The sequence below is a fragment of the Arthrobacter sp. APC 3897 genome (assembly GCF_030407495.1).
GTDB lineage: Bacteria > Actinomycetota > Actinomycetes > Actinomycetales > Micrococcaceae > Arthrobacter_B.
Window position 1 is genome coordinate 54245 of sequence record NZ_JASDDG010000002.1, and the last position, 55460, is coordinate 109704.

General features: G+C 65.5%; 56 protein-coding genes, 1 tRNA gene and 3 pseudogenes (2 of these 60 running past the window's edge). 29 read left to right on the plus strand and 31 right to left on the minus strand.

Annotated elements, in window-relative coordinates; genetic code table 11:
• Positions 1-641: the 5' end (the start) of an HNH endonuclease signature motif containing protein gene (locus tag QMA10_RS01365; RefSeq protein ID WP_290165433.1), read on the minus strand. 928 nt of this gene lie to the left of the window's left edge; the window shows 641 of its 1569 coding nt (coding positions 1-641); the start codon lies at positions 639-641; the stop codon falls past the left edge of the window.
• Positions 642-1040: 399 nt separating this feature from the next.
• Between QMA10_RS01365 and QMA10_RS01370 the strand changes: the two genes are divergently transcribed.
• Positions 1041-2243: an Nramp family divalent metal transporter gene (locus QMA10_RS01370; RefSeq protein ID WP_290165743.1), complete on the plus strand. Its 1203-nt coding sequence runs from the start codon at positions 1041-1043 to the stop codon at positions 2241-2243.
• A 104-nt stretch (positions 2244-2347) separates the two neighbouring features.
• Here the strand turns inward: QMA10_RS01370 and trxB are convergent, their stop codons facing one another.
• Positions 2348-3325: a thioredoxin-disulfide reductase gene (trxB, locus tag QMA10_RS01375; RefSeq protein ID WP_290165435.1), complete on the minus strand. Its 978-nt coding sequence runs from the start codon at positions 3323-3325 to the stop codon at positions 2348-2350.
• A gap of 114 nt (positions 3326-3439) precedes the next feature.
• On the opposite strand from trxB, the gene QMA10_RS01380 reads away from it, so the two are divergent.
• Together QMA10_RS01380 and QMA10_RS17630 are read left to right on the plus strand one after the other, a co-directional pair.
• Complete coding sequence (locus tag QMA10_RS01380) at positions 3440-3988, plus strand: GNAT family N-acetyltransferase (RefSeq protein WP_290165437.1); 549 nt, start codon at positions 3440-3442, stop codon at positions 3986-3988.
• Positions 3989-4061: 73 nt separating this feature from the next.
• Positions 4062-4447 (plus strand): annotated as a pseudogene (locus tag QMA10_RS17630) (GNAT family N-acetyltransferase).
• Between the two features lie 130 nt (positions 4448-4577).
• Here the strand turns inward: QMA10_RS17630 and QMA10_RS01390 are convergent.
• From QMA10_RS01390 to QMA10_RS01400, 3 genes are read right to left on the minus strand one after another with little or no spacing between them, the layout of a single operon-like run.
• A complete protein-coding gene (locus tag QMA10_RS01390; protein ID WP_290165439.1) occupies positions 4578-5456 on the minus strand; it encodes an ABC transporter permease in 879 nt (292 codons plus the stop codon).
• Positions 5453-6388, minus strand: a complete 936-nt coding sequence (locus QMA10_RS01395; protein ID WP_290165441.1) for an ABC transporter ATP-binding protein — start codon at positions 6386-6388, stop codon at positions 5453-5455. Before QMA10_RS01395 ends, QMA10_RS01390 begins: the two co-directional genes overlap by 4 nt.
• 54 nt (positions 6389-6442) lie before the next feature.
• The gene (locus tag QMA10_RS01400; RefSeq protein ID WP_290165443.1) at positions 6443-6997 is read right to left on the minus strand and encodes a GNAT family protein; all 555 of its coding nucleotides are present in this window, start codon (positions 6995-6997) and stop codon (positions 6443-6445) included.
• An 80-nt stretch (positions 6998-7077) separates the two neighbouring features.
• Here QMA10_RS01400 and QMA10_RS17635 point away from each other — a divergent pair.
• From QMA10_RS17635 to QMA10_RS01430, 7 genes and pseudogenes are all read left to right on the plus strand, one after another.
• Positions 7078-7260 (plus strand): annotated as a pseudogene (locus QMA10_RS17635) (DUF6308 family protein); the annotation flags it as partial.
• A gap of 14 nt (positions 7261-7274) precedes the next feature.
• Complete coding sequence (locus QMA10_RS01405) at positions 7275-7757, plus strand: DUF6308 family protein (protein ID WP_290165445.1); 483 nt, start codon at positions 7275-7277, stop codon at positions 7755-7757.
• The gene (locus tag QMA10_RS01410; RefSeq protein WP_290165447.1) at positions 7754-7954 is read left to right on the plus strand and encodes a hypothetical protein; all 201 of its coding nucleotides are present in this window, start codon (positions 7754-7756) and stop codon (positions 7952-7954) included. The genes QMA10_RS01405 and QMA10_RS01410 overlap by 4 nt, the downstream gene beginning before the upstream one ends.
• Positions 7955-8178: 224 nt before the next feature.
• Positions 8179-9195 (plus strand): hypothetical protein, encoded by a 1017-nt coding sequence (locus QMA10_RS01415; RefSeq protein WP_290165449.1) that lies wholly within the window; start codon positions 8179-8181, stop codon positions 9193-9195.
• On the plus strand, positions 9196-10806 hold the full coding sequence (locus QMA10_RS01420) for a hypothetical protein (protein WP_290165451.1): 1611 nt from the start codon (positions 9196-9198) through the stop codon (positions 10804-10806).
• Positions 10803-11480: an ABC transporter ATP-binding protein gene (locus QMA10_RS01425; RefSeq protein ID WP_290165453.1), complete on the plus strand. Its 678-nt coding sequence runs from the start codon at positions 10803-10805 to the stop codon at positions 11478-11480. Before QMA10_RS01420 ends, QMA10_RS01425 begins: the two co-directional genes overlap by 4 nt.
• On the plus strand, positions 11477-12769 hold the full coding sequence (locus QMA10_RS01430) for an ABC transporter permease (protein WP_290165456.1): 1293 nt from the start codon (positions 11477-11479) through the stop codon (positions 12767-12769). The genes QMA10_RS01425 and QMA10_RS01430 overlap by 4 nt, the downstream gene beginning before the upstream one ends.
• Positions 12770-12789: 20 nt before the next feature.
• Here QMA10_RS01430 and QMA10_RS01435 read toward each other — a convergent pair whose 3' ends face one another.
• On the minus strand, positions 12790-13935 hold the full coding sequence (locus tag QMA10_RS01435) for a glycerol dehydrogenase (RefSeq protein ID WP_290165458.1): 1146 nt from the start codon (positions 13933-13935) through the stop codon (positions 12790-12792).
• A 179-nt stretch (positions 13936-14114) separates the two neighbouring features.
• On the opposite strand from QMA10_RS01435, the gene umuD reads away from it, so the two are divergent.
• Together umuD and QMA10_RS01445 are read left to right on the plus strand one after the other, a co-directional pair.
• A complete protein-coding gene (gene umuD / locus QMA10_RS01440; protein WP_290165460.1) occupies positions 14115-14546 on the plus strand; it encodes a translesion error-prone DNA polymerase V autoproteolytic subunit in 432 nt (143 codons plus the stop codon).
• Between the two features lie 26 nt (positions 14547-14572).
• Positions 14573-15859 (plus strand): Y-family DNA polymerase, encoded by a 1287-nt coding sequence (locus QMA10_RS01445; RefSeq protein ID WP_290165462.1) that lies wholly within the window; start codon positions 14573-14575, stop codon positions 15857-15859.
• Here the strand turns inward: QMA10_RS01445 and QMA10_RS01450 are convergent.
• From QMA10_RS01450 to QMA10_RS01460, 3 genes are read right to left on the minus strand one after another with little or no spacing between them, the layout of a single operon-like run.
• Positions 15856-16224, minus strand: a complete 369-nt coding sequence (locus QMA10_RS01450) for a hypothetical protein (RefSeq protein WP_290165464.1) — start codon at positions 16222-16224, stop codon at positions 15856-15858. The genes QMA10_RS01445 and QMA10_RS01450 overlap by 4 nt on opposite strands.
• A 10-nt stretch (positions 16225-16234) precedes the next feature.
• On the minus strand, positions 16235-16648 hold the full coding sequence (locus tag QMA10_RS01455) for a helix-turn-helix transcriptional regulator (protein WP_290165466.1): 414 nt from the start codon (positions 16646-16648) through the stop codon (positions 16235-16237).
• 2 nt (positions 16649-16650) lie between these two features.
• Positions 16651-17094, minus strand: coding sequence for a hypothetical protein (locus QMA10_RS01460; RefSeq protein ID WP_290165469.1), 444 nt, complete (start codon positions 17092-17094; stop codon positions 16651-16653).
• A gap of 85 nt (positions 17095-17179) precedes the next feature.
• Between QMA10_RS01460 and arfB the strand changes: the two genes are divergently transcribed.
• Positions 17180-17602, plus strand: a complete 423-nt coding sequence (arfB, locus tag QMA10_RS01465; RefSeq protein WP_290165471.1) for an alternative ribosome rescue aminoacyl-tRNA hydrolase ArfB — start codon at positions 17180-17182, stop codon at positions 17600-17602.
• Here the strand turns inward: arfB and QMA10_RS01470 are convergent.
• Positions 17599-18501, minus strand: coding sequence for an NAD(P)-dependent oxidoreductase (locus QMA10_RS01470; RefSeq protein ID WP_290165473.1), 903 nt, complete (start codon positions 18499-18501; stop codon positions 17599-17601). The genes arfB and QMA10_RS01470 overlap by 4 nt on opposite strands.
• A 180-nt stretch (positions 18502-18681) precedes the next feature.
• Between QMA10_RS01470 and QMA10_RS01475 the strand changes: the two genes are divergently transcribed.
• On the plus strand, positions 18682-19035 hold the full coding sequence (locus tag QMA10_RS01475) for a hypothetical protein (RefSeq protein WP_290165475.1): 354 nt from the start codon (positions 18682-18684) through the stop codon (positions 19033-19035).
• Positions 19036-19135: 100 nt separating this feature from the next.
• Here the strand turns inward: QMA10_RS01475 and QMA10_RS01480 are convergent.
• A tRNA-Ala gene (locus QMA10_RS01480) sits at positions 19136-19208 on the minus strand.
• A gap of 247 nt (positions 19209-19455) precedes the next feature.
• On the opposite strand from QMA10_RS01480, the gene QMA10_RS01485 reads away from it, so the two are divergent.
• Positions 19456-19875, plus strand: a complete 420-nt coding sequence (locus tag QMA10_RS01485; RefSeq protein WP_290165476.1) for a four-helix bundle copper-binding protein — start codon at positions 19456-19458, stop codon at positions 19873-19875.
• Between the two features lie 42 nt (positions 19876-19917).
• Here the strand turns inward: QMA10_RS01485 and QMA10_RS01490 are convergent, their stop codons facing one another.
• Positions 19918-20433 carry a DUF664 domain-containing protein gene (locus QMA10_RS01490; protein ID WP_290165478.1) on the minus strand — a complete coding sequence of 172 codons (516 nt, stop codon included), beginning with the start codon at positions 20431-20433 and terminating at the stop codon, positions 19918-19920.
• Between the two features lie 191 nt (positions 20434-20624).
• On the opposite strand from QMA10_RS01490, the gene QMA10_RS01495 reads away from it, so the two are divergent.
• The 3 genes from QMA10_RS01495 (at position 20625) to QMA10_RS01505 (ending at position 23631) form a co-directional block, all read left to right on the plus strand.
• Positions 20625-20849 carry a hypothetical protein gene (locus QMA10_RS01495; protein ID WP_290165480.1) on the plus strand — a complete coding sequence of 75 codons (225 nt, stop codon included), beginning with the start codon at positions 20625-20627 and terminating at the stop codon, positions 20847-20849.
• A 42-nt stretch (positions 20850-20891) separates the two neighbouring features.
• Positions 20892-21647: a helix-turn-helix domain-containing protein gene (locus QMA10_RS01500; protein WP_290165482.1), complete on the plus strand. Its 756-nt coding sequence runs from the start codon at positions 20892-20894 to the stop codon at positions 21645-21647.
• Between the two features lie 70 nt (positions 21648-21717).
• Entirely contained in the window at positions 21718-23631 is a 1914-nt protein-coding gene (locus QMA10_RS01505) for a heavy metal translocating P-type ATPase (protein ID WP_290165484.1), read from the plus strand.
• Here the strand turns inward: QMA10_RS01505 and QMA10_RS01510 are convergent.
• Complete coding sequence (locus tag QMA10_RS01510) at positions 23622-24458, minus strand: SDR family oxidoreductase (protein WP_290165486.1); 837 nt, start codon at positions 24456-24458, stop codon at positions 23622-23624. The two genes, QMA10_RS01505 and QMA10_RS01510, sit on opposite strands and share 10 nt — an antisense overlap.
• Positions 24403-25404 (minus strand): acetamidase/formamidase family protein, encoded by a 1002-nt coding sequence (locus tag QMA10_RS01515; protein WP_290165487.1) that lies wholly within the window; start codon positions 25402-25404, stop codon positions 24403-24405. Before QMA10_RS01515 ends, QMA10_RS01510 begins: the two co-directional genes overlap by 56 nt.
• 107 nt (positions 25405-25511) lie before the next feature.
• Between QMA10_RS01515 and QMA10_RS01520 the strand changes: the two genes are divergently transcribed.
• Both QMA10_RS01520 and QMA10_RS01525 read left to right on the plus strand, forming a co-directional pair.
• Positions 25512-26507, plus strand: a complete 996-nt coding sequence (locus tag QMA10_RS01520) for a magnesium and cobalt transport protein CorA (protein ID WP_290165489.1) — start codon at positions 25512-25514, stop codon at positions 26505-26507.
• A complete protein-coding gene (locus QMA10_RS01525; protein ID WP_290165490.1) occupies positions 26504-26902 on the plus strand; it encodes an META domain-containing protein in 399 nt (132 codons plus the stop codon). The genes QMA10_RS01520 and QMA10_RS01525 overlap by 4 nt, the downstream gene beginning before the upstream one ends.
• Here the strand turns inward: QMA10_RS01525 and QMA10_RS01530 are convergent.
• From QMA10_RS01530 to QMA10_RS01545, 4 genes and pseudogenes are all read right to left on the minus strand, one after another.
• Entirely contained in the window at positions 26899-28017 is a 1119-nt protein-coding gene (locus QMA10_RS01530) for an alcohol dehydrogenase catalytic domain-containing protein (protein ID WP_290165491.1), read from the minus strand. The genes QMA10_RS01525 and QMA10_RS01530 overlap by 4 nt on opposite strands.
• Positions 28014-29366 carry an MFS transporter gene (locus tag QMA10_RS01535; protein ID WP_290165493.1) on the minus strand — a complete coding sequence of 451 codons (1353 nt, stop codon included), beginning with the start codon at positions 29364-29366 and terminating at the stop codon, positions 28014-28016. The genes QMA10_RS01530 and QMA10_RS01535 overlap by 4 nt, the downstream gene beginning before the upstream one ends.
• Positions 29367-29462: 96 nt before the next feature.
• Entirely contained in the window at positions 29463-30443 is a 981-nt protein-coding gene (locus QMA10_RS01540; RefSeq protein ID WP_290165495.1) for a glycosyltransferase family 2 protein, read from the minus strand.
• Between the two features lie 127 nt (positions 30444-30570).
• A pseudogene (locus tag QMA10_RS01545) lies at positions 30571-31451 on the minus strand (manganese catalase family protein).
• 211 nt (positions 31452-31662) lie between these two features.
• On the opposite strand from QMA10_RS01545, the gene QMA10_RS01550 reads away from it, so the two are divergent.
• Positions 31663-33195, plus strand: coding sequence for a peptidase S10 (locus tag QMA10_RS01550; RefSeq protein WP_290165497.1), 1533 nt, complete (start codon positions 31663-31665; stop codon positions 33193-33195).
• Between the two features lie 42 nt (positions 33196-33237).
• Here QMA10_RS01550 and QMA10_RS01555 read toward each other — a convergent pair whose 3' ends face one another.
• Positions 33238-33738, minus strand: coding sequence for a DUF456 domain-containing protein (locus QMA10_RS01555; RefSeq protein WP_290165499.1), 501 nt, complete (start codon positions 33736-33738; stop codon positions 33238-33240).
• Positions 33739-34041: 303 nt separating this feature from the next.
• On the opposite strand from QMA10_RS01555, the gene QMA10_RS01560 reads away from it, so the two are divergent.
• On the plus strand, positions 34042-35004 hold the full coding sequence (locus QMA10_RS01560) for a YrzE family protein (RefSeq protein WP_290165502.1): 963 nt from the start codon (positions 34042-34044) through the stop codon (positions 35002-35004).
• Between the two features lie 87 nt (positions 35005-35091).
• On the opposite strand, the gene QMA10_RS01565 is transcribed toward QMA10_RS01560, so the two are convergent.
• A complete protein-coding gene (locus QMA10_RS01565) occupies positions 35092-36000 on the minus strand; it encodes an SDR family oxidoreductase (protein WP_290165504.1) in 909 nt (302 codons plus the stop codon).
• 276 nt (positions 36001-36276) lie between these two features.
• Complete coding sequence (locus tag QMA10_RS01570; protein ID WP_290165506.1) at positions 36277-37482, minus strand: multidrug effflux MFS transporter; 1206 nt, start codon at positions 37480-37482, stop codon at positions 36277-36279.
• A 108-nt stretch (positions 37483-37590) separates the two neighbouring features.
• Here QMA10_RS01570 and QMA10_RS01575 point away from each other — a divergent pair, with 108 nt between their 5' ends.
• Complete coding sequence (locus tag QMA10_RS01575; RefSeq protein ID WP_290165508.1) at positions 37591-38034, plus strand: universal stress protein; 444 nt, start codon at positions 37591-37593, stop codon at positions 38032-38034.
• Positions 38035-38092: 58 nt separating this feature from the next.
• On the opposite strand, the gene QMA10_RS01580 is transcribed toward QMA10_RS01575, so the two are convergent.
• Positions 38093-39619 (minus strand): MFS transporter, encoded by a 1527-nt coding sequence (locus QMA10_RS01580; protein WP_290165510.1) that lies wholly within the window; start codon positions 39617-39619, stop codon positions 38093-38095.
• A gap of 121 nt (positions 39620-39740) precedes the next feature.
• Here QMA10_RS01580 and QMA10_RS01585 point away from each other — a divergent pair, with 121 nt between their 5' ends.
• Genes QMA10_RS01585 through QMA10_RS01595 form a run of 3 tightly spaced genes read left to right on the plus strand, consistent with a single transcriptional unit; the run spans position 39741 to position 41414 of the window.
• Complete coding sequence (locus QMA10_RS01585) at positions 39741-40313, plus strand: TetR/AcrR family transcriptional regulator (RefSeq protein ID WP_290165512.1); 573 nt, start codon at positions 39741-39743, stop codon at positions 40311-40313.
• Positions 40314-40332: 19 nt separating this feature from the next.
• A complete protein-coding gene (rraA, locus tag QMA10_RS01590; protein ID WP_290165514.1) occupies positions 40333-40800 on the plus strand; it encodes a ribonuclease E activity regulator RraA in 468 nt (155 codons plus the stop codon).
• Between the two features lie 8 nt (positions 40801-40808).
• Entirely contained in the window at positions 40809-41414 is a 606-nt protein-coding gene (locus QMA10_RS01595; protein WP_290165516.1) for a dienelactone hydrolase family protein, read from the plus strand.
• Between the two features lie 10 nt (positions 41415-41424).
• Here the strand turns inward: QMA10_RS01595 and QMA10_RS01600 are convergent, their stop codons facing one another.
• From QMA10_RS01600 to QMA10_RS01640, 9 genes are all read right to left on the minus strand, one after another.
• Positions 41425-42270, minus strand: a complete 846-nt coding sequence (locus QMA10_RS01600; RefSeq protein WP_290165518.1) for an aldolase/citrate lyase family protein — start codon at positions 42268-42270, stop codon at positions 41425-41427.
• Entirely contained in the window at positions 42254-43690 is a 1437-nt protein-coding gene (gene allB / locus QMA10_RS01605; RefSeq protein ID WP_290165520.1) for an allantoinase AllB, read from the minus strand. Before allB ends, QMA10_RS01600 begins: the two co-directional genes overlap by 17 nt.
• Positions 43687-44544: a bifunctional allantoicase/(S)-ureidoglycine aminohydrolase gene (locus QMA10_RS01610; RefSeq protein ID WP_290165522.1), complete on the minus strand. Its 858-nt coding sequence runs from the start codon at positions 44542-44544 to the stop codon at positions 43687-43689. The genes allB and QMA10_RS01610 overlap by 4 nt, the downstream gene beginning before the upstream one ends.
• Positions 44545-45801 (minus strand): aldolase/citrate lyase family protein, encoded by a 1257-nt coding sequence (locus QMA10_RS01615; RefSeq protein WP_290165746.1) that lies wholly within the window; start codon positions 45799-45801, stop codon positions 44545-44547.
• A gap of 64 nt (positions 45802-45865) precedes the next feature.
• Positions 45866-47362 carry a nucleobase:cation symporter-2 family protein gene (locus QMA10_RS01620; protein ID WP_290165524.1) on the minus strand — a complete coding sequence of 499 codons (1497 nt, stop codon included), beginning with the start codon at positions 47360-47362 and terminating at the stop codon, positions 45866-45868.
• Positions 47362-48264, minus strand: coding sequence for a factor-independent urate hydroxylase (gene pucL, locus QMA10_RS01625; RefSeq protein ID WP_290165747.1), 903 nt, complete (start codon positions 48262-48264; stop codon positions 47362-47364). The genes QMA10_RS01620 and pucL overlap by 1 nt, the downstream gene beginning before the upstream one ends.
• A 36-nt stretch (positions 48265-48300) precedes the next feature.
• Positions 48301-48642, minus strand: coding sequence for a hydroxyisourate hydrolase (gene uraH / locus QMA10_RS01630; protein ID WP_290165527.1), 342 nt, complete (start codon positions 48640-48642; stop codon positions 48301-48303).
• Positions 48639-49190 (minus strand): 2-oxo-4-hydroxy-4-carboxy-5-ureidoimidazoline decarboxylase, encoded by a 552-nt coding sequence (gene uraD / locus QMA10_RS01635; RefSeq protein ID WP_290165529.1) that lies wholly within the window; start codon positions 49188-49190, stop codon positions 48639-48641. Before uraD ends, uraH begins: the two co-directional genes overlap by 4 nt.
• Before the next feature lie 278 nt (positions 49191-49468).
• On the minus strand, positions 49469-50869 hold the full coding sequence (locus tag QMA10_RS01640) for an 8-oxoguanine deaminase (protein WP_290165531.1): 1401 nt from the start codon (positions 50867-50869) through the stop codon (positions 49469-49471).
• 448 nt (positions 50870-51317) lie between these two features.
• Between QMA10_RS01640 and QMA10_RS01645 the strand changes: the two genes are divergently transcribed.
• The 3 genes in view from QMA10_RS01645 to QMA10_RS01655 are tightly spaced (at most 11 nt apart) and all read left to right on the plus strand, a layout consistent with a single transcriptional unit that may run on beyond the window.
• Entirely contained in the window at positions 51318-52463 is a 1146-nt protein-coding gene (locus QMA10_RS01645) for an XdhC/CoxI family protein (protein ID WP_290165533.1), read from the plus strand.
• 11 nt (positions 52464-52474) lie between these two features.
• The gene (locus tag QMA10_RS01650) at positions 52475-53323 is read left to right on the plus strand and encodes an FAD binding domain-containing protein (RefSeq protein ID WP_290165535.1); all 849 of its coding nucleotides are present in this window, start codon (positions 52475-52477) and stop codon (positions 53321-53323) included.
• Positions 53320-55460: the 5' portion of a molybdopterin cofactor-binding domain-containing protein gene (locus QMA10_RS01655; protein ID WP_290165538.1), read on the plus strand. 589 nt of this gene lie beyond the right edge of the window; the window shows 2141 of its 2730 coding nt (coding positions 1-2141); its start codon is at positions 53320-53322; its stop codon lies beyond the right edge, outside the window. Before QMA10_RS01650 ends, QMA10_RS01655 begins: the two co-directional genes overlap by 4 nt.

Sequence of the window (55460 nt, forward strand, 5' to 3'; positions counted from 1 at the left end):
TCGAACGCACTCTTATGCCGGACCGGAATGGTCTCCGGATACCGGCCCTCCCGCATCCTGCGGGCCTTCACCCGGAACTGCGGACACGTCTGACCCTCGGCAGCCAGCTCCAGCAGACCCGCCTCAAACCCCGCAAGCTCAGGGCCGGGCACGTACTGGGACTGATCCAGCACCGCTTGGACATGCCCGTAACTCAGGGTGCCTTGTTCCAGGCGCGTCAGGGTGGCGGTATGCGTGGTGCAGAGCCGTCCGGCGTCACTCATCAGCATCTTCGCGGTGTTCGTGGGCAGGTGCAGGATGGCTGCGGCTTCCTCCGCTGCCAGACTGAAGGTCAGGGCCGGATCCTCCCGGCCCACTTCCTGAAGCAGATCGTCGCGGAAGAGGGTTTCCATCCGGTGCAGGACTTTAGCCTGCTGGGCCTGAGCCCACCGGGTCAGGGAATCCAACCGGGACAACACCGCCCCGGCCTCATCCTGGGTTAGGAACTGAACACCCTGCACCGCCAGCGAACCCGTGAACCCGTCACGCCCCGGGGCAACATCAGCAGCGGCTTCAAAGACCGACCGGCTGGCCCCAGCATGCGGCCCGGCACCGGTTAAATCGCCAGTGCCGCTGCTTCGGAAAGATCCGTCCTGATCCATGTCCTCAGGCTTTCACCCGGCACCGACACTTCCGTCCCGAAAACGGCTCTCGACGTCCCAAAACGGGCACTTTCGACACCCTCAAAATACTCGACTTTTTCTGGAACTACTTGTCGGTTTCTGGACTTACTCAACGGGATGACCTCCGCCAGCTCCCCTGACCACATACTCAAAGGCTCCGCAGATCTGCCTGCATACCCCAAGATCCAGCCCCGGCGCGGCATGAACCATCCCCATTGTTCGACAACCCCGTCACATAATCTTCGGTGCACCGAACTTTCATGCTACGTTGCTGTCATGAGCCGTAAGACCGCACTCCTGAGGCCTGCCAAACCGGCAACAGGCAAGACTTCCCCCGTGCCCGCTTCATCGCCCACGAAGCCCGGCAGACCCAAACGCATGATCTGGATGCTGGGACCCGCACTGGTTGCAGGCGTTGCCTACTTGGACCCCGGAAACGTGGCCAGCAACATGACCGCGGGGGCCAGGTTCGGGTACCTGCTTGTATGGGTTGTGGTTGCCGCCAACATTATGGCGTGGCTCATCCAGTACCTTTCCGCGAAACTTGGACTGGTTACCGGCAAGTCGCTGCCCGAGCTGCTGGGAGAACGTCTGGGCCGCAAAACCGGACGCCGGCTCTACTGGCTGCAGGCCGAACTCGTAGCAATGGCCACCGACGTTGCAGAGGTCATCGGCGGCGCCGTTGCCTTATGGCTGCTGTTCGACCTGCCGCTGCTTCTGGGCGGGGTCATCACGGGTGTCATCTCCATGGCCGTTCTGGCCCTTCAGGGCAGCGGACGCCACCGCACTTTTGAATACGTGATCGTATCCATGATGGCGATTATCGCCGTCGGTTTCACAGCTGGCATCGTCATCTCCCCGCCCGACGCCGGCGGCGTCGCAGACGGCCTCATCCCCCGCTTCGAGGGAAGTGAATCCGTGCTGCTCGCAGCATCCATTCTTGGCGCCACTGTCATGCCGCACGCCATTTACGCGCATTCCGCACTGACCCGGGACCGATTCCCTGACCGCACCGCCTTCCTGACAACTCCCCGGCTGATCCGCGCCACCCGCTGGGATGTCACCATTGCACTGGCCGTAGCGGGAACCGTGAACCTGGCGATCCTGCTCCTGGCAGCCAGCTCCCTCCAGGGCGTCGCCGGAACCGACACCTTGGAAGGTGCTCACGCTGCAATCGCCGCATCCCTTGGCGGCGCCGTCGCCACCCTCTTTGCCGTTGGCCTGCTGGCCTCGGGACTGGCATCCACCTCAGTGGGCGCCTACGCCGGCGCCGAAATCATGCAGGGACTGCTGAAGGTCCGCATGCCAATGCTGCTGCGACGCCTGATCACGCTCATTCCCGCATTGCTGATCCTGGCGGCCGGGGTGGACCCCACATGGGCACTGATCCTCAGCCAGGTCATCCTGTCCTTCGGCATTCCGTTTGCCCTGATTCCGCTGGTTTGGCTGACCTCGCGCCGGACCCTGATGGGCGTCCACACTAACCGTTGGTGGACCACCGCGCTGGGGGTCGCAGTGGCCATCCTGCTGGTGGGCCTGAACATCACGCTGCTCGTCCTGACGTTCACCGGCGCTGCGTAGCGCCGGGGAGGGTGCGGGAGGGTGCGGGAGGGTTCACCGCCACAGCACGACGACGACGGCGGCAGGGTTCGCAACACTCAACCTCTGCTGAGCCGTTCACCCGTCTAGTCGTTCACCGTCCCCTCCACCAGCGCGGTGGCAATGCTGTCAGCATCCTGCACCGCAGCCAGATACCGTTCCGCGTCCAGTGCTGCGGCGCACCCGGTGCCGGCAGCAGTGATGGCCTGGCGGTAGCGGTGATCCACGGCATCACCGCACGCGAAAACGCCGTCGGCGGAGGTCGCCGCAGTGGGGGCAGCCACCGTAATGTACCCCTCCGGATCCAGATCCACCTGTCCGTGCAGCAGCTCGGTGCGCGGCACATGGCCGATGGCGACAAACAGTCCGGCAGCCGCCAGTTCCCGCCGCTCACCCGTGACCGTGTCGGTGAGGGTTACCCCCGTAACTTTGTCCTCGCCGTGCACCGCAGTCACTTCACTGTTCCACTCAAACCGGATCTTTTCGTGGCTTTTGGCCCGCGTGGCCATGATGCGTGAGGCGCGCAGCTCGCCGCGCCGCACAATGACCGTGACAGACCGTCCGAACCGGCTCAGGAACAGAGCTTCCTCCATGGCCGAGTCCCCGCCCCCAACCACCAGGATGTCCTGGTTCCGGAAGAAGAAGCCGTCACAGGTGGCACACCAGGAAATGCCGCGGCCGTTGAGCCGTTTCTCCTCCGGCAGACCCAGTTCCTTATATGCGGATCCGGTGGCCAAAATGACGCTGCTGGCCTTGTACTTGTCTCCGCTGCCTGTCTCCACCCGCTTCACGTGCCCGCCCAAATCCACCGACACGACGTCGTCGTACTGCACCACGGCGCCGAACTTCTCGGCCTGCCGGCGCAGGCTGTCCATCAGGTCCGGCCCCTGGATTCCGTCCGGAAACCCGGGAAAGTTCTCCACTTCCGTGGTGTTCATCAGGGCCCCGCCGGCGGTCACCGACCCGGCCAGGACCCGCGGTTTCAGACCTGCACGGCCGGCGTAAATGGCGGCCGTATATCCGGACGGACCGGAGCCGATAATGATGACCTGATCGGTATTCATAAAGTGCTCCTTGGCAGGCGGAAAGCTCGGAAACCGGAAGCGTTCTGAATCCCAGTGTGACCGCCCCGGCCCCGGCCGGGAAGAAGTCCGTGCCGGCACCCTCATAATGGAGCGATGCCTACTCCCGCACGTCAACGCCCTGCCGTCCATCTGGTGCAGCTGCCCCTGCCCGCCATCGATGCGTTGGCCCGCGGCGACCTGGAAACAGCCAACCGGCACTCACCCGTGGCCCTGACGCGGCACTTTTCCGTCGACCGGCTGGCGGTATGGAAAATTCGCAGCCTTCAGTTGGCCGCAGCACCCGACGACGCCGGCTGGGTCACCGGGGCGCTGATCGACGGTGCATCGGGACAGGCCGTGGGGTGCGCCGGTTTCCACGGACCACCGGATGCGGTTGGGATGGTGGAACTCGGATATTCGGTGGATCCGGTGTTCCGCCGGAGCGGCTATGCACGGGCGGCACTGGAGTTGCTGCTGGCCCGGGCCGCCGGTGAACCGGACGTCCGCACCGTGCGGGCCACGATCAGTCCGGATAATGAAGCTTCCCGGCACCTGGTGCTGCAGTACGGGTTCGAAGAAAACGGGTCCCAATGGGATGAGGAAGACGGACCGGAGATCATTTTCGAAGTGGCCGCAGGCAACCAGTCCGCACAGCATCAGTAGGCTGGCCTGATGCTTTCCGAAAATCTCTTCGCCCATCAGGCCACTGACCACAGCACGGCTGCGCCTGGAACCGCTGGGACCTGAGCATTTCGACGGCGCCTGGGCGGCTCTCCAGGATCCGGAAGCACGCCGGCTGACCGGAACCCACGCCGAGTTCACTCCGGAACTGATTGAGGCCTGGCTGGCAGGGCTCGCCGCGCAGCATGACCGCGCAGACTGGACCGTCATCCGCCGTGCAGACGAACTGCACCCGGAGGAACGGTATTTGGGCGAAGTGGTGTTGAACGATTTCGATGCCCACAACGAGTCGGTGGGATTCCGGATTGCTTTGTCCCCGGCAGACGTGCGGGGCAGGGGTACGGCACCGAGGCCACCGCCGCCGTCGTCGGGCATGCGTTTGATGACCTGGGACTTCACCGGGTCGCGCTCGTTCAATCCGCGCGCCCGGCGGGCCTATGAAAAAGCCGGGTTCACGGTGGAGGGACGCCGGCGCGCCGCCCTGCTGTGGGACGGCGCCAGGGTGGATGTGGTCAGCATGGGCATCCTCGCAGGCGATCCGCGGCCGGCCGCGCCGGGCCCACTGCCGGAATCAGGCGATACGGCGCCGGATCTGGACGGCAGCCAGCAGGGTGAACACCACCGTCATGGCAGCCAGGATGAACACCACGTAGGTATTGGTGACGGCCCAGTCCCCCACTGACGCAGTGATGCCGAAGATCTCCTCGAGTTCGGTGGCGGCAGCCGGCTGGTCCGCTGCCAGGACCTGCAGCGAGTCCGCCGTCATCTCCTGGCGGATCGGCAGCGCAGCCTGCATGAACGGCAGGGCGCTGACGACGGTGCGCACGCCTTCGGGCAGCGCCCCCACCGGAATATAGGCGCCGGCCAGGAACCCCAGAATGGTGCCCACAATGGTGGAGAGGGCTGAGTACGCTCCCGCAGTTCGCACAAACGAGACCGCAAAGGAGCTCAGCGCTGCAAACGCCAGGCAGCTGAGGGCCAGGAAGCCGTAAACGGTGGCGATCTGCCCGGCGCTAAAACTGATCCCGTCCACCAGGTACAGATAGGCCAGACTGATGATCAGCACCACCGTGGTCATAATCAGCGCCACAACACCGGCGGAGGACAGATAACCCAGGATCAGTTGTTCGCGGCGGATCGGCGAAACCATAAAATCCCGGAAACGGCCCGACGACGAATCCTCCACAAACACGTTCAGGGCGCCGAGACCGGTGGTAATGGAGGTAATGCCGACAATGCCGGCGAACATCCAGGTGTCCACGAAACCCTTGACGTCATCCCGCGTTGCTCCCGGGAAGGACTGCTGAAGATCATCAATCTGGGTGCTCCCGAGAAACAGCGTGTAGAGCAGGAACAGGATCAGCGCCGAAAGCAGCGAGAAAAACACGCCCATCCGGTCACGGAAGAACAATCGCAGGTTGCGCAGCATCAGGTTGCCGACAATGTTCATGCGCCCTCCCCCTCGTGTCCGGTCAGCGCCAGGAAAACGTCATCCATGGTTCCGTGACGGAACTCAAAATCCTGCACGGCGTCACCGTGCTCCGCCAGAATCCTGCGGGCCGTCTCCGCGGTGTCGACGACGAGCCGCACCACCCCGCCGTCGTCCTCATCGCGGATGCCGGCCCCCGCAGCGGTTGCCAGCGCCAGCAGCGCCGGACGGTTGTCGGTGGTGATGCTCAGGACGGAGTTGCTGTGCCGGGCGCGCAGCTGGGCGGGCGTGCCGTCCGCGATGATGCGGCCGCGTTCAATAATGCACACCCTGTCCGCTTCCTCGGTTTCCTCCATGTAGTGCGTAGTGAGGAAGACGGTGAGCCCGTGCCTGTCCCGCAGTTCGCGGATGGTGGACCAGACCATGGCACGGCTGGCCGGATCCAAACCGGCGGTGGGTTCGTCCAGAAAGAGGATCGACGGCGAGTGCAGCAGTGCGCGGGCAATGTCCACACGCCGCCGCTGCCCGCCGGAATAGGTGCCGTAGCGGCGGTCTACGAAGTCGTCGATCCCGATCAGGGCGCTCAGCTCCTGGATCCGGGCATCGTTGGCCGCTGTGTCGGCCGAATAAAATTTAGCCCTCGTCCGCAGGTTTTCGCGGCCAGTCAGCAGCGGGTCCAGCAACGAATCCTGGAAAACGACTCCGATGTCCTTGCGGACTTGGCCGGCCGCGCTGCGTACATCGTGCCCGCTGACGGTTGCTTCACCGGCGTTGAAGGGAATGACCGTGGTGAGACAGGAAATAGTGGTGGATTTTCCGGCGCCGTTAACGCCCAGAAAGGCGAAGACGGTGCCGGGCTGCACCTCGAAGGAAAGGTCGTCAACGGCTGTGGCGGCACCGTATTTCTTGGTCAACCCACGGACGGATATAGCGGTGTCTCCGGCTATTGCCACGATTACCCCGACTCTTCCCATTCTTCCGGCGGCATCCTCCGGGCTGGGGAAAGTCTAGCCGGAGAGCTGGCGCAGATCGTCCCATTCAAAGGGCGTAGTCTCGTTGTTTTCCCAATCCTGCCGCAGGATGGCGTAGGCCACCGATGCCACCCGCGTACCGTCTGCCGCGGGCCAGCCGAGGCGGTAGTGGGCTTCTTTGAGGAACCCCGACCGGACAAAGGTCTTCCGCATGGCAATGTTGTCCTCCCGGGTCTGGCCTTCGAACCGCACCGGTTCCGGGTACGTTTCAAACACCAGTGAGCACAGGGCCTTCAGGATCTGCGGGCCGAGTCCCCGGCCGCGGAAGTCCTCCGCCAGCCGCAAATCGAACATGGGGGTGTCATCCTCCAGGTCATCAAGCACTACCATTCCCACGGTTTCCGCGTCAGCGAGGATCCACCAGCCCGCCGATTCCGCAGACCAGAATCTGCCGCTGTCCACCGTTTCCCGTGCCGACTCCGCCGTGTGCTGTGCCGTCATGTGGAAAGGGAAACTGTTTGATGTCAGGAATTGCACAATGGCTTCCGCCTCAGACGCAGATTCAGCCATGGGTCGAAAATCAATAACCATGGTGGGAGCCTATCCGACACCAGTAGGGTGTTGATCATTAGGTGTCCACGAGCATTTCAGCCCAGACTTGGGGGAGATTCATGAGACGAGTTGTTTCAACCGGGGAAATTACCGTTGAGTCGGCGGCACGGAATCTCCATGATTATTTCACCGAACTCATGCCCCGTACCGGCAGGGTCCGCAGCAGTTCCCGGTTCGATTCCTGGGCCGGCGGCGGCGATGCCCCGGACGTGGTGAACCGCTTCACGGCCGACGACGTTGTGGCCGCGTCCTTCCGTTGGTCAAGATTCCGGCGCGGGCGGCCGTTGCCCTGCTGGAAACGCGGGCCGGGGACATATCCGACCTGCTGGCTTCCATACCGGCGAACGTCGATCTGCCGGATGCAGACCCGGTTCAGGACCTGGGTGCGGGCAGCCCGGCCCGCCGGCTGTGGAACCTCCTGCGCGGCCGGGACGACGACGGCGGCTGGGGCGTGGGCCCGAGCACCGCCAGCAAACTCCTTGCCCGCAAGCGGCCCCGGCTGATTCCGGTCTACGACTCCATCATCCGCCGCGTCACTGCGCTGCCCGGTCCCAAGGACCAGTGGGAATACTGGCACACCTCCTTTGCGGACGGGGTTCTTTCCGAACGGTTGACGGAGATCCGCGCCAAGTCGGGCATCACCGAGCCCATTTCCGACCTTCGGGTGCTGGACATCGTATTGTCCATGCACGGCAAGCGGCAGGGGTTCCTTCAGCAGGAGGAGGATCTGGAGTCTTGAGCACCCTCCCGTCCCCCTCCGGCGGTGCCGGGATCACTGTCCGCCCGGGTCCCGCCAGCCCGTGGCTGGGCACCCCGCCGGGAATTACTGCGCTCACGGCACTGGTCCTGTCCCTTGTTGTTGTGCCGCTGTTTTTTCCGCTGGCCGGGCTCGCTCTGGTACTCGCGGTCGCGGCACTGGTCCGGCGGCACCGCTGATCCGCAGCCGGCTACAACCTCGGTGTCCGTTCCCGCCGGGGAACCCTAACCAAAGGAAAGGGCGGCCGACCCTTCGCCGCACTTTGATATTTCTCCCGTTTAATGCGGCTGCAGATGAGATGAAAACGTTACTGGCTGCAAGCATATTTCGGCCTCGGTTGTGAGGCATTCTTTGACGTACGTGAACTCGCAGGTTCACTGCCGCCTTCCGAAAAAGGATTCCCGTGCATCATTCTCCGCGCGCTGCTGCGCTCCTTGCCGCTTTGTGTTTCTCCATCGTCCTCAGCGGGTGCGGTTCGTCCGGCGAAGCTGAAGACCCGGCCCCCGCCAATGACTCACCCCTGGCTGAATTCATGTCCTCCGCCTATGAGAGCGGGATGAGCCAGGAGGAGCAGGAGAAGGAATACGCCGAGCGGGAGCGCAAGCGGGAGGACCTCGTGGCGCAGTGCATGACGGAGGAGGGGTTCGAGTACACCCCGAATGTCCAGGACGTCTCCTTTTCCATGGGAACGGAAACGGAGTGGAATCCTGACTCCCGGGAATGGGTGTCCCAGTACGGCTACGGAATGATCAATTACCCCGGCCGGGATGACGAGCCCGTGGCCAGCGAACAGGAATACGTCGATCCGAACGCTGATTATGTCTCCAGTTTGTCGGAATCTGAGCGAACCGCCTTCTATGAGGCGCTGCACGGCCCCACGCCCGACGAAGAGGACATGCCCGCCGAGGGGGAAATGGTGGAATGGGACTGGACCACCGCGGGCTGTTACGGATGGTCGGAGAACGAAATAAACGGCGACGACGCCGACACCACCGAGAAGCACCAGCCGCTGATTGACTCCATGAATACCCTCTACGAGGACATGATGAGTTCCCCGGAACTCACCGAGGCCGATGCCGAGTGGTCCTCCTGCATGGCTGATGCGGGACACCCGGGCTTCACGGCTCAGCTGGATGCACAGAACAGCATCAATGAAAAGATGAACTCCGCCTACGACGGGATGAGCGCCGGCAGCAGCGCCACCGCCGAGGCTGTTGAACCCGGCGCAATGGTCGAACCGGACATGGACGGGCTGGCCGAGGAAGAAATCGCCCTCGCCCTCGCTGACCTGGACTGCCGGGAGAAGACAAATTACCGGGACACCATGGAGAGCGTGCAGTTCGAGCTCGAGCAGCAGTTCATTGATGACCATAAGGCCGAGCTGGAAGCTTTCCGCGCGGACATCGAGCAGGGCAACTGAGTGGCGGGGATTGGACGCAAAGGTGCCGGCCGGCAGGCGGACCAGGCATCGGGTCTGGGGCTGCTCCTCGACGAGGAACCGGAGCAGGCCCGGGAGCAGGACGTTCCCGCGCGCTCATCAGCCCGGGCAGGCGTCATCACTGTTTTCCAGCGCAACCGGACGCTCTGGATTGTGGCCGCGGCCGCCGTTCTGAGCCTGATTGCCGGTCTGCTGCTGGGGCGGACGCTGATCGGGCCGGCTGACGCAGCAGGCGCGGCCGAGCCTCCGGCACCGGGTCTGGTGACCGTTCCCGTGCAGTTTGGCCAGCTCAGCAATGACGTGACCATCCGCGGGGAGGTGGCCTATGCGGACCCGGTGGAAGTGCGCATTGACACCACCTCCATCGCAGGCCCCGCCGTCGTGACGGGCCAGGTGCCGGACGTGGGAGCGGAATTCAAGCCCCTGTCGATAGCCCTTGAGGTTGCCGGCCGGCCCGTCATTGTCCTGCCCGGAGAACTCCCTGCCTACCGGACCCTCTCCCTCGGCGCATCGGGCCCGGATGTGGTCCAGTTCAAGACGGCGGTTCGGACCGTGGGAATTGACGCCGGAGATCCGTCCGACCCCGTGTTCGGTGCAGACGCAGCCAGCGCCGTCGCAACCCTCTACGCCACGGCCGGGTACTCGGTCCCGGAGTCGGCGGAGGGAAGCGCCGAATCCGTCCGCGCAGCACAGGAATCCGTACGAATGGCGGAGCAGGGTTTGTCCTCGGCCCAGAACGAACTGGCTCTGACGCCGGTGGGTGCAACACCCGTGGAAATCCGGGAGGCGGATAACGCTGTCGCCGCCGCACAGCGCGAGCTGACCGCCGCCCGGCAGGCCACACCCCCGGATGCGCTGCAGATCGGCAACCTGGTGGATGCCCTCGAACTGGCTGAACTGCGCCGCCAGCAAATCGGCGCTGACCGGACCGATGCTCCGCAGCGGGCGGCAGTTGACGCCGCCGCGGTGCAGCTTGGGCAGGCACAGGAGGAACTGGTCCGCGCCGAGCAGGCGGCGCTGCCGTCGCTGCCCGCCGGAGAGGTGCTGTATCTGGCCCAGCTGCCCCGCCGGGTCGACACCGTCACCACCGAGCGCGGCTCCATCTTGGAGGGATCCTCCATGACGGTCTCCGGCGCAACTCTGGGACTGTCCGGATCCGCGGCGGAAGCCGATGCGCGTCTCCTTAAGGCCGGAGACAAAGCATCCTTTGACCTGCCGGACGGCACCGCGCACCCGGCCACCATTACCTCTGTGGCGGCCGGCGAGGGAGACTCGGCGCGGTGGACCGTTCAGCTGCAGCCGGATCCCCTGGCCCCGGAGCAAATTTCGGAACTCCAGGGAACCAACGTTCGCGTGTCGATCGCCGTCGGTGCCACGGACGGCGAGGTTTTGTCCGTCCCCTACGCGGCGCTCACTTCCGGGCCCGGGGGCGAAACCCGCGTGGAAGTGGTGGCGGGAGACCCCCGCGAGGGTGAACGGACGGCCACCCGTCTGGTGGTGGTCCGCAGCGGATTGGCGACTCCCGGTGCGGTGGAAGTCATCCCGGTGGAAGGAGAACTGGCCGAAGGAGATCTGGTTGTGGTGGGGACGTGAGTGTTCCCCTCCTGGAACTGCGTGATGTCACGAGGTCTTTTCCCGGACCGCCCGAAGTGCAGGCCCTGAAAGGCATCAACCTCACGGTGCAGCAGGGCGACTACGTGTCGATTGTGGGCCCCAGCGGCTCCGGCAAATCCACCATGCTCAATATCCTTGGCCTGCTGGACCGGCCCAGCGTGGGCGAGTACCGCTTTGACGGCCATCTGACCGGGGTTCTGGACGAGGACATCCGGGCTGCCGTCCGAGCCCAGCGCATCGGGTTTGTTTTCCAGGCCTTTCACCTTATGCCGCGGCGGTCAGTTCTGGAGAACGTGATGATGCCCATGCTGTACAGCGGAACCCCGCGCGTGGAACGTGCCGACCGTGCCCGGGAGGCGCTTCAGCGCGTCGGTCTGGGCCACCGGATCGATTTCCTGCCCGGCACCCTCTCGGGAGGCGAACGCCAGCGCGTGGCTGTGGCACGCGCCGTCGTCACCCGCCCCAGCGTGCTCCTGGCCGACGAACCCACCGGCAACCTCGACGGCGGCACCACCCAGGATGTCATGGCACTGTTCGAAGAACTGGTGACCGACGGGCTGGCCCTGGTCATCATCACGCACGATCAGGGGGTAGCCCGGCGCGCACCCCGGTGCGTCCGGATTGCAGACGGAAGGGTGGTAACACCCGCATGAAGCTCGCCCGCGCCGTACGAGACCGCGCCCCCGCCGCTTCGCCGGCTGCAGGACTCCTTTCACCCGTTCCTTCCGCAGACCGCTTCAGCTTCATTGACCTGCTGATCGAGGCCACCTCCGACCTCGGAACACGGCCCGGCCGGCTCCTGATGACGCTGGCCGGAACCATCCTCGGCATCGGAGCCCTGGTGGCCACCCTGGGCTTCGCCCAGACCACCGCCGGACAGCTGGCCAAACAATTCGATGCCTTCGCAGCCACCCAGGTCATCGCGTCTCCGGCCACGGCCCAGAACTCCGACGGCAACAGTGTTGCCACCGCTACCCTCCCCTGGGACGCTGTGGAACGCATGGAACGCCTTTCCGGAATTGAACAGGCAGCTTTGATCACGGAAGTGAAACTCCGTGAGGGCACCGTCACCGCGGTTCCCGTCAATGATCCTTCCGCACCCCTCACCGCACCGCCGCGGGTTTTTGCCGCCTCCCCCGGACTCATCGACACACTGGAGGGAACCGTCCTGCACGGCCGGCTCTTCGACACCGGACATGACCAGCGGCAGGACCGCGTGGCGGTACTGGGCAACCGGCTCGCGGACCGTCTTGGCATCACCCGGGTGGATTCCCAGCCGTCCATCTTCATTGACGGCCTGCCCTACGCCGTCGTCGGTGTCTTCGGCGACATCCGGCAGCGCTCCGAGCTGCTGGAGAGCGTGGTCATCTCCACCGGCGCCGCCCGGTCAGACTTTGGCCTGGCCGCGCCGGGAGAGGTGCAGGCCCGCATCGCCATTGGCGCCGGACCGCAGGTGGCTGAGCAGGCTGCCCTGTCCCTCTCGCCGGATGAGCCCGAACGCATCGACGTCGCCGCCCCGCAGGGAAGGTCCCAGCTCGCAGGCAATGTCCAGGCGGACGTCAACCTCATTTTTGTGGTGCTGTCCGTGGTGGTGCTTCTGGCCGGAGGCGTCGGCATTGCGAATGTGACCATGCTTTCCGTCATGGAACGCACCGGGGAAATCGGCCTGCGCCGTGCCATCGGTGCCACCCGTCGGCAAATTGCCGCGCAGTTTGTCGCGGAGTCGGTCATCATCGGGCTTCTGGGCGGGGTACTCGGCGCAGCCGCAGGGGTTTTCGCCGTCATCGGCATCTCCCTGTCCCAGCAGTGGACCCCCGTGCTTGACCCGCTGCCCGCCTGCGGCGGGGCGCTCCTCGGAGCGCTGGTCGGGCTCGTTGCCGGCGGGTTCCCGGCCCGCAAGGCCACGAGCATTGAGCCCGTCGCGGCCCTGCGGGGAGCCTAGCGCCGCCCCCTAAACGAACATCAATGCGCCTTGTACGGCACCGGTTCCGGCAGCCCGGCCTCACTGCGCACCCGGCGGGAGAACCGTTCAATGGATTTCAGTGCGGCTTTGACGTCGGCCGGGCCAACGTCGAAGGGCATGGACTTCATCGTCTCGCCGGGGACAGTGGCGGCCTCCGCCACGAGGTCCAGTTCCCGCGCGTCGTCCACGGACAAACCCACCTCGGTGAGGGTGTTCGGCAGGCCCACTCGCGTGGTGAACTCCACAAAGTCACGAATCTCCGCCGTAGGAGCACCCTCCAGCACCAGCTGCGTCAGTGAACCGATGTTGACCTTCTGTCCGTGGGCCAGGCCGTGCGTCTGGGGTGCTGCGGTCAGTCCGTTGTGGATGGCATGGGCTGCCGCCAGTCCGCCTGACTCGAACCCCAGGCCGGAGAGGAGGGTATTGGCTTCGATCACCTTTTCCAGCGCCGGGGTCACCAGGTTGTCCCGGACGGCGTCCAGTGCGGGAAGTGCGAACTCCCACAACACGTCCCAGCTCAGCCGCGCCAATGCGGTGCCGGTCTCGGTGGGCAGCCCGCCGGCCATGGTCAGCGAGAAGGACGCAGCCGTAGCCCGTGCTTCCAGCCAGGTGGCCAGCGCGTCGCCTACCCCGTAAGCCAGGAAGGACGCCGGGGCGTTGGCCACAATCTGCGAGTCCACCAGCACCAGGTCCGGGTTCCGGGTGAAGAACCGGTATTCCTCGAACGCTCCGTCCGCGGTGTAAACGACGGCGAGCGCCGACGTCGGCGCGTCGGTGGAGGCGACGGTGGGGACCGATGCCCAGCGGATTCCGGCCGCATCACCGGCGGCCTTGCACGCATCGATGGTGCTGCCGCCGCCCACCCCCACCACCACGTCAGCCTTGGCCGACCGGATGGCACCGGTCAGCCGGTCAATCTCCGCGGCCGTAGGCGTTCCGTTGAAGACCTCGCGGGTGAGCGGGAGTTCGGCAATCCGGAGGGAGGTGCCAATGTCATGCCCCACAAAACCCCAAACGACGTCGTCGGCCACCAGCAGGGGTGTCTTGCCAACCTGGCTGAGGAATTCACCGAGCCGGTGGATGGCGCCGGCGCCCTGCACATAGCGGCCGGGACTGATGACGGTACGTACTGGTGTCTGCTTCATCGTGAACTCCTGGGGCGGTTTCGGAAACGGTGATTCGGGAACAGCAGCTGGCTGGTGCCAGCGTAGGGGGCCGTTTCCGCTGCGGCCAGACACAGTGGACATGAGCGGGCGGGCGCACGGAATTTCGAGTGGATGCTACTCTGAGATCATTCGAAGGTGTGTTCTAGGGAGGTTGTGCGGTGCCCGTCTTTTCTTCCGCTCCCGCGCCGCATTCAGGCGGCGCGAAGGAGCAGCCGCCGTCCCGGGGTTCAACGCTTCCGGCCGGGTTCGCCTCCCCCGCCCAGGACTATTACGACGCCGGCATTGACCTGAACCGGCATCTGATCCGTGATGCCACCTCCACCTTCATCATGCGGGTCTCCGGAGACGCGATGGACGGAGCAGGCATCAGCGACGGCGACGAGTTGATTGTGGACCGGTCCCTGACACCCAAAGACGGCTCCGTCGTCGTCGCCGTGCTCAACGGAGAGCTGATCATTCGGCGGCTGCTGCTTACCGGGCAGGGGATCTTCCTGCACGCGGACAGCCCGGGTTCAAAGGACATCAGGGTGCCGGATCCGGCGGAGCTTTCCGTCTGGGGCGTTGCAACCCGGTGCCTTCACCATGTCTGACGCGCCGCTGGAACACGAAGTGCGCCATGGCTGAGCGGCACCGCATCGCACTGGTGGACGTCAACAGTTTCTACGTCTCCTGCGAGCGCGTCTTCGACCCCCGGCTGGCCGGCATTCCCGTGGTGGTGCTCTCCAACAATGACGGCTGTGTGGTGGCGCGTTCCGATGAGGCCAAGGCCCTGGGCATCAAGACCGGTGAGCCGTGGTTCAAGCTGGCCGAGGCTGCCCCGAAACTGGGGCTGGTGCAGCGCTCCAGCAACTATGAGCTGTACGGGGACCTGAGTTCGCGCGTGATGCAGCTGCTGTCCCGGTTCTCCTCCGAGCAGGAGATCTACTCCATCGACGAGTGTTTCCTGCACCTGCACGGCACCGACGATGAGCTGCGGGGCCGGGGCACTGACATCCGGGCTGCCGTGGCGAAGAATATTGGCCTGCCGGTCTGCGTGGGGATCGGCCCCACTAAAACCCTGGCCAAATTTGCGAACCGGATTGCCAAGCAGAATCCCCATATGGGAGGGGTCTGCAACCTTGATGCCCTGGATCCCGCCGTCGTCGACACCATCATGTCCCGTGTCCCGGTCACCGGACTGTGGGGCGTGGGCTCCCGCAACGGCACCCGGCTGAACGCGCTGGGCATCCACACCGTCGCAGATCTGCGGGACGCCGATCCGGCGGTCATCCGGGCTAAGTTTTCGGTGGTGCTGCAGCGCACGGTGCTGGAGCTGAACGGCACTTCCTGCATTCCCATGGACACCGAGTCCGCGGATAAGCAGCAGGTCCTGTTTTCCCGCAGCTTTGCAACGCCCGTGACAACGCGTGAGTCGATGCGCCAGGTCATGAGCCTGTACGCCCAGAAAGCGGCCATCCGGCTGGCCAGGGAGGGACAGCTGGCCGGGGTGATGACGGTCTTCGCCTCCACGTCACGGTTCAGCGGTACAGATGCGTCCTCGCCTTCGGCCACGGTCCGGCTGCAGCGGCCCACTGCGGATCCGCTGATGCTCACCCGGGCCGCGATTGACGCCATGGATCCCCGGATGGTGGAGGGTGCCCGGTATGCCAAGGCCGGGATCATGCTCACCGGCCTCTCCCCCGCCGGAGCCGAACCGGTGTTTGACCTGTTTGACGCCGGACCCGAGCAGAAGGACATCGGTCCGCTCCTGGCGAAGGTTACGGACAAGTACGGTGCCGCGAGCATTGGCCTGGGTCTGGCCGGGATGTCCACGGCAAAGCCGGACTGGACCATGGCGCGGAACTTCGCCTCGCCGCGCTACACCACGGAATGGTCGGACCTGCCGGTGGTGAAGGCCGTTTAGCGGTCTTTGCCGTCCACGGATTCCAAGACCGCATGTTCCGCCGCCCGGCCGGCTTTGACCGATGCCGCGATCACCAACCCCAGAGCAACCAGGCAGCAGGTCAGGGCGATGACGGCACCGGTTTCATCCGTAATGCCGGGAATCACCAGCGACAGAACACCGGCGAGTGCGAAGGCTGCACTCGAAGCATGCAGGAGAGGCCGTGCCGCACGGTGCCCGGCCAGCCATGCCTCTTCTGAATGGGCCACATAGCCCACCCAGAGTCCAACGGCTGAATTCACCCCGAGCTTGCCCCGTGCGGTTGCTTCCGCCGTCCAGGACACGGCTATGGCGGACACGATCAAGACTATTTCCAGTAACCCCATGCGGGGGAGTCTAGCCGCGGGCTGCGCCGAGGCCGCTAATCCCCCCGGGCCGACCGTCCGCACCCCTGCCGGATTGGGGGTCCGAAAGCTCAACGAGACTGGCGGTGATTCCTGCCAGGAACTGTACGCCCAGGCCCGTGAGCGAGATTTCCTTGCGCTTGGCCCCGGTGCGCGGAACATCAACCTCCGCACTGTGCAGGAGTCCGGTGTCCTGCAGTCTCTTCAGAGCGCGGTAGAGACTGCGTTCGGTAATCTGCCAGCCGCTGGTTGCCGCAATGTCTGCTGCAACACTGGCCACGGTCACCGGTTGCCGCTCGGCGACCGCCCGCAGAATGACCGGCGTCAGCATGGATTTCTTGTAAGTCTCCACCCAGGATTCAACCCGGGCTTCCACCCATTCCTGTTCCTCGCCGGGATGCGGCACGCTCAGTCCTCCCAGCCGCGGCCCAGCACGACGCCGGCGAGATGGATGAGAAGTCCGGCTCCCCAGGCGGCACTCATGACGAGGGTGGCGCCGAACCACGGCGTGGACAGGAACTCTTGGGCAGCGGCGCCGTCCGCCGCACCAAGGGACAGTGTACGGATCACCGCGTGCAGGTTGAAGGATGCCGTTACGGTGACAAACGCAAGGGTGTGGGCGACGGCCGCCCCGAAACGGATCTTGGTGAGTGTCCGGTAGTTGCGCCAGGACCAGACGGTGATCCCGGCTGCCACGAGGGCGGTGAGAATCCCGGCGAGAAGCGTGATGTCCCCTCCGGCGAGGGCAATCACGGCTTGAATCGCCGCCATGGCGAGTACCAGAATCACCACATACGGCAGCAGCACCGACCGGGCATTGACAGGGGCATGAGGCAGGGCGTGTGTAGTCATGTGCGGCACTGTACCAATGGGACACTACCTGTGGAAGAGGGATTCGGCAGATGTTCCGGTGCCGAAATCATGCGAGGCTGGTTGCATGGACTTGACCGTGTTGCCCGGGCTCACGATTCCCGCGTCGGAACTTGCCTGGCGCTTCTCGCGCTCATCCGGCCCCGGCGGCCAGCACGTGAACACCTCGGACAGCCGTGTGGCGCTGTCCTGGAATGTGGCCGCTTCGACGTCGCTGTCGGATACCCAGCGGCAGATCCTGCTGCGGCGCCTCAAACGGCGCCTGATTGCGGGAACCGTCACCGTCACCGCGTCGGAGCAGCGCTCCCAGCTGCGCAACCGGGAGATCGCGCTGGCCAAGCTTGCGGAGCTCGTGGCGGACGGCCTCGCCCCGGAGTCCGCAGCCCGGCGGAAGACCAAACCCACCCGGGGCTCGAATTTCCGGCGCCTCGACGCGAAGAAGCAGCGCTCCGCCACCAAACGGCAGCGGCAGCGCCCTCCTGCGGATTAGCCGGCTGCGCCGTCGGCCTTCCCCGGCGCTCTTCCGTCAGCATCCAGGTAGTCGCGCCAGGAGCGCTTGGGCTTCCAGCCGAGCATCCTTTGAGCCTTGGCACTCGAGATGCCTGAAGCATCGGTCCGGTCGAGATCCTTCAACTGGATCCGGTCGCCGTAGTACTTCGTCAGGACCTCGGCGAAGTCGTGACCGCCCGCGTTGTCCGGTGAGGCGATGTAGAAGACTTCGTGTCCGGGCAGGTCGGATTCGGCGGCGAGGACAATGGCGTCGGCCAGGTCATACACGTCGATGTAGCTCCACAGCCCGGGACTGAGCACTGAAGCGTCGCGGATCTGCGGGCCCAGATTGTTTTCGTAGTTGCCCTCGAACTGCACCCAGCTGGGCCGGATGGAGATGCACTGGATGTCGGACCGGGCAACAGCGGCGTCCATGAGCTGCTCGCTGAAGTGCTTGGCGAGCGCGTAGGGGTCCTGCGGGTGGATCGGGTGCTCTTCATCCACAGGGGCGTACTCCGGAAGGAAATCGCGTTCCGGGAAGAAGAACCCGGGCACCGTTTCGCTGGAGATGAAGACAAAACGATTGATGCCGAAGCTGACGGCTGCCTCAAGGACGTTGAACGTGGACATGAGATTGTTCTGGAAGACAACGTGTGGAGCGTGGCCCGTGGGCTCGGGGATGGCGGCGATGTGTACGACGGCGTCTGCTCCGCGTACGACGGCGTAGGCCTGGCCGGCGTCGGTGAGGTCGGCCATGACGTAGCGCGGAGTGCCTTCCGGCTTCCGTTCGTAGCTTGGCCGGCTCAGATCGGTGGTGGTGACTTCGTGTCCGGCATCGATCATTGCCTGGGTGGCGGCGCGTCCGACTTTTCCGTGGGCTCCGGTGATGAGGACTTTCATGGTTGCTCCTTGGATGTTTGGCACGCCGGCTGTTTGGCACGCCGGATCTGTGCTGTCGGATTCATTGCACGTCGCCCGAGTATAGGGCAGGGAATCCCGCAGGACTCAGCCGCATGGCCGCGGGACACACCTTCTAAAATGGAGGTATGTCCTCCCTCATCAACTGCTGAAAGGAAGACAGTGAGCATCCCGATCCTCGGGTTCGCCTCCCACACCAAAGGCAGGAACGCGCGGGTTCGCATTTTCCACGACCGCATTGAGTGGGAATTGAAGCCGGGCCTGTCCGCCGGCAAGCTCACCGCCGGGTTAATGACCGGTGGCGTATCCCTCCTGGGTACCGGAGTGAAGCGCGGAAATGCCTTCACGGAGATGATTCCGCTCAGGAGGGTCTCGTCGGTGACCACAAGGCGTGACGGAATGATGTACACCGTCGTTTCCGTGCTCACGACAGGAAATTCCATCGATTTCCGTGTCTCACACTCCGAGGCAAAGCATGTAACGGACACTCTGAACCGCCTCATCATGCAGGCGTGACCATTCAGCGTTGTGTCGGCGCAACTGATTGGCCTCTTTCCCGACATAGAAAAGGGCCCTCCTTCCTGTGTGACGAGGAAAGCGGGCCCCTGCAAAACTGTGGAGCTTAGGGGAATCGAACCCCTGACCTTTTCATTGCGAACGAAACGCTCTACCAACTGAGCTAAAGCCCCAGCCCGGCCGTGGCCGGACAACCCCGAGGGGCATAAGCACGATTCTAGACCCGGGCACAGGTTCATAGGCAAATCGCCGCGGCGTTCTGGCCTCCCGCACCGTCTCTGGCCGCCTGGGCTCTGGTTCGGCTTTCCGGCGCAGGGCTATCCTGACAGCCCGGGCCGCAGCACCCCCGGCCGCACTCCCGGCGAAACCGCACCGATCAGTGAACACACCACCAATCAGCGAACGCAACTAGGAGCAGCCATGAGCCTCATCGAATCCATCCTCAGTGAACGTCCCGACGGCGCCGGAACGGACCTCTTGGCCGTCTCCACCTGCGTCATTGCCTGCTTCGACTGCGTGCAGGTGTGCACCGCCTGCGCCGACGCCTGCCTTAGCGAGGACATGCTGGGCGACATGGTGGAATGCATCCGCAAGGACCTCAACTGCGCCGATATCTGTGCTGCCACTGGAACCGTGGTGGCGCGGGTCGGCACCCGGTATGCCGGATATCCGGACAGCACGGCGGCACTGCTGCGGGCGTGTGCAGCAGCCTGCCACCAGTGTGCGGAAGAATGCGCCCAGCACGCGGCGGAACACGGACACTGCAGGATCTGTGCCGAAACCTGCCGCCGCTGCGCCGCCATGTGCGAAGAACTCCTGGTGGTCATGTCCCGCAGCTGAGGAATACTGCCTATCCAAAGAACGCCCGACGGCGGCTCCCGGCTACGCGCCGGCGGCGAGCACCATCCCGCGGACGTAGGCTGCCTGACCTGCATGTTCCAGCCCGTCTGCCAGGATGCTCACCAGCCGCACCCCGAGGGTCACGGGCGGATCCCAGGCAGTGTCCACCACCTGGTCCAGGTCCTGTCCGGTAACTCCGGACACAAAGGCGGCCGTCCGCGAGTGCACCGCCTCGTAATAGCCCAGCAGGACCTCGGCCGACTGTACCTGCACGGCAGCCACCTGCTCGGAGTCGTGGCCGTATCCGGTGTCTTCAACAGCAAGCGGCAACCCCACCCGCTGGTACCATCCCTCCGCCGTCCAGGCCTGTTCGTGTCCGGCCAAGGGAGCAATCTGGGCGTCTTCGCTCCGGGCCAGATGCCAGATCAGCCAGGCGATGGAGTTGCCCTGCGGATAGGGGCGGTGGTTCAGAGCCCCCGCGTCCAGGCCGTGTGTTGCGTGGCGGACGGCCTGGGGAAGCCGGCCGAAGGCATCAATGAGGAGATCGCTTTGTTCCATGTCGGTACTCCTGGGGTCACAGTGACGGGCAGCCGCAGCGGCAGGTTGCAGGAGGGCGGCCCGGCGGGGATCGCCGCCATCCTTTCATGTGCGCCCGCGCCGGGATAGAGCAACCGCAGGGACGGGTTCGTCTGAGAAGAAAGCCATCCCGTGCCGGGTGCAATCGGCACGGGCAGGCTTAACCTATCCGCATGAGTTGGACCGACGAGCGTCCGCCGTGGCTTCCGCCTCTGCCTTCCCCCCACCGCGGCCGCATCCGCATTGTGGTGGGTATGACCATGGTGATTGCCTGCATGCTGGGGATCCTGGTGGTTGCCTTTCTGGGCGAAACCCTGAGCATGTACGTCTGGTGGCCGCTGGCTGCCGGCCTCGCGTTCCTGATGTCCGGCCTGCTGAGCCGCCGCCGGATGCCGTAACTGCGGCTGTCCGGCGGTACGAGTCATCCTAAGATGGGCTCCATGACTGATCCCTCCGGCCACGACGGCGCATCCGTATCTTCCAGCTCCCCGGGCACCGGCGGAGCCGGCTCGCTGTCCCAGACCCTCTCACGCGGCCTGCGGGCCCTGGAGCTGCTGGCAGAGTCCGAGTCACCCATGACCATCGCCGAATTGTCGCAGAGCCTCGGGGTCCACCGGTCCATTGCCTACCGCATCCTGCGCACGCTCGAGGCACATTCGCTGGTGATGCGCGACGACGCCGGCCGGGTGGCGACGGCACCCGGCCTCGCCGCGCTGGCCCGCGGCGTATCGCGGGACCTCCAGACGGCGGCGCTGCCCGAGCTGACGGCACTGGCCGATGAACTCTCGATGACCGCTTTCGTAGCTGTGTGGGACCAGCACGACTGCGTGACGCTGGTGACGGTGGAACCGCGGCACAGCCGCACGGCACTGGTCCAGCGCCCGGGAACCCGGCACTCCTTCGCTTCCGGAGCTCCGGGGATTGCCATCCAGTCAGCCGTGGGTGAAGAACAATGGGCCAAGCTGGCACCCGGACAGCCCTACCGGCCGGAATCCGCTCTGGCACGAACCCGGGGCTACGCCGTCAGCCACGACGAAGTTATCGGCGGCGTCTCCGCCGTCGCGTCTCCCATCACCGTTTCCGGGCAGCTCCCGGCCGCCGTGTCCGTGGTGTATTTCGGCTCCGGAAGGGACGAAGAAACGCTGGGCCGGCGGCTGGCGGAAACAGCACGCTCGATCACCGCGCGGCTGAACTAATCCGGCCTGCTGAGTAAGGCAAGCCATCTCTTGCTGGCGGGGTCCCTGCGGCAGGCCTATAACAGGAAACATGAAGGTTCTTAGCGCAATCCGGAAGTACCCGGTGGTGGCTGCAACCGTCGTCGTCGGTCTGGCGGTTTTCGCACTGCTCGGCGCCGCTCTCCCTCAGGCTGCCGCCTGGATCGCCTCAATCTTTGCCCTGCTGATCGCCGCCGGAACGGGCGTGCGGATGATCCGGGACATTATGCGCGGCCACTGGGGCCTGGACATCCTGGCGGTGGTGGCCATCCTGTCCACCGTGGCGGTGGGCGAATACGTTGCCTCCCTGATCATCGTGCTCATGCTCTCGGGCGGCGAGGCACTGGAGGATTACGCGGCGGGGCGTGCGCGCGGAGAGCTGGATGCACTGCTCGCACGGGCACCGCAGGCCGCACACCGTTTGCCGGCCGGCTCCCGGACGCCCGTTGATATCTCCGCGGACGAAGTGGTCCCGGGCGATGTGCTGCTGGTCAAACCTTCTGAGCTCGTGCCCGTGGACGGTGTCCTGCTCAGCCCGGAGGGCAGCTTTGACGAATCTTCGCTGACCGGTGAACCGCTGCCGGTGACCATCACTGACGGGCAAACGGTCATGAGCGGCTCGGTCAACGGGCCGCAGGCGGTACTGATCCGGGCCACTGCGGCCACGGAGGACAGCCAGTACCAGCGCATCGTCGCCCTGGTGCGCGAAGCCGCGGAATCCAAGGCCCCGGTGGTCCGTCTGGCGGACCGCTTTGCCGTCCCGTTCACTGTCTTTTCCCTGCTCCTCGCCGGCATTGCCTGGTGGGTAAGCGGCGAACCCGTCCGTTTCGCCGAGGTGCTGGTTCTGGCCACTCCGTGTCCCCTGCTGATCGCCGCTCCGGTAGCCTTCATGGGCGGCATGAGCCGGGCTGCCAAGGACGGCATCATCGTCAAGGGCGGGGCAACCCTGCAGCAGCTGGCCGGAGCCCGCAGCATTGCCTTCGATAAGACCGGCACGCTGACCTACGGCAGGCCGGAGCTCACCGGTGTCCTGCCTGCTTCCTCCTTCGCCGCCGACGACGTGCTGCGGCTGGCTGCCTCGGCCGAACAGTACTCCTCCCATGTGCTGGCAGCCGCTGTGCAGAACGCCGCCCTGGAACGCGGGCTGCAGCTGAGTCCGGCCACCACTGCTTCCGAGGTGGCGACCAACGGCGTGCGTGCCGTTGTGGACGGCCACACGGTCCTGGTGGGCAAGCGCCGCTTCGTGGCGGCGGAGGCTCCGGAAACCGCAGACGGCGGTGAAACGGCGGCCGGCGCCGGGCAGCTGAGGGTGTACGTGGCAGTGGACGGACGCTTCGCCGGCACCCTTCTCCTTAGTGACACCCCGCGCCGGAATGCACGGGCCACGCTGGAGCGGCTCGCCGGCCTGGGGCTGGAACCGCCCGTCATGCTCACCGGAGACGGGCGCGCTTCGGCTGAGAGCACTGCCGGGGCGCTGGGTATCCGGCAGGTCCACGCGGAGCTCCTGCCCGAGGACAAGGTCCGGCTGGTCGCGGAGATGCCCTCGCGTCCGGTGATCATGGTGGGCGACGGCGTCAACGACGCGCCGGTGCTGGCTGCGGCCGACGTCGGCATTGCCATGGGCGCACGGGGTTCCACCGCGGCCGGGGAGTCTGCCGATGCCGTGATCGTGACCGATGACATTTCCAAGGTGACCGACGCCGTCGTCATTGGCCGGCGGACCATGCGCATTGCCCTGGGCAGTATCTGGCTGGGGATTTCGCTCAGCGTCGGTCTGATGGTGCTGGCGGCGTTCGGATTCATTCCTGCCGTGGCCGGAGCCCTGATTCAGGAGCTCGTGGACCTGGCGGCCATCCTCAACGCGCTGCGCGCCCTCGGCGGCGGATCCGCCCTTGGGCAGCCTGGAACCGGACCCTCGGAGCGGAGGAAGTCTCCCGGCGTTGTGCCGGGAACGGTTCAGAACTGAATTCCGCGCGAGAGCCCGCCGTCTACGAGGATATTTGCCCCGGTGGTGCGGCTGGAGACCGGACTCGAAATAAAGACAACGGTGTCGGCAATTTCCTGCGGCGTTCCCATCCGGTGCGTCGGGTTGAGGTCCATTGATTGCTTAAAGAGCTCCGGGTTGCCTGCCTCGATACCCTGCCACACTCCGCCGTCGTGGTAGGTGTTGCCCGGTGACACCGTGTTGGCGCGGATGCCGCGGCCGGCCAGCTGGAAGGCCAAACCGGCCATGTAGGCGATGAGGGCGGATTTCACCGTTCCGTACGGGCCCGACGCGAAGTCCACTTCCCGTCCCGAGACACTGGAGATGGCGAGCAGGGACGGAGAATCACTGCGCTCCACGTGCGGGAGCGCAGCCTTCATGAGGTTCACGGTTCCAAGCAGATCCACCCGCAGACAGTTTTCCCAGGCTTCCGGAGTGTCCGCGATGTCCAGCGCGCTGACGTTGCTGACCACCGCATCAAGGCCGCCGAATTCTGCTGCTGCCGCGTTCACCCAACGGGTAACCGCATCGGCGTCACCCATATCTGCAACGGTGCCCTGCACCCGCACGCCGAAACGAGCGAGGGCAGCTTGGGTGCCGGCAATCTCGGCGGCGCTGCGGGCACAGAACGCGACGTTGGCGCCCTCCGCGGCGAATGCCTCCGCAATGGCCCTTCCGATGCCGCGGGTTCCGCCGGTCACCAGTGCCGTTTTGCCCTCTAGCTGCAGATCCATGGAGCCTTCCGGGACGTCATCAAAGGAGTTCTGCGCTGCGCCGGCGCAGGTCGGCATGAAGTCCGTCGTAGGCATGGGCCTCAGGGAACAGGGCTTTGCGGGCCTTGACAACCACGCTGTAGTTGGCATCGACGGCATTGGCGATCGGAGCCTGCGCCGTCTGGGTGAGCAGCTGGTAGGCATCCATTTGATGCAGCCCGAACAGCTCCCCGAACCACCGGACCATCTCCACCTGTCCGATCCGCCAGGAGTCCTCCATGGGCCGGGAAGACCCCACCGCCATCCAGTCCGTGTCTGTTTCGAGCCGGGGCCAGGCCGGGGCGCCGCCCTTGATCAGTTCCACGATGATGGTGGAGCTCATGGCTCCCTCGACAGCGGTACCGCACGCTTCGCCCTCACCCTGACGGTAGTGCCCGTCTCCGATCGAGAAGAGAGCGCCCTCCCGGTTTACACCCAGGTAAACCGTGGTTCCGGCCTTGACGTCCGGCGCGTCCATGTTCCCGCCGAAGCGCTCGGGCACCAGTGAGGAGCGGACCTCGCCTCCCGGCGGGGCCACTCCCACGGTGCCCAGCATGGGTTCCAGCGGCAGGGCCACCTCAAAATCCCCGAAGCGGGCAGAAAACCCCACCGTGTTCCGTGCCGAATCGACGTGGTAGATCCAGGTGGTGTCAGGCAGCGGGTCCTGCAGAAATGCGGTCCGGTCGGTGCTTGTCAGTCCTCCAAAGAAGGGAATGGTGGCTGAGGCGCCGTAGCTGCGCGCCGGGGTTAGATCGGCGATGTGCAAGGCGAGGGTATCCCCCGGCTCGGCCCCTTCAACGTAAAAGGGGCCGGTTTGGGGATTCACAAAATTCAGGTCCACCTTTTCACTGGAAATATCCGCAGCAGAGGTCAACGCATTGTTGAAGGCATCCTCCGACCACAGGAAAAGTGCCGTGCCCGGCTTGACCCGCATCACCGGGGCAGCACCGCCAAAAGTATAGACAAACTGATCACGGCTCGGCCGGTATTCGACGGTCTCCATGCCCCGGATGCTATCGGTGCCCGCTCCCTGGGACAACAGCAGGGATAATGAACTTTTGTCCGTGCTGCACCGCGGGCGCAGAAGCCAACAAAAACGGAGGGACGTCCATGACTCTGATCGACAACGGGGTGTATGTGGACGGAAAGCGCCAGCACACACCGGACAGTTTGGATGAAACCTTCGAGCTGACCCGCACGTCCGGCGGCATGGCCTGGATCGGTTTGTACCGTCCCGACGACATTGAGCTGCTGGCCGTGGCCGAGGAGTTCGGCTTGAACCTGCTGACGGTGGAGGACGCGCTTGCCGGCCACCAGCGGGCCAAGCTGGAGCGCTACGACACTACGCTGTTCACGGTGCTTCGGCCGGCCCGGTACCTGGACGACGTCGAACGCGTCGAGTTCGGTGAACTGCACCTGTTTGTCGGCCCAAACTTTGTGGTGACGGTCCGGCATGCCGAATCCCCGGATCTGGGCCGCGTCCGCAAGCGGCTGGAACAGGAACCGGACCTGCTGGCTCTTGGTCCCCACGCTGTGCTGTACGCCGTCCTGGACCAGGTGGTGGACGAATACGCGCCCGTGGCCGCAGGGCTGGAAAACGACATCGACGAGATCGAGGACCAGCTTTTCGGCGGCGACGTTGAAGTGTCCCGGCGCATCTATGAACTCTCCCGCGAAGTCATCCAGTTCCAGCGCGCCATTGCACCGCTCGAAGGCATGGTGGGCACCCTGCGGAGCAACACCGGAGAGTTCGGAATTCCGGATCAGCTGCAGGACAACCTGGGCGACGTCCTGGACCACGTCCTGCGCCTGATCGACCGTGCCAACGCCTACCGCGCCCTGTTGGAGAATGCCCTGAACCTCTCCTCCACCCTGGCGTCGAACCGGCTGGCAGAAACATCCATAGCGCAGAACGAGCAGGTCAAACGCATCTCCTCCTGGGCTGCCATCCTGTTCGCACCCACCCTCATTGGCGCCATCTACGGCATGAACTTCGAAAACATGCCCGAACTGTCCTGGGCATGGGGATATCCTTTGGCCCTGGGCGCCATGGTCATCATGGCGGCCGCCCTATATCTAACCTTTAAGAGGAACAAATGGCTTTGAGCACGCGACGCCGCCCTGCTGAACGGCGCCTTCTGCGGACCGCCCTCCTGCTCGGTGCGGTGCTGGCCGCCGCCGGGCTGACGTCCTGCGCGGACTCCGCCGGCGCGCCCGTCCCGTCGGTGGAAGGCACCTGGGGAAACACCGCAGATTCCAATGCTCCGTCCCTGGACTTTGCCTCCGACGGGAGGGTGACGGGAACCGACGGCTGCAACCGCCTTATGGGCCAGTGGGCCCAGGACGGCACCCTGGTAACCATCAGCAACCTCGCCTCCACCATGATGTTCTGCCAGGACGTGGACACGTGGCTCTCCGCTGCCTTCACCGCTGAAATCGACGGTGACACCCTGGCTGTGTTCAACGAGGACGGCGAGCCGATTGGAACGTTGGAGCGCTAGCCGGAGGCTTCCCCCTCAAAATGGATAATCTGGCGCAGGGCACGCCCGCCGGCCAGATCATCCATGGCAGCGTTGATGTCCTCCAGCCGGATCCGGGCCGACACCAGTTTCTCCACCGGAAGCCGTCCCTGCCGCCAGAGGTCGGCAAAGACGGGCACATCGCGTGCGGGAACTGCTGATCCCAGATAGCTGCCGATGATGGTCCGGGCCTCAGCCACCAGCATGAGCGGCGAAACCTGCGCCATGGCATCCGGCGCCGGCAGGCCCACTGTGATGGTGGTGCCGCCGGGTTCGGTCAGGGCCACTGCTGTCTCGAAGGCACGGGTGTTACCGGCTGCTTCCACCACGGTGGGCGCAGTGATGCCCAGCTCCGCTGCAGCCGCCGGCGTATAAGCAGCCGAGGCGCCCAGAGACCGGGCCTGCCCCAGTTTCTCCTCATTCGCGTCAATCCCGATGACCTCCGCGCCAAGTGCACGTGCCGTCAGCAGGGCAGCCATTCCCACACCGCCCAGGCCCACCACCACCAGGGTGTCCCCCGGCTCCGGCCTGGCCAGGTTGAGCACCGCCCCGCCTCCGGTCAGAACGGCGCAGCCCAGCAGCGCGGCAACCTCGGGCGGCACGTCGGCGGGTACTTTCACCACCGACCGCTTGTCGACAACGGCGTGGGTGGCGAAGCCGGAAACCCCCAGATGGTGCAGCACATCTTCGCCGCCGCGGTGCAGCCGGACCTGTCCCGACAACAGGGTTCCCTTGGTGTTGGAAGCCGTTCCTTCGCTGCAGGGAAGCAGCCCGTTGGACCGGCACCCGCGGCATTGACCGCAGCGGGGCAGGAATGTCATGACAACGCGGTCCCCCGGAACCAGATCCGTCACGGAGTCCCCCGCCTGCTCCACGATTCCGGCGGCCTCATGGCCCAGAAGCATGGGCACCGGGCGCACCCGGTCGCCGTTGACCACGGATAAGTCCGAATGGCAGATCCCGGCGCATTCGATCCGCACCAGGATTTCGTCGCCGGCCGGCTCATCCAGTTCCAGGTCACAGATGGTCAGCGGCGTCGAATCTGCGTACTTGGGTGCCCTGCCGATCTCTTCGAGCACCGCTCCACGGATTTTCACCGTTTGATCTTGTGCACTTCGTCGACGTGCAGGTCAGCGCCCCTGGTCTCCTTGACCATGGTCACTGCGGCGAACGAGATCACGCACAGCACCATGATGTAGATGCCGATTGACGGCGACCATCCCGTTTCATTGAGCAGCAGCTGAGCGACGGTGGGGGCAAACGCGCCGCCGAGGATTGCTCCCAGGGCATAGCCGATGGACACCCCCGAGTATCGGACTCGGGCGGGGAACATCTCCGCATAGAGCGCTGACTGCGGGCCGTAGGACAACCCCAATCCGATGGTCAGCACAAAGATGGCCACGGCAAACAGGACGATGTTGGCGGTATCGATGAGCAGGAACATGGGCACGGCCCAGAGGAACACCCAGGCGTAACCGATCTGGAAGGTCCGGATCCTGCCGATCCGGTCCGAGAGGATCCCGCCGTACATGGTGAAAATCAACCAACCGAAGGACCCCAAGGTGGTGGCCAGAAGCACTGACGGCCGGTGCATCCCCAGCCCGCCGTCGACGACCTTGGTTGAGGCATAGGAGGCGAAGAACGCGATGACCAGGTAACCGGCGGCGTTGTTGGCGATGAAGATCAGGGCGCTGAGCACCACTTCGCGGGTGTTGTGCTTGAACAGCTGAGCAAGCGGCGCGGAGGATTCCTTTTTGCGTTCCTGGATTTCCAGAAAGACCGGGCTCTCATCGACGGACCGGCGGATGAAGTACCCAACGCCGATCAGCACTACGGAGAACAGGAACGGGATCCGCCACCCCCAGGAAAGGAACTGCTCTTCTGTGAGGCTGGTGCTCAGCACGTACATGACGAACGTCGCCAGGATCATTCCGATCGGCACGCCGATCTGCGGATAGGCGCCAAAGAGGCCGCGCTTGTTCACCGGTGCGTGCTCCACCGACAGCAGGGCGGCGCCGCCCCACTCCCCACCGGCCGAGAAGCCCTGCAGGATCCGCAGCAGCACCAGGAGAATGGGAGCGGCCACGCCAATCTGGGCGTAGGTGGGAACCAGGCCGATGAGGGCGGTTGAAGCTCCCATCATCAGCAGGGTGAAGACGAGCATTTTCTTCCGGCCCAGCTTGTCGCCCAAATGGCCGGCTACCACGGCGCCCAGCGGCCGGAACAGGAAGCTGATGCCGATCGTGGCGAAGGACACCACCTGCCTCAGCGGGCCCTCGCTGACCGGTCCAAAATAGAGGGTGGCCAGGACCAGCCCGGCCGCCTGGGCATAAATGAAGAAGTCGTACCATTCGATGGTGGTGCCCACCAGGGTTCCCGCAAGGACCTTGCGTTCCTCCCTGGTCATCTTGCCGTCGGCGGGGGCTCCCGCGATGCTGCTGCTCATGAAAACTCCATTGTTCATGGGGGAATAACTGAAAGAACGTTCGGTATGCACCTTGCGGAGAGAATACCGGAATTGTGACATAAAACACAGAGCTGTTCAGAGTGTGACCCGGCAGTGAAAATACAGCTGCGATGAGGACGTCACCTGTTCTTTCGGAGCCGGCGCAGGGAGTGCCCGGCCGTCAAGAGCCGCTTCCCCGCGTAGGGGACGCCTCCCCGCAGCCGCCAGCCAGACGCTGACCGCGCGCTCCGCCACCCACAACGGCGCCCACAGAGCAGCGTCCGCGCTGAACACCCGCACTCCGCCTGCCCGGCGGCGGCCGAGCTCGGCCGCCATAACGCTGGCTGCCGCAAGCATCGCCAGCCGTGCCGGTTCCCTCCGGAGCCTCAGCGCCAGCGGCAGCAGGGCGGCCTCAACCGCCAGCCGCCCCGGCTGGGCGAAGTCGTCATAGGCCTGCCGCACCCGCTGGCCCAGGAAATGCCGGACCGAACAGCAGGTCCGGGGAACAAACAGGTCATCTGCGCGAATCTCCCGGCCGCCTGCCGCCCGGATGGTACGAAGGAGTTCAAGGTTTTCGAAGAGGACATCGCCGCTGTACCCGCCGGCGGCCTGCAGCGTGGACCTGCGGATGGCCAGCGTCCCGGGGTAGTCGGACCCAAACGCCCGGTTAATCAAAGTTCGCGCGGTATCCCACCGGGCATGCCAGGGACGGGGATCCAAAAAATAGTTCTGCGGCCGCACAATATCGGCCTCCGCGAGCAGTCCCACGGCGCGCTCAAGGGAATCCCGGGTGTACCGCACGTCGTCGTCCGCGATCACGAGGTACTCGCACCTGCTGAGCTGCACTCCGGTCAGCACGCCCTCCACTTTTCCGTTGGTGCACCCCAATGGAAGCGGACGGCTGTGCCGCACCGCGGCGGGGAACGCTTTTGCGTGCTGGGCAAACAGGCCGGGAGGGGACCCGTCAACAACCAGGACGGCGATCCACCGGCTCAGGTCCTCCAGATACCTGCACAGCGAAGCCAGGTCTCCGCCGTCGTTCCATTTGAGCGGCAGGATGTATTCCGCTTCCGCCAACCCCGGTCCACCCAACTCCCGTCCCCCTTGTCGAACCTGTGCCTGGTGGCAGCACTCGCTGATAGATGATCCTTTGCCGGCGGGACTGCCGCATAACCTGCCGGCAGCCCCGCCGCATGCCGTTCAGTTACTCCTTATGCAGCTTGTCCTGCACCGCTCCGGCAGCCTTCTCTACGACGTTAGGCAGGTCAGTGGTGCCGTAGTAGCGGGCATCCACCCGGGTGGGCGGCGGCATGGGGGAGGACGTCGTCGGGCCGTCATGGTAGGTAAACTCGCCGTGCCCGTCCGGCGTGGGGCCGGACGCCCAGGTGCCTTCGGAAGCGGCCTCTCCGTCTGAGAAATTCAGGTACTGGTAGGAAACCTCGCGGTGTTCCTTGCCCAACGGGAAGTTGCTGGGCACGGGAAGCTGTTCCGCGCCGCTTGCCTGCAGCTCCAACGCGGCGGTGGTCCATTGGTTCTGGTGCATGGTGTCACGGGCCAGCAGGAAGGAGAGCAGGTCCCTGACACCATGGTCATCGGTCATGTGATAGAGGCGGGCCACAGCGAGCCTGCCCTGCATTTCGGCGTTGGCGTTGGCCGTGAAATCCGCCAGCAGGTTTCCGCTGGCCGTGATGAAACTGCCCTGCCAGGGGTTGCCGTTGGAGTCCACCGGGCGTGCGCCGGCGCCGGCCAGGATGGCGTGCTGTACGTCCATGCCTCCCACCACAGCCGCCACTGTGGGGTCATTCTGGACCGCGTCATCAGTGATTCCCAGCGGTGCCTTTTCCAGCAGCTGCGCAATCATGACGGCCAGCATCTCCACGTGGCCCATTTCCTCCGCTCCGATACCGAAGAGCAGGTCGCGGTACTTGCCTGGGATGTGGGTGTTCCACGCCTGGAATTCGTACTGCAGGGCCACCGTGATTTCGCTGTACTGGCCGCCAAGCACCTCCTGCAGCTTTCGGGCGTAAACCGCGTCAGGCTGGTCCGGGTGGATTTGAACTGGAGTTCCTGCTTATGGAAAAACATAGGTACCTCCGTGAGGGGTTGGAGCACCGCCTCCGTACCGCTGTGACAGCCGGCGAGCCGGTGCGCGTGAGTTCCAAATTAGCGGCGGCAACCCCCGGAATCGAAGAGTGATCAGCATACTTACTAATTGGTTCCGGTGAGCTTCGCGTCGCGGGCGCGGGCCATGCGAGCCGGTGCGGGGCGCAGCTGGCTAACTGGTTAGACTGCTCCAATGCCCCATGACGAGCAGCACCAGGACGCCGACAAGCAGCAGCAGAGCCGTGAGAACTCCCGGAACGGCGGTGAACCACAAGGTGGGAACCCGAAGATTACCGATGACTTCACTGTCCGCCGCCACGCCCTGCCAACCGGCCTGAAATACACCACCACCGCAGGGCGGCTGGTGCTTCGGCGGGAGGAAACCAGGGACGGAAGGGCGGACGGCTTCCTGCCCAAGGCGGAAATCTTCCTCGTTGCCTACACCGCCGATCCGGCCGACCCCTCGCCTGATGCTCAGCCGTCTGCTCCGGAGGCCAACCGCAGGCCCGTGATTTTCGCCTTCAACGGCGGACCCGGCTCGTCCTCGGTCTGGCTGCATATGGGCCTGCTGGGACCCCGGATGGTGGATTCCGGGGACGTTGGAGCACTGACGCCTCCCCCGTTTGGCCTGGTGGACAACCCGGAAACGATCCTGCAGCACGCGGACCTGGTGATGATCGATCCGGTCAACACCGGGTTTTCCCGGGTGGTGGACGGCAACGAAGCCACAGAGTTCCACGGCTTCGAAGAGGACCGGGATCTGGTGGCGGAAGTCATCCGGCTCTGGACCACCCGCAACAACCGCTGGCTAAGCCCCAAGTACCTCGTGGGCGAGTCCTACGGCACTCTGCGGGCCGTCGCCGTCGCCGGGCGGTTGTTCGATGCCTACGGCATGGCCGTCAACGGGCTCGGGCTGATTTCCACAGTCCTGAACATGGCCACACTGGACTTTGCCCCGGGCCGCGACACTCCCTACGCGCTTCATCTGCCCACTTACGCGGCCATTGCACACTTCCACGGGCGGCACGGAGACCGGCCACTGGCTGAGGTGGTGCGCGAAGCGGAGGAATTCGCCGGACGGGAGTTCGGCTACGCACTGACGCAGGGTTCCCGGTTGAGTACGCAAGAGTTCGACGACGTCGTCCGCCGGCTGGCGGAAATCACCACCTTGGATGAGGGCTTTATCCGGCGTACGAACCTGCGGTGGGACTACGCCCAGTTCTCCGCGGAGCTGCTGCGCAGCGAGAACCTGGTGGTGGGGCGGATAGACGGCCGGTTTACAGCACCGCCCGCGAACCAGCAGGATTCCATCAACTGGGATGATCCCAGCCTGCAGGCCATCAACGGACCGTACTCCGCTGCAGTGAACCACTATGTCCGGGCCGAGCTGGGCTACGAAAATGACCTCCCGTATGAAATCCTCACCGGCCGGGTCCAGCCGTGGAGCTACAAAAGCTTTGAGGGGGTTCCCGTGGACGTGACCGGGACACTCGAACGGCTGCTCGCGCACAACCCCTCCCTGCGCGTGCATGTGGACTACGGCTACCACGACGGCGCCACGCCCCACTTCGCGGCCGAGTATGTTTGGGCGCACATGCGGCTGAGTGATGCTGCGCGGGCACGGTTCACGCACCACTATCACGAGGCCGGACACATGATGTATCTCAAGCCGGAGTGCCGGACCGACCAGCTCGCTGCCCTGGCCGAGTTCGTCAGCGCCGGCTAGTTCGGCTGCGGGGCTGGGCTGCAGGGCTGGGCTGGAATTCAGTCAGCGACTGGAAAAATGCCACCAGATCCCGCCGGCAAATACGGATCCGGCGGCGAAGGCAAGGCCCAGTTCCACCAGGATGCCCAGCCCCATCGCTTTCAGTGCGGCATAGCTCGCTGACCATGCCGCGGGCAGGCTGCGGCGGCGAATGAACTCGCTGAGCAGCAGACCGGCCACAAACCCCACGATGAGCCCCACCACGGGAATCACGAACATGCCCACTACGCCCACCACCACTCCCGCCAGGACCGAGGTGTTGGGGACCTCGCGCTGCTTCAGCCTCCTGCCGGTCAACACCGCACTGGCGAGCAATCCTGCCAGCGCCAGCACTGCGCCCACCCCGAAGGTCCACCAGGCAGCTGTACTTTGCATTCCGAGTGCCCAGCCCAGCAGTGCGGCGATGATCAGAATGCTGCCCGGAAGGACCGGAATGATGATTCCGGTCAGACCCACGGCGATGGCCAGGGCGGCAATGACGGTAATGATGATGTCGGGGTCCATTCCTCCAGTGTTTCATTGGGTCCCGGTCCCGCAGATTGGGCCTGCCCGCAGGTGGGCGCTCCCATACCGGTCTCCGGCTGGTTGATCCTCCTCCGGTTTGGGATCCTCCTCCGGTTTGGGATTCTGCTCCGGTTTGGGAAAACCGTCCGGTCCGCCGCGGCAGGGATTTCCCATAACGGTCGATTTGTCCCCAACCGGAATTTCCGGTGGCCTGCGAGGATGAAGGACAGGTGGAGAAAATAATAAGGATGCTTATAAGCTGACCCTGACCGCCCGAACATTCGATGGCAACAGGAGAAACAGATGAGCACGGAACCAGGCAACAACGGCCGGGCCGGAGCCAACAACTCCGGCGACTTCGGAAATCCCGCCGGACCGGACGGCGGACGCCTCCGTGACCGGCCGGACCGGCTGGGTCCCGCTGACGAAACCCAGGTCCTGCCCACGGGCAACGGAACCGCGGCAGAGAATACTCCGGCCGCCGGGACCGCAGGGGCAACCGCTGCCGGGACCGACGACGGCGGGCACACCAAAGCGATGCCGCTAAGCCACACCAAGGACCCCAATGCGGACTATGACGACGGCACGGACTACCGCCCCGGAAACGGAAACGGCAACGTTGGGAGCGAAACCGGGCGCGCCGGCACCGCACGCACCGCCGAGACCCGGAATCCGCTTCCCGGCAAGGCCAACCGCGAGGCATTGCTCGCACTGGAAAAGGAGCGTTTTGGCGGCATGAAGTTCGGCGCGGCCTTCTTCGGCTGGCTGACCGCCACCGGAATGGTGGTGCTCCTGTCCGCACTGGCGGCAGCCATTGGCGCCGCCGTCGACTTCAACACCGACAATGATCTGGGCCAGTCCCTGGACCAGGCGATGGCAAACCAGAGCGCCGGGATCATCGGAACGGTCATCCTGCTGGTGATCCTGGTGCTGGCGTATTACGCCGGAGGTTACGTCGCCGGCCGGATGGCCCGGTTCAACGGTCTCAAGCAGGGTCTGGCAGTGTGGCTCTGGGCACTGATCGCCGGACTGGTTGTGGTGGTTCTTGGACTGATCTTCGGTGACGACATCCGCAGCATCACCCAGCTGAACACTGTGGCACCGCTGCCCGAGGACCTCAACGGCGCCACCGCCGCAACGTGGCTTGCCGTTGCCGCAACACTGGCTGCGACGCTCATCGGCGCGCTGCTCGGCGGCCTCGCCGGCATGCGGTACCACCGGCGGATTGACCGGGCGGACTTCGGCGATGCGGACCTCCGCGTCTAGCATTTGAGCTCAAGCTTTTAAGAGGAACCGGCCCGCACCTTTCGAGGTGCGGGCCGGTTCTTGGTTTCTTCAGCGATGCGCCGCCGATTACGGAGTAGGCATACCGCCGTTGACGTTCAGGGTTTCACCGATGACGTAGCTGGATTCCGGGGACGCCAGGAAGACGTAGGCCGGGGCAAGCTCGGTGGGCTGGCCGGCGCGGCCGAGCGCGGTGTCCTTGCCGAATTCCGGCAGTGCTTCCTTGGGCTGGCCGTCGGAAACCTGCAGCGGCGTCCAGAACGGACCCGGAGCAACAGCGTTCACGCGGATACCCTTGGGTGCGAGCTGCATCGACAGACCCTTGGTGAAGTTGTTGATGGCAGCCTTGGTGCTGGCGTAGTCCAGCAGGAACGGCGACGGGCTGTAAGCCTGGATGGACGTGGTGTTGATGATGCTCGATCCGGCCGGCAGATGCGGCAGAGCTGCCTTGGTGATGCGGAAGAACGCGTAGATGTTGGTCTTGAATGTGTCATCCAACTGCTCGTCGGAGAGATCTTCAAGGTTCTCCACGGCAACCTGCTTGCCCGCGTTGTTCACGAGGATATCCAGGCCGCCAAGCGCTTCCACCGCGTCTGCAACCAGCTGCCTGCAGTATTGCGCGTCCCGCACGTCGCCGGGAAGGGCCACAGCCTTGCGGCCGGCATCTTCCACGAGGCGCACGATTTCCCGGGTGTCTTCCTCTTCCTCGGGCAGGTAGGCCAGTGCGACGTCGGCGCCTTCACGTGCGTATGCAATGGCAACTGCCGCGCCAATACCTGAGTCGGCGCCCGTGATCAGGGCCTTGCGGCCTTCCAGCCGGCCGGTGCCGCGGTACGATTCCTCGCCGCGGTCCGTCTTGGGCTCCAGGGTCGCGTCCAGGCCGGGCTCGGGCTGATCCTGCTTCGGCGGCGTAATGGACGGGAAGCGGTCCACGGGATTCTGGAAGGTGTACTGATCGCTTGTGTTGCCGTTGGTCATAGAGTTTCCCACTTTCGGTAGGTCATTCTGCATGCGGTACGCCGCTCAGGGACGGACTTTCGCCGCCCCCGGAAGAAGCGTAAGTATGCTTAGCATTCTAAGCCCATGAGTCAGCAGGCCTCAAGTTCGGACTTGCCGTGCGCGCCGGAAGAAGGTGGCGGCGGGTCAGAAAAGCATGCCAAGGAACCCCACGCTGAGGCTGCCCACCAGTGCAATGATGAGGAGCCAGACAATGAGCGTTCGGTACTTATTCATGGTTCGCATAGTGCGTCGAGTCTACCGGCCGGCGGCAGAACGCGTCCGGGTGGCAATCAGTGCACCCGCTGCCACCAATGCGGACAGCGTCATAATGACCGCCAGCGGCACCGCGGATTCCTTGCCGGCAAGTCCCGTCAGCGGCGAAACCAGGGCGCCGGCAAAGAACTGGCCCCCGCCCAGCACAGCGGATCCGCTGCCCGCGGCGAGGCCCACCTCAGCAAGGGCGAGGGACGTTGTGTTTCCCATAATGAAGCCCACAGAGGTGGATGCGAAGAAGATGGGGACCGCCAGAAACACCGGCGGTGCGGATCCGGCCGCAAGAGCCAGAAGGGCGGCGGACATGGTGAGCAGCACACACACCGCCGCCGTCACCGTCTTTCTCGGCGGTATCCGGCGGGCCAGCCGGGCGGAGACAAACCCGGCGCCCACCAGGCCCATGGCGTTCACGCCGAAGACCAGTCCATAGGCTGACGCGGACAGCCCCATGAGGTTTTGATAGACAAACGGCGAGGCCGAGATGTAGGCCATGAGTACACCGAAGGTACTGGCAAACAGCACGGCGTAACTGAGGAATTTGCGGTTCGCCACCACGCCTGACAGCCCTGCAAGCAGCGGGCCGCTGCTGCGGTGGTGCGGGGGCTGGGATTCGGCCAGCACGCCCGCCACGCACACGAACATCACCAGTGCCAGCCCGGCAAGGACCCAGAGGACGCCGCGCCAGCCAAGATACTCTGCCAGCAGCCCGCCCACCGTCGGCGCAACCACCGGCGCCACGCCTCCGATGGTCATGAGCAGGCTGAAGGTCCGTGCCGACGCCGCGCCCGTCGTCAGGTCGGCGACCATGGCGCGTGCAATCACCACCCCGGCCGAAGCACACAGCCCCTGCAGCAGGCGTCCCGCAACAAGGACGCCCAGGTTCGGCGCGAGGGCGCACACGGCCGAGGCCAGGACGAATCCGGCTGATCCCAGGAACAGCGGGCGGAAACGGCCGTACCGGTCCGAGAGGGGGCCGAACACCAGCTGGCCGGCGCCCATGCCGAGAAGGAATGCAGTGAGGGTCAGCTGCACCGCGGTGGCGGACGCTTCGAGCTCATCGGTCATGGCCGGGAAGGAAGGCAGGTAGAGATCGGTGGCAAACGGCCCGGTGGCGGAGAGCAGGGCCAGAACCAGCAGCAGGCCGGTTGTCATGGAGGTAACCGGCTTGCGGTGAAACGGACTAAACATAGGCCTGATGGTACGTGGCCCCTCGCCCGCAGCTCCATTCAGGGGGAGGATGGCAGCACGGCACCATCCGGCACGTCACACGCCGACATTCAGAAGGACGGATGCACCATGAGCAACGGTGAAGACCGCAAACGCATTGTTGTGGGGGTGGACGGCTCCCGGCTCTCCATTGAAGCACTCTGGAAGGCCCGGCGCCTGGCCGCTGTCCTGGGCTGTTACTTGGAGGTGGTGACGGTTTGGGAATACAGCATCTCCCTCGCCCCGCCTGTCCCCACCGACACCTGGTCTCCGCAGACCCAGGCCGAGCTGACACTCAGAGAAGCGGTGGAGGAAGCCTTCGGTGATGATGTGCCGGCGGATCTCAAAGAGACTCCCCTGGTGGGACTGCCGGTGGAGCTCCTCATCGAGGCCAGCCGCGGGGCGGAAATGCTGGTGGTGGGCAACCGCGGACGCGGCGGCTTTGCCGGACTGCTGCTCGGTTCCGTCAGCTCAACGCTGGCGGCACATGCCCATTGTCCGGTGCTGATCGTGCACCGCGGAGAATCAGCTTAGGGCAGCATCACAGCAGCCCCCGCCAAAGCGCTCCAGGCGGGGCTGCCGGTTTTCGCCGTCAGTGTTCGACCGAGGCCCGCCGCAGGGTGACCACGGCACCGGCGGCTGCGGCCAGCATCAGGACGACGCCGATGAGTGAGGTGGTGCCTACACCGGAGTCGAAGGCGTGGCGGGCTGATTCCAGCAGTGCCATGGCTTGGTCGCCGGGCAGCCGCTGTGCAGCTTCAACCGCGCCGCCCAGGGTTTCCGAGGCGGCCGCGGCGTCCGCCGCGGAGAGCCCCTCCGGCAGGGATACGCCGTTGCGGTAACCGGCGGTGAGGATGCTGCCCAGGACGGCAGTGCCCAGCACAGCGCCCACTTCGTAGGCGGTTTCGGAGATGGCCGACGCTGCTCCTGCCTTGGTGGGCGGCACGGACGAGAGGATGAGGTCATTGGAAATAGTCTCCGCTGCACCTACTCCCAGCCCCAGCACCATGAACGCAATCATCAGGCCTGCGATGCCGTCCTCGGCTCCGGCGGCCAGGATGATCGTGTAGCCCACGGCGTTCAGGAGCAGGCCGCCGGCCACGACATAGCCGGGCCGGATGTGCCGGACGAGACGAACCACGGCCAGCCCGGCGATGATGGTCAGCACCAGCCCCGGCAGCATAATCAGGCCCGCCTCCTGCGGGGACTTCTCCAGGACCAGCTGCAGGTGCTGGGAGAGGAAGAAGATGAAGCCCACCAGGGAAAACACACTCACCAGGTTGGCGCCGATGGAACCGCTGAACGTGGGGTTGCGGAACAGCCGGACATCCAGCATGGGATGGATCCGCCGCAGCTGCCGGCGGACAAAGAGCACACCAAAGACCAGGCCGACGGCGATGGGCACCAGGGATTGCGTGCCGACGCCCGCCACGGCAATTTCCTTGATCCCGTAAACGACGGGGAACATGGTTGCCATCACCAGCAGGAGGCTCCACACATCCACCGGACCGGGGTTGGGGTCTCGGGATTCAGGCACCAGCATGGGAGCGAAGACCAGCAGCGGAATGAGGACCGGAACGGAGAGCAGGAAGACCGAGCCCCACCAGAAGTGCTCCAGCAGCACGCCGCCGACGATCGGACCCAGGGCGGCGCCGCCGGAGAACCCGGCAGCCCAAACGGCAATCGCGATCCGCCGCTGGGACGGAACAGTGAAGATGTTCCGGATCAGCGACAGGGTGGCCGGCATGAGCATAGCGCCGAACAGGCCGAGCAGGGCGCGGGCGCCAATAAGGGCCCCGGCGCTGGGCACGAACGCCGCGGCCGCGGAGACCAGGCCAAACCCGGCGCTTCCGACCAGCAGCAGTTTCCGCCGGCCAATCCGGTCACCGAGCGCACCCATGGGAACCAGCAGCCCCGCCAGCACCAGGGCGTAGATGTCCACGATCCACAGCAGTTCCGTGCCGGACGGCGCAAGCGCGCGGGAAAGGGACGGGATCGCAAAACTGAGAACGGTGTTGTCTACGGAAATCAGCAGCACCGGCAGCATCAGGACGGCAAGTCCCAGCCATTCGCGCCGGCCGGCTCGCTGGATCCGAGGCTTCTCCTGTACGGAAAGCACAGCTGTCTCCTTCGCAGGTAGTCGTAGGGGTCCGCAGCAGCGGCGGGGCGGGATCATCACGCCCGATGCGGATTACTGTACCGTCTAGACTGTACAGCATTTGATGGCGTAGCGTAAACGTATGCCTGAGCACATTTCCACCCGGGACCGCATCCTCTCCGCTTATGAAGAGCTGCTGATCAATGAAGGCCCGCGCGGTGCCACCATGGATGCCGTGATTGCCCTGGCCGGGGTATCCAAAGGCGGGCTCCTCTACCACTTCAAAAACAAGGAAGCGCTGGCCGCAGCCCTTATCGAGCGGCTCGAGGAGCTGGCCGCCGTCGACCTCCTGCGAATGGGCGCCGACCCGGAAGGCCCGTCCCGGTACCTGGTTCGGGAGTCCGTTTATGTCGGCAGCGCCCTGGACCGCGCGCTGATCGGCGTCGTCCGTCTTGCCCAGGCATCCGATCCGGATGCCTCAGCGGTACTGGAACGGATTCACCGCAGCTGGATGGATATGATCCTGGAGGAAGTAGGGAATCCGGCCATTGCACGCGCCATTGTCCTGCTCGGCGACGGACTCTATTACAACGAGGGTTTGCCCGGCGGCTGGCCGCGGGACCGGGACCCTTCCACCGCCCGGTCGGTCGCTGACCTGCTGGAGGTCGTGGACGTCCTGAAGGCGCACGCCTCCGGCGTTCCGCAAAACGGTTAACTCATGCCACAGTGGTCCCATGGAAATCAGCACAGCAGACCTCTATGACCAGCACGGTGAGTCCTTGGCTTCCGTCTCCCTGCAGTTCCAGGACCTCGGGGGCCGGCTGTCCTTCACCGGCCCGGTACGCACCATCCGCTGCCGCGAAGACAATGGTCTGGTGAAGTCCGTCCTCAGCTCCCCGGGCAACGGTGCCGTGCTGGTGGTGGACGGCGCAGGGTCCCTCAACAGCGCCCTCATGGGAGACATGATTGCCGAAGCCGCGGTTGCCAACGGCTGGGCCGGTGTTGTCATCAACGGACCCATCAGGGACCGCGCCGCCGTCGCCAAGCTGCCCCTGGGCGTGAAGGCGCTGGGCTCCAACCCGCGCAAGAGCGCCAAGGACTCGGTTGGCGAAGTGGACGTGCCTGTAGAGTTCGGCGGTGTCACTTTCCGTCCCGGCGCCACGCTGTACGCCGATATGGATGGCATCCTCGTCGAGCCCTAGGAGACGGCATGGCAAATATCCTGCTTTTCCACCACGCCCAGGGCCTGACTCCGGGCATGGATGCGTTCGCGGACGTCCTGCGCGGGGCCGGCCATACGGTGACGGTGCCTGATCTCTACGACGGGCATACCTTTATCGGCCTGGCGGACGGAGTTGCGTACGCCCAGGAGATCGGCCTGGACACGATCGAAGAGCTGGGCGTGCGTATCGCGAACCGTTTCCCGCAGGAAATGGTCTATATCGGCTTCTCCCTCGGCGTGATTCCGGCACAGCGGTTGGCGCAGACCCGCCCCGGCGCCCGCGGCGCGGTACTGATCAGCGCCTGCCTTCCGCTGGGCATCTACGGGGACACCTGGCCTGCGGATGTGCCCGTGCAGATCCATGGCATGGATGCCGACGAGGAGTTTGTCGACTCCGGAGACCTGGACGCCGCCAAAAACCTCGCAGCCTCCACTCCGGACGCCGAATTGTTCCTGTACCCGGGCGCGTCACACCTGTTCGCGGACATCAGCCTGCCGGATTATGACCCGGAGCAGGCCTTTGCCCTCACCCGCGCGGTGCTGGAGATGCTGGACCGCGCGGACGGCGGCCCTGCCGGACCCGCCGGCGAGTGACTGCAGAAGGCTACGCGTTCCAGAGGCCGTAGGAGTCGGCCAGCGAGGAAATCTTCTGGGCGCGGGCCAGGCGCGGCAGGTAAGAACCGTCGCCCACAACGGCGCCTGCGGCGTGCGCTTCGAGAAGCTCATGCGCCCAGGTGATCTCGGATTCGCTCGGCGAAAGCCCGTGGTTGATGAAGTCAGCGGCCTCGGGCATCAGGCACAGCTTGCCGGTCATGCCCATGGACTGGGTGACTTTGCAGGCATCCAGCAGCTTTTCGCCCAGCGCACCGACGGTAGGACCGTCGATCGGGCCGGGAAGCTGCCCCACACGGGAAGCCACCACCAGCTTGGACCGGGCGTAGGCCAGCGCCATGGGATCGTCGGAGGCGCCCGTGTCGCGGCGGAAGTCGCCCACGCCGAAAGCCAGCCGGAAGGTACCGGGGGCCGAGGCAATCGCCGTCGCGTTTTCAATGCCCAGTGCGGACTCCACGAGGGCCAGCACAGGGGTGCCGGCCTGCAGGCGCATGGCTGTGTGGGTAACCTGTTCCGGCTTTTCGGTCATGGCAAGCATGACGCCGCGCAGGCCCGGAGCCTTGGACAGCGCGGCCAGGTCATCGGCCCAGTAATCGGTTTCGATGCCGTTCACGCGCACCCAGGCGGTCATACCGGTGGACAGCGCCTCCACAACGCGTTCACGCGCCTCAGCCTTGCCTGCCGCGGGTACGGCGTCCTCCATGTCGAACACCACGGAATCCGCTTCCGAGGCCAGCGCCGGGCCAAAATTCGCCTCATCGGCAGCCGATGCCAGAAGCCAGGAACGGGAAAGTTTTGCAGGCAGCGACGCAGCGCGGCTGTTACGAAAAGGAGCCATACCTAGACCCTACTTTCCGTTCCGGCCGTTCCTTAAATGCGACGCATGGCTTTGTGGCGGCTATCACTGCCTGCCGGGCCAGCAGGCGTCCGGCCGGTACGGCGGGGTCGACGTCGGCACCGGCGAGCACGGTGCGGCGGACGACGCCGGTGAGCTGCTTCCCGGCGTAGGGAGTGATGGGATTCCGGTGCTGCAGCGCCGCCGGATCCACCGTGAAGGTGTCCTCCGCAGCGAACACGGCGAAGTCTGCGTCATTGCCCTCAACGATGCCGCCCTTGCGGTCAAGGCCGGCCAGTGCTGCCGGTGCGGCGGACATCCAGTGCAGCACCCGCTCCAGCGGAATGCCCCGCCGGCGGGCCTCCGTCCAGATCAGCGACAGGCCCAGCTGCAGAGAGGACACCCCGCCCCAGGCCACGCTGAAGTCTCCGTTCTCCAGATCCTTCAGGTCCAGGGTGCTGGGCGAATGGTCCGAGACGATGCAGTCTATGGTCCCGTCCGCCAGACCGGCCCAGAGCTGCTCGCGGTTGGCGTCGCCGCGGATGGGCGGGCAGCATTTGAACGCCGTGGCACCGTCGGGAATCTCCTCGGCCGCCAGCGTCAAGTAGTGCGGGCAGGTTTCCGCCGTCAGCCGCACGCCGTCGGCCTTTGCCGCCCGAAGCAGGGGCAGGGCTTCGGCGGAAGACAGGTGCAGGATGTGGGCGCGGGCGCCGGTGCGCGCTGCGGCATCGATGACGCCGGCTATGGCGGTGTTTTCCGCTGCGGGCGGCCGGGACGCCAAGAAACCCGCGTAGCCGGTGCCCGGCGGTGTGTCCCGGATGGCTGCCGGATCTTCAGCGTGCACAATCAGCAGACCGTCAAAGGTCTTCAGCTCGGCGAGCGCCGCCTCCATTTCCGCCGGTTCCAGGTGCGGAAACTCATCCACGCCGGAATGGACCAGGAAACATTTGAACCCAAAGGCACCCGCTTCGTGCAGCGGCCGCAGGTCAGCCAGGTTTCCGGGGACGGCGCCGCCCCAAAAACCCAAGTCCACAAAGGCCTGCGGGGCCGCGCAGTCCCGTTTAATGTTCAGTGCCTCCACTGTCACTGTGGGCGGAATGCTGTTCAGCGGCATATCCACCAGAGTGGTGACCCCGCCCGCGGCCGCCGCGCGCGTGGCGGAGGAAAATCCCTCCCACTCGGTGCGGCCCGGTTCGTTGATGTGCACGTGCGTGTCCACCAGCCCGGGCAGCAGGGTCTCATCGGCGGCCAGGTCGATGCTCCGCTTCCCTTCCAGCCCGGTTCCCGGCGGTACGACGGCGGCGATCACCCCGCGGCGCACCCCCACCTCGGCCGGGATGGTTCCCCCGGGGGTCAGCACAGCATGCCCGCGGATCACCAGGTCGAAAGGTTCCGGCGCCGGGTCCGGCAGCTGAGCGCTCACGGCTGGCCGCCGAGCAGGATCTGGCGGTTGACGTCCTTATATAGGAGATAGCGGAAGTCGGCCGGACCGCCGGCGTAACAGGCCTGCGGGCAGAAGGCCCGCAGGGACATGTAATCGCCTTCCTCCACCTCCACCCAGTCCTGGTTCAGCCGGTACACGGCCTTGCCCTCCAGGACGTACAGTCCGTGTTCCATGACGTGGGTTTCAGCGAAGGGAATGACGGCACCGGGTTCAAACGTCACCACGTTGACGTGCATGTCATAGGCGACGTCATCCACGGGGATCATCCGGGTGGTGCGCCATTTGTTGTCCGTGCCCGGCATGGGCGCGGGTTCAATCTCCGTCTCGTTGCCGAAGACCGGCTGCGGCGTGTGACCCGCCAGGGGCTGATATGCCTTGCGGATCCACTGAAACTTCACCGGTTCACCGGATTCGTTGAAGGCACTCCACGGGGCGCCGGGCGGCAGGTAGGCAAACCCGCCGGGGGTCAGGACCTTTTCCCCGCCGTGCAGGCGGACGGTCAGCGTGCCCTCGAGGATAAAGACGAAGGATTCCACGGTGGGCTGCGGTTCCGGCGAGGCGGAGCCGCCGCCGGGGGCCACCTCCACCAGGTACTGGGCGAAGGTGGTGGCACCGCCGGCAACCGGACGGTTCAGGATCCAGGTGCGGGTGCCGGTCCATTCGGGCAGCACGCTGGTGACAATGTCGCGCAGCACGCCGCGCGGAATCACGGTGTACGCCTCCGTCACCACGGCTCTTCCGGTGAGCAGCTCGGTCTGCGCGGGCAGCCCGCCGGCCGCGGCGTAGTAGCGCGGAGTGCCGCTGAGGTGGACGTTCTGCTCCTGGGTAGTCATCTAGCGGACCTTCTCTGTGAGGGGCGATACGGCAGTCTTGGGGTGGGCAAGAGCGGCGAGTTCGGAGCCGGTCAGCCCGGTGCCCTGTTCAATTTCCGTGTCGGTCAGGGCACCGCAGAGCAGTCCGCGGTGCACAAATCGGGCCAGTGCCCGGGCGGTGGCGGGTTCGTCCAGGACCGTTCCCTCCTGTTTCCGGACGTAGGTGTCCAGCCGCCGGGCAGCGGCGTCGAACCCCTGCCGGTAGAAGGCATAGGTGGCCAGGAAACGGGTGGGAAGCTGCGCCGGATGCAGGTCCCAGCCCTGGTAGAAACCGCGTTCCAGCGAACGGCGCACCAGCCTGGCGTGCAGCTGCCAGGCGGACCGGATTTCCCCGGGCGTGCCCAGCGGCAGGATGTTGGTGGAGCCGTCCGAGAGCCGGACGCCGGTCCCGGCAGCCGCCGCCTGCATGACGGCCTTGGCAAAGTCCGCAGCCGGGTGCTCCATGGACTGGTACTGCGCGGCAACCTGCACCGCATCGCTGTAGTCATAAGTACCGTAGTGCAGGGCCGAAACGCGGCCGCTGCCGTGGTGGATCAGCTGCGCAGCGGGCACGGTGCCGTTGGCAGCCAGGATCAGCTGCGGAGTTTCCACCTGCACCTCAAACCGCAGCCGTCCCGGTTCCAGGCCGTGGGCCTCTTCGAGCTGTCCGCAGATGTAGACCATGGCCTGCACCTGTTCCACGGTGGACACCTTCGGCAGGGTCAGCACCAGCCCGTCGGGCAGCTTTCCCGCCGCGAGCAGGCCGGCGAGGAACAGGTCCAGGGTCCGGATGCCGCGGGCCCGGGTGGCCGCTTCAAAGCACTTGAACCGGATCCCGATGAACGGCGGCGCGGTCCCGGCCGCCACCGCATCCGCCACGGCGGCGGCGGCCTGCCGGGCGTGGGTGTCTTCTTCCGGGTCCGGACGGATGCCGTAGCCATCCTCGAAGTCCAAACGCAGATCCTCGATCGGTTCGGTGCGCAGCTTCGCCTCCACCAGGGGCACGACGGCGGCTGCCAGGTCTGCGTCCAGGCCCGCCAGTTGGGCCAGGTCCGTCAGGGACCCCTGCGCCGCGGCTGCAGCCAGGCCCTCCCGGCCCCAGTGGGCGGGCAGCGCCGGCACGCAGCGGTCCGCTGGGATGTAAACGGTGTGCACCGGCTGGCGGGTACCGGCGTCGCCCGGGTACGCGGCGGCCAGCAACCGGTCGGTGTCCGCGAGGACGTTGTCGAGCCTTTGCAGGTGCGCGGCACCGAGAACGGGTGCGGGTTCAGTGGTCGGAGGAGAGAAGTTCACGGTCACGGTCCTAATGGGGGTCGTTTTCGGTGCTGCCGGTGGCGGTCAGCGGGATTTCCCGGCCGTCGGCGTCGAGCAGTTTTCCGTCCAGCATGTGGTCGCCGTCCTTGAGCGCCGCAGTGTCCTCGAGGCGCACAATGCGGTTTGCACCCTCGGCCCACACGGACGGGTCCTTCGGGTTGCCGGTCCGGATGTGGTTGAAGAGGATGTTCATCAGGATGGCCATGACGGCGGCGGAGCTGATGCCGGAATGGAAGATGGTGCCAAACCAGGCGGGAAACTCGTCGTAGAAGGTGGGCGCGGCAATCGGAATCATGCCGAACCCGATGGAGGTGGCCACAATGATGAAGTTCATGTTGTTGCGGTAATCCACTTTGGCCAGGGTGCGGATGCCGCTGGCTGCAACCGTGCCGAAGAGGACTATCCCGGCTCCGCCAAGCACCGGCGTCGGCACCGCGGCCACTACCCGGCCCAGGACCGGAAGCAGGCCGAGGATCACCAGGATCAGGCCGCCGGCGCTGACCACAAAGCGGCTCTTGACGCCGGTGATGGCCACCAGCCCCACGTTCTGGGCGAAGGCGCTCTGGGTGAAGGAGTTGAAGACCGGGGACAGGGCGCTGGACAGCATGTCGGCCCGCAGTCCGTCGGCAATGCGTTTGGAATCCACTTTGGTTTCCACAATCTCGCCCACGGCGATGATGTCCGCTGTGGTTTCGGTCAGGGTCACCAGGATCACGATCACCATGGAGATGATCGCAGCTGCCTCAAAGGTCGGCATGCCGAAGGCGAAGGGTTCCGGAACCGCAAACATCGCGCCGCTGCCGACGGCGGAGAAATCGGCTTTGCCGGTCACAACCGCGAAGATGGTGCCCAGCACGATGGCGATGAGGATGGAAAGCCGGGAAACGGCGGAATTGCCCACTTTGCTCAACAGCAGCACGAGCAGCAGGGTCAGGGCGGCCATGCCGATGTTCGAGACGCTGCCGTAGTCCGGGGCGGCGCTGCTGCCGCCCATGGCCCAGTTCGCGGCCACGGGCATGAGCGTCAGGCCGATGGTGGTGATGACAACGCCGGTGACCACCGGCGGGAAGAAGCGGATCACCTTGGCGAAGACCGGAGTGATCAGCAGGCCGATCAGGGAGGCGACGATCACCGCGCCGAACACGGACTGCAGCCCGCCGCCGCCGTCGAGAATGGCGGTCATGGTGGCCACGCCGGCAAAGGAAACACCCTGGACCAGGGGCAGCCGGGAGCCGAAGAAGGGGATGCCGATGGTCTGCAGCAGGGTGGCCAGCCCGCCCACAAAGAGGCAGGCGGCTACGAGCATGCCGACGTCGGCGGAATCCAGTCCGGCGGCGGTGCCGACAATCAGCGGCGGAGCGATGATCCCGCCGTACATGGTCAGCACGTGCTGGAAACCGTAGGCGAAAGTGCTGCCCAGCGGCAGCCGGGCATCTTCCGGGCGGGCGGCGGTGCCGGCCGCCCTGGCGCGGGGCTTGCTGCTCATCAGCAGAAACCGCCCGCGGTATTCCAGACCGGCGATTCGGAGACCGTGCCTTCGCGCAGGATGGAGGCTTCGATCAGGCCGTACGGGCGGTCCGCGGCGAAGAAGACCTCGTTGGGGTTGTCCAGGCCGAACGGTGCCAGGTCCACGAGGAAATGGTGGTTGTTCGGCAGCGAGAGCCGGACCTCGTCAATCTCCCGGTGTGCGGCGATGACGGCCTTGCCCATTTCGAACATGGACTGCTGAAGGGCCAGCGAGTGCGTATTCGCGAACGCGTCCAGCAGCAGGGTCCGGGCGGAAGCGTAGAGGGCGTTGAAGTCCAGGCTGCTCACGTCCGTGTCCGGCGCATAGCGCCACTTGGCGGTAACATCCGTGGCCAGAACCCGGTCCGTGGTTTCGGCCAGAGTGGTGTAGCGGTCCCGGGGGAAGCCGGAGAACTCGGACCCGGTGGACTTCAGGACGGTCAGGCCGCTGATGCCGGACACCAGATGCTGCCGGCCGGCTTCAGAGACCAGCACCGCGGTGCGGATCTCCGACTTGTCCTTGGAGAAGGCATGGTCATGGTCGCTGATCCGGTTCCAGAAGTACTGTTCAGCAGCCCAGCGCCCGCCGGACACCCACTCGAATCCGCCGGTGAAGTGCTGTTCCAGGCGCAGCAGGAACGCTTCCGGCGAGCCAACGCCGTCCCGGGCGAAAGCATAGACGGTGTTCTTCTGCGTATCGGTGGCGACCACGCGGGAATTGTCCCCCTGAGTGTGCGCGGCTTCGAAGTCGCCGTGGAGCTGGCTGGTGATGCTGAGGTCTTCGAGCTGGTGCCGGACTGTGTCCCGGGTGACCTTGACCAGCCGCACCTCGGCCTTGCCGTACTGGTTGCTGCCGAGGACAATTCCGGCACTGCCTGTCATCTCCCCTGAGGGGGCCTGAGTTGTTTCAGTCATGGTTCAACTTCCTCGGTAGGTGGAGTAGGCGAACGGGCTCAGCAGCAGCGGTACGTGGTAGTGCTGGCCCGCGTCGGTCAGGGAAAAAGTGAGGGAAACGGCGGGGAAGAAAGTCTGAGTGCCGGCAGCCGCAAAGTACTCGCCGGTGGCGAAGTCGATCCGGTAGGTTCCGGGCTCCAGCTGTTCCGGGCCCAGGCTGCCCACCCGGCCGTCGTCGTCGGTGGTTCCGTCCCCGATCCGGGTCCAGCCGCCGTCACCGCTCCCCCAGAGCGATACGGCGACGCCGGGAGCCGGCTTCCCGGCCGCGGTGTCCAGGATGTGGGTGGTGACGTGGCTGCGGGTCATGGCGTAAGCAGTCCTTCCAGTCGCAGGATGGCAATGTCCCGCAGCTGGCCTGCGATCAGCGGGACTTCTTCCTCAGGGGTGTGTCCGAGGCGTTCCTGCAGGTTGGCGAGGATCTCCTCGGCGCTGCGGCCGGCCGCGCGGATCAGGAAGACGCGCCCGTGCTTGTCTTCATACGCGCGGTTGCCGGCGGCCAGCCGTTCCTGGACATCGTCCAGCCCGGCCACAGAGGCCTGCTCGCCGCGTGAGAAGGTGGCTTCGGCGCCCGCCCCTGCAAGGCGTTCGCCGATGCGGGGATGGTGGGCCAGGGCGGCGTCTATCTCCGCTTCGGTGAAGTCCGGGGCCGCCAGTTCGGCAAAGCTGAGCAGCTCACCGGGGGTGGCGAAAGGACGGGCAGCGGCAATCTCATTGCACCAGCGCTGGATGTCCAGGCAGGGGCGCAGCATGTCTTCAGCTTCTGCGTATCCTGCCGTGTTGAAGGTTGCAAGGAAGGCCGGTGCCGGCTCGGGAGCGGATTCCGGGGTTGGCTCTGAATGTGGTTCTGGGCGCACGGGTGTCAGCTTTCGGTAGATCTGTTCCATTGCCGGCGCTGAACACCCTTGACCATCGGCGGCGCCGACTTGATTCGATGTTTCCGGCAGTTGGAATTGCTATTTCGACAGTGTGGGTGCGGCCGGGTAAATCTGTCAACAGGTAAATAATTGTTGCGGAATAAAACCGCATCGTGTTTCATGGCTGTTAATTCTGTGCAAACAATCCGCCGTTTATACCGCAATGCGTTGCAGCCGGTTCCGGGCTTTGCCACAATCCCGGGCCAGGCTCCCGGAAATCAGCCCGCCATCATCCGCCGGGCAGCTGCCGTATGCCGGGCAACGAGCCCCGGCAGGTCCATGCCGGGCAGCTCCCCGTCCACCACCCGCCAGGTGCCGCCGACCATCACCCGGTCCGCCCGGTCCGCGCCGCAGAGCAGCAGGGCCGAGAGCGGATCGTGGCTGCCGGAGAAGCGCAGGTCATCCAGCCGGAACATCGCTAGGTCCGCCTGCCGGTCCGGCGCCAGCTCACCCACATCCTCCCGGCCCAGCGCCCGCGCCGACCCCCTGGTGGCCCAGCCCAGCACCCGCTCGGGCGTAATGGCTTCGGCCCCGTAGCGCAGCCGCTGCAGATACAGTGCCTGCCGCGCCTCCAGAATCAGGTTCGAGGCGTCATTGGAGGCCGAGCCGTCCACGCCCAGCCCCACCGGCGCGCCGGCATCTTCCAGTTCCACCATCCGGCCGATGCCGCTGGCCAGGCGCATGTTCGACGTCGGACAGTGGGCGACGGCGGTGCCCGCTGCCCCCAGCCGGGCAATTTCGCCGTCGTTGAAGTGCACTCCGTGCGCCAGCCAGGTCCGGTTCCCCAGCCAGCCGACGCTCTCCAGGTAATCCACCGTCCGCAGGCCGAACATCTTCAGGCAGAAGGCTTCCTCATCCATGGTTTCGGCCAGGTGGGTGTGCAGCCGGACGTCGTATTCCCCGGCGAGCGCGGCACTCTCGCGCATGATGTCCCGGGTCACCGAGAACGGAGAGCAGGGGGCCAGGCCTATCTGGATCACGGCGCCGTCACCGCGCTCGTGGTAGTCCCGGATGAGCCGCCGGCTGTCCTCGAGGATCACGTCCGGGGCCTGCACGGTGTGCTGCGGCGGCAGGCCGCCGTCGTCCTCCCCCAGCGTCATGGAACCGCGGGTGAGCATGGCCCGCATGCCCAGTTTCCGCACCACATCCACCTGCACGTCAATGCCATCCTCCAGCCCGTCGGGGAAGAGATAGTGGTGATCCGCCGCGGTGGTGCAGCCGGAGAGCAGCAGCTCGGACAGGGCCACGGTGGTGGCCAGTTCCAGATCCGCCGGAGTCAGGCGCGCCCACACCGGATACAGGTTCTTCAACCAGGGAAACAGCGGGGTGTTCACCACCGGAGCCCAGGCGCGGGTGAGGGTTTGGTAGAAGTGGTGGTGCGTGTTGATCAGCCCCGGCAGCAGCACATGGCCGGAGGCGTCAAACACCTCTGCGCAGGGGGCGGCGGGACTCTGGCCGACGGCCAGCACCTCGGCGATGACCCCCTTCTCCACCACCAGGCCGCCCGCGGCATCCAGTTCATTTGCGGTAAAGACGGCCAGCGGATTCTTGATCCAGAGCCGGCCGACGCCGGCGGCGGTGGCGGTGGCGGCTGTGCCGGAAGGCATGGAAACAGTCATGGGACATCCTCAGGAATGCAGACCCCTCCCGGGGCCAGCTCAGTGGGCTTGTCTGCTGATCCAAGAGGCCGGGTTTTGCCGTGCCGGCGGCCTAACCGTTTGCACGCGCCCACCATACAACCACAACGGTGCCCTCCTTCGGAAGATAAAGCAGAAGGGTGTCCCGCCGCGCAGATTGCCGTGGTAGGCTTCCGTGCAATTACCGGAACAATTACGGCAGATCAGGTTCTTGGCAGCACTGGAACTTATATTGTTGTGCAAACATGCCAACATTTCTTCTTGCCCGTCATGGGCTTTAAAAGATATACCTATTATGTTTCGATAATGTCATTGTTTGCGGATTTAAGCCCCCAGCCCGGCAACTCCGGCAGGGGGAACTCACCGCTTGGTTACTGGGTTAGCCGGTGGCGGTCAGCCGACGGCAGTATCGCTGGAGGGCAGGTGGCGCATGCTTGACATGCTGGACGCGCTGGCTGCGGCCACGGCAGACGGCCTTCCCTGTGCCGCGGCAACTGTCATCCGCGCGTCCGGATCCGTGCCGCGTCCGGCGGGCACGTCCATGCTCATCCACCACAACGGCCGGATCACGGGATCCCTCTCCGGCGGATGCGTGGAGGCCGCAGTGGTGGCCCTGGCCGAGGAGGTCCTTACCGACGGGCAACCCCGGCTTGAATCCTTCGCCTACAGCGACACTGATGCCTTCGCCGTCGGGCTCAGCTGCGGCGGCACCCTGGAGGTGCTGATCCAGCTCATCACTCCCGGCGCCTTTCGAGTCATCCCGAGTGCGGAAGCTCCCTGCGCCCTCGTCCGTCGGATCGATGCCCCCGGCACGGCACGGAACAGTGCTGCGCAGCCGCTGCTGGTCGCTGACCCGGGCGGTGCTGCCACACCCGCTGGTCTGCTGGCTGCCCACGGCGCGGCCCTGGCGTCGATGCTCGACATGGACCCGGCCCATGCCGCGGCACGGCTGGCCCCTCTGCTTGCGGCCGGCCGCACGGGAATCGTGGAGCTCGGCGGTCCGGTGCTATTCCTCGAGTCCCGGCTCGCACCTGCCCGGCTGGTGGTGATCGGGGCGAACGATTTCTCGGCCGCGCTGGCCCGGCAGGGACGGATGCTCGGTTACCACGTGACCATTTGTGATGCCCGGCCTGCCTTCACTGCTGAGGAGCGCTTCCCTGCGGCCCATCAGGTGCAGGTGCAGTGGCCGGACCGCTACCTGCGTGCGGAGGCTTCGGCGGGGCGGCTGGATCCCCGCACCGTGGTTTGCGTACTCAGCCATGACGCCAAGTTCGATATCCCGGTGCTGGTTGAGGCGCTGCGGCTGGACATCGCCTACGTCGGAGCCATGGGCTCGCGCCGCAGCCATGAGCAGCGGATGACCGCATTACGGGACGCCGGACTGAGTGAGACCGAGACGGCACGGCTGCATTCCCCCATCGGACTGGACATCGGAGCCGCGACACCCGAGGAAACCGCACTGTCCGTTTTCGCTGAAATAGTGGCCGCACGTTCAGGTGCCGCCGTCACCGGGCAGCCCCTGCGCACCCTCAGCGGCCCCATCCATCCGTTCACCCGCCAACACATCAGCCACTGAGGGATTCATCCATGGACATGCCCACCGTTTCCGATCTGGTCCGCACCAGCAACCCCGGCGACTGGCGTCCCGGCGATGCCTGGCTGGCCGGCGGCACCGTACTCTTCTCCTACGGCAGCGATTCCCTGCAGCGGCTGCTGGACATCACCGGTGCCGGCTGGGAACCGCTGAGCGTGTCCGACGGCGGACTGGAGATTGCGGCAACCTGCACCATCGCGGAACTGTACGCTTTTCCCGGCACAGCCCCTGCCGGCGTTAGGGCCGAGTGGCGGGCCCTGGATCTGGTGCCGTTGTGCTGTGATTCCTTTGTGGCGTCCTTCAAAGTCTGGAACGTTTCCACGGTGGGCGGCAACATCTGCACCGGCCTGCCCGCCGGGCCCATGACGGCCCTGACCGCAGCGCTGGACGGTATTGCGGTGATCCACTCCCCCGGCGGGACGTCCCGCGAAATCCCCGTGGCTGACCTGGTGATCGGCGACGGCCGCACTGCACTGGCACCGGGAGAGCTGCTGCGCAGCGTAACCCTGCCGGCAGCCGCCCTGCGGGCCAGGACCGCGTTTCGCCGGCAGTCACTGACCAACCTGGGACGGTCCGGGGCGCTGCTGATTGGCCGGGTGGACGGGGACGGCACGTTTGTCCTGACCGTCACCGCCGCCACCAAGCGTCCGGTTCAGCTGCGGTTCGCCGCGCTGCCGACCGGCGTCGAACTCCGGGCGCAGCTCAGCGAACAGATCGACGCCGAACTGTGGCATGACGATGTCCACGGCCTGCCGGAATGGCGGCGCTACATGACGGGCCGGCTGGCGGAAGAAATCCGGGCCGAGCTGGCCGCATCCGGGTCAAAGGAGGGTTCCCTGTGACATACCGGATCAATAAGACCGAAGTGGAGGCTGCACCCTTCCCCGGCCAGTGCCTGCGCACCTTCCTGCGGGAGCAGGGCAGTCTGGGGGTCAAGAAAGGCTGCGACGCCGGAGACTGCGGTGCGTGCACCGTCCATGTTGACGGCAAGCCCGTCCACAGCTGCCTCTACCCGGCAGTGCGTGCCGAAGGCCGGGAAATCACCACCATAGAGGGGCTGGCCAACGGAGAGGAACTGCATCCAATGCAGCAGCAGTTCCTGGACGCCCAGGGCTTCCAATGCGGTTTCTGCACAGCCGGCATGGTGATGACCGCCGCCGCGCTGGACGAGGAACAGAAGCAGGATCTGCCCCGGAACCTCAAAGGAAATCTCTGCCGCTGCACAGGCTACCGCGCCGTCGGTGACGCGGTCTGCGGGCACCGCACCGTTGATGTCCCGGCCGGGACTTCTCCTGCTGCCCGGACCGTGGGCGCCTGCATCCCCGCCCCGGCCGGCCCGGACATTGTGACCGGCCGTGCCCGGTACACCATGGATGTGCCGGCCGCGGAGCTGCCCGGGCTGCTGCATCTGAAGATCCTGCGCTCCCCGCACGCGCACGCACGGGTTGTTTCCATTGATGCGGGTGCCGCCCTGGCAGTGCCCGGCGTCGAGGCAGTCCTCACGCACAAGGACGCCCCGGGGCAGCTGTTCTCCACCGCGCAGCACGAACTGCACACCGATGACCCGGACGATACGCGGATCCTGGATGACGTGGTCCGTTTCCGCGGCCAGCGTGTGGCCGCGGTTGTTGCCGCATCCGTGGGTGCCGCCGAAGAAGGGGTGAGGGCCCTCAAGGTTGACTACGAACTGCTCCCCGCGGTCCTGGACACCGCCTCGGCTCTGGCCGACGGCGCTCCCGAGGTCCATCCGGGCACCGCCGGCAACATCGTCGCGGAACTGCACTCCGAACTCGGTGACACTGCCGCCGGACTGTCGGCAGCCGACGTCGTGCATGAGAAAACCTACGAAAGCCAGCGCCTGCAGCACATGGCACTGGAAACGCACGGCTCCATTGCCTCCTTCGACGAGGCGGGCCGGCTGGTGGTGCGCACCTCCACGCAGGTTCCGTTCCTGATCCGGCGGGCGCTGTGCCGGGTCTTCGGGTTGAAGCCTGAATCCGTGCGGGTGCTCACCGGACGGGTGGGCGGCGGCTTCGGAGGCAAGCAGGAGATGCTCACCGAGGATCTGGCCGCACTGGCCGCACTCAAGTTGAACCGTCCGGTGCAGCTCGAACTGACCCGCCGGGAACAGTTCACCGCCGCCACCGTGCGGCACCCCTTCTCGGTCCGGGTGCGGGCCGGAGCAACAAGGGACGGCACGCTGACCGCACTGGAGCTGGATGTCACCACCAACACGGGAGCCTACGGAAACCATGCCCCAGGCGTGATGTTCCACGGCTGCGGTGAATCAGTGGCCGTGTACCGGTGTGACAACAAAAAGGTCGACGCGCGCGCCGTCTACACCAACACCGTTCCGTCCGGTGCCTTCCGCGGCTACGGACTGAGCCAGATGATTTTCGCCGTCGAGTCCGCGATGGACGAATTGGCGCGCGGCATCGGGATGGATCCGCTGGAGTTCCGCCGCCGCAACGTCATCGCCCGGGGTGACGCCATGCTCTCTACCTCCCCGGTTCCGGCGGAGGACGTCCATTACGGCAGCTACGGACTGGATCAATGCGTGGAACTGGTGCGTGCAGCGATGGAGCGGGGACAACTGTCCGCCGAAACTTCCGGCGACAACCTGGATGATCAGTGGCGGATTGGCACCGGGACCGCGGTCGCCATGATCGACACCGTTCCGCCGCGCGGGCACATGAGCCACGCCCGGATCCGGCTGCAGGAGGACGGACGGTACGGGCTCGACGTCGGCACCTCCGAGTTCGGCAACGGCACCACCACTGTCCACACCCAGCTCGCGTCCACCGCCTTGCACACCACGGCGGACCGGATTGTCATCCGGCAGTCGGACACCGATCTGGTGGACCATGACACCGGGGCTTACGGCTCCACCGGCACCGTAGTGGCCGGCAAGGCTTCCCTGGCGGCGGCAGAGGAACTGGCCGTCCTGCTCAAGGGCTTCGCTGCCTCGCTCTTTTCCAA

Bases quoted from the DNA above. Each gene is read 5' to 3' on its own strand.
- QMA10_RS01370 (WP_290165743.1), top strand. From the start codon at position 1,041: ATGATCTGGATGCTGGGACCCGCACTGGTTGCAGGCGTTGCCTACTTG.
- trxB (WP_290165435.1), bottom strand. From the start codon at position 3,325: ATGAATACCGATCAGGTCATCATTATCGGCTCCGGTCCGTCCGGATAT.
- QMA10_RS01380 (WP_290165437.1), top strand. From the start codon at position 3,440: ATGCCTACTCCCGCACGTCAACGCCCTGCCGTCCATCTGGTGCAGCTG.
- QMA10_RS01390 (WP_290165439.1), bottom strand. From the start codon at position 5,456: ATGAACATTGTCGGCAACCTGATGCTGCGCAACCTGCGATTGTTCTTC.
- QMA10_RS01400 (WP_290165443.1), bottom strand. From the start codon at position 6,997: ATGGTTATTGATTTTCGACCCATGGCTGAATCTGCGTCTGAGGCGGAA.
- QMA10_RS01430 (WP_290165456.1), top strand. From the start codon at position 11,477: ATGAAGCTCGCCCGCGCCGTACGAGACCGCGCCCCCGCCGCTTCGCCG.
- QMA10_RS01435 (WP_290165458.1), bottom strand. From the start codon at position 13,935: ATGAAGCAGACACCAGTACGTACCGTCATCAGTCCCGGCCGCTATGTG.
- QMA10_RS01445 (WP_290165462.1), top strand. From the start codon at position 14,573: ATGGCTGAGCGGCACCGCATCGCACTGGTGGACGTCAACAGTTTCTAC.
- QMA10_RS01450 (WP_290165464.1), bottom strand. From the start codon at position 16,224: ATGGGGTTACTGGAAATAGTCTTGATCGTGTCCGCCATAGCCGTGTCC.
- QMA10_RS01460 (WP_290165469.1), bottom strand. From the start codon at position 17,094: ATGACTACACACGCCCTGCCTCATGCCCCTGTCAATGCCCGGTCGGTG.
- arfB (WP_290165471.1), top strand. From the start codon at position 17,180: ATGGACTTGACCGTGTTGCCCGGGCTCACGATTCCCGCGTCGGAACTT.
- QMA10_RS01470 (WP_290165473.1), bottom strand. From the start codon at position 18,501: ATGAAAGTCCTCATCACCGGAGCCCACGGAAAAGTCGGACGCGCCGCC.
- QMA10_RS01485 (WP_290165476.1), top strand. From the start codon at position 19,456: ATGAGCCTCATCGAATCCATCCTCAGTGAACGTCCCGACGGCGCCGGA.
- QMA10_RS01490 (WP_290165478.1), bottom strand. From the start codon at position 20,433: ATGGAACAAAGCGATCTCCTCATTGATGCCTTCGGCCGGCTTCCCCAG.
- QMA10_RS01495 (WP_290165480.1), top strand. From the start codon at position 20,625: ATGAGTTGGACCGACGAGCGTCCGCCGTGGCTTCCGCCTCTGCCTTCC.
- QMA10_RS01500 (WP_290165482.1), top strand. From the start codon at position 20,892: ATGACTGATCCCTCCGGCCACGACGGCGCATCCGTATCTTCCAGCTCC.
- QMA10_RS01505 (WP_290165484.1), top strand. From the start codon at position 21,718: ATGAAGGTTCTTAGCGCAATCCGGAAGTACCCGGTGGTGGCTGCAACC.
- QMA10_RS01510 (WP_290165486.1), bottom strand. From the start codon at position 24,458: ATGCCTACGACGGACTTCATGCCGACCTGCGCCGGCGCAGCGCAGAAC.
- QMA10_RS01515 (WP_290165487.1), bottom strand. From the start codon at position 25,404: ATGGAGACCGTCGAATACCGGCCGAGCCGTGATCAGTTTGTCTATACT.
- QMA10_RS01520 (WP_290165489.1), top strand. From the start codon at position 25,512: ATGACTCTGATCGACAACGGGGTGTATGTGGACGGAAAGCGCCAGCAC.
- QMA10_RS01535 (WP_290165493.1), bottom strand. From the start codon at position 29,366: ATGAGCAGCAGCATCGCGGGAGCCCCCGCCGACGGCAAGATGACCAGG.
- QMA10_RS01550 (WP_290165497.1), top strand. From the start codon at position 31,663: ATGCCCCATGACGAGCAGCACCAGGACGCCGACAAGCAGCAGCAGAGC.
- QMA10_RS01555 (WP_290165499.1), bottom strand. From the start codon at position 33,738: ATGGACCCCGACATCATCATTACCGTCATTGCCGCCCTGGCCATCGCC.
- QMA10_RS01560 (WP_290165502.1), top strand. From the start codon at position 34,042: ATGAGCACGGAACCAGGCAACAACGGCCGGGCCGGAGCCAACAACTCC.
- QMA10_RS01565 (WP_290165504.1), bottom strand. From the start codon at position 36,000: ATGACCAACGGCAACACAAGCGATCAGTACACCTTCCAGAATCCCGTG.
- QMA10_RS01570 (WP_290165506.1), bottom strand. From the start codon at position 37,482: ATGTTTAGTCCGTTTCACCGCAAGCCGGTTACCTCCATGACAACCGGC.
- QMA10_RS01575 (WP_290165508.1), top strand. From the start codon at position 37,591: ATGAGCAACGGTGAAGACCGCAAACGCATTGTTGTGGGGGTGGACGGC.
- QMA10_RS01585 (WP_290165512.1), top strand. From the start codon at position 39,741: ATGCCTGAGCACATTTCCACCCGGGACCGCATCCTCTCCGCTTATGAA.
- rraA (WP_290165514.1), top strand. From the start codon at position 40,333: ATGGAAATCAGCACAGCAGACCTCTATGACCAGCACGGTGAGTCCTTG.
- QMA10_RS01595 (WP_290165516.1), top strand. From the start codon at position 40,809: ATGGCAAATATCCTGCTTTTCCACCACGCCCAGGGCCTGACTCCGGGC.
- QMA10_RS01600 (WP_290165518.1), bottom strand. From the start codon at position 42,270: ATGGCTCCTTTTCGTAACAGCCGCGCTGCGTCGCTGCCTGCAAAACTT.
- QMA10_RS01610 (WP_290165522.1), bottom strand. From the start codon at position 44,544: ATGACTACCCAGGAGCAGAACGTCCACCTCAGCGGCACTCCGCGCTAC.
- QMA10_RS01620 (WP_290165524.1), bottom strand. From the start codon at position 47,362: ATGAGCAGCAAGCCCCGCGCCAGGGCGGCCGGCACCGCCGCCCGCCCG.
- pucL (WP_290165747.1), bottom strand. From the start codon at position 48,264: ATGACAGGCAGTGCCGGAATTGTCCTCGGCAGCAACCAGTACGGCAAG.
- uraH (WP_290165527.1), bottom strand. From the start codon at position 48,642: ATGACCCGCAGCCACGTCACCACCCACATCCTGGACACCGCGGCCGGG.
- QMA10_RS01640 (WP_290165531.1), bottom strand. From the start codon at position 50,869: ATGACTGTTTCCATGCCTTCCGGCACAGCCGCCACCGCCACCGCCGCC.
- QMA10_RS01645 (WP_290165533.1), top strand. From the start codon at position 51,318: ATGCTTGACATGCTGGACGCGCTGGCTGCGGCCACGGCAGACGGCCTT.
- QMA10_RS01650 (WP_290165535.1), top strand. From the start codon at position 52,475: ATGGACATGCCCACCGTTTCCGATCTGGTCCGCACCAGCAACCCCGGC.